This window comes from Aliarcobacter cibarius, from assembly GCF_013372265.1.
Lineage (GTDB): Bacteria > Campylobacterota > Campylobacteria > Campylobacterales > Arcobacteraceae > Aliarcobacter > Aliarcobacter cibarius.
In genome coordinates this window covers 1,960,828-2,018,498 of the sequence record NZ_CP054051.1, presented here as the reverse complement: position 1 = coordinate 2,018,498, position 57,671 = coordinate 1,960,828, and the positions used below count along the sequence as shown (strand labels likewise).

At 27.8% G+C, this 57,671-nt stretch carries 60 protein-coding genes and 1 pseudogene (2 of these 61 only partly in view); 30 read left to right on the top strand and 31 right to left on the bottom strand.

All coding sequences use genetic code 11. The features are described 5' to 3' along the window. Positions 1–400, top strand: partial view of an IS4 family transposase gene (locus tag ACBT_RS10185; protein ID WP_024775179.1) — the final stretch only. The gene continues 959 nt to the left of window position 1, outside the view; 400 of the gene's 1,359 nt are visible here — the last part of the coding sequence; the start codon falls outside the window, past its left edge; it ends in the stop codon at positions 398–400. A gap of 5 nt (positions 401–405) precedes the next feature. Here the strand turns inward: ACBT_RS10185 and panC are convergent, their stop codons facing one another. From panC to ACBT_RS10165, 4 genes and pseudogenes are all read right to left on the bottom strand, one after another. Then, the gene (gene panC / locus ACBT_RS10180; protein WP_024776264.1) at positions 406–1,224 is read right to left on the bottom strand and encodes a pantoate--beta-alanine ligase; all 819 of its coding nucleotides are present in this window, start codon (positions 1,222–1,224) and stop codon (positions 406–408) included. A gap of 27 nt (positions 1,225–1,251) precedes the next feature. After that, positions 1,252–1,881: pseudogene (locus ACBT_RS10175) on the bottom strand (ABC transporter permease); the annotation flags it as partial. A gap of 1 nt (position 1,882) precedes the next feature. Then, complete coding sequence (locus tag ACBT_RS10170) at positions 1,883–3,247, bottom strand: IS4 family transposase (protein WP_024774758.1); 1,365 nt, start codon at positions 3,245–3,247, stop codon at positions 1,883–1,885. Between the two features lie 193 nt (positions 3,248–3,440). Continuing rightward, the gene (locus tag ACBT_RS10165; protein ID WP_034218458.1) at positions 3,441–3,782 is read right to left on the bottom strand and encodes an ABC transporter permease family protein; all 342 of its coding nucleotides are present in this window, start codon (positions 3,780–3,782) and stop codon (positions 3,441–3,443) included. Positions 3,783–3,811: 29 nt separating this feature from the next. Between ACBT_RS10165 and acpS the strand changes: the two genes are divergently transcribed. Both acpS and ACBT_RS10155 read left to right on the top strand, forming a co-directional pair. Then, positions 3,812–4,165, top strand: coding sequence for a holo-ACP synthase (gene acpS / locus ACBT_RS10160; RefSeq protein WP_024774535.1), 354 nt, complete (start codon positions 3,812–3,814; stop codon positions 4,163–4,165). 151 nt (positions 4,166–4,316) lie between these two features. Then, positions 4,317–4,907: an FmdE family protein gene (locus ACBT_RS10155; protein ID WP_024774536.1), complete on the top strand. Its 591-nt coding sequence runs from the start codon at positions 4,317–4,319 to the stop codon at positions 4,905–4,907. A gap of 57 nt (positions 4,908–4,964) precedes the next feature. Here ACBT_RS10155 and ruvX read toward each other — a convergent pair whose 3' ends face one another. Continuing rightward, entirely contained in the window at positions 4,965–5,345 is a 381-nt protein-coding gene (gene ruvX, locus ACBT_RS10150; protein ID WP_024774537.1) for a Holliday junction resolvase RuvX, read from the bottom strand. Next, on the bottom strand, positions 5,342–6,256 hold the full coding sequence (locus tag ACBT_RS10145) for a methylenetetrahydrofolate reductase (RefSeq protein ID WP_024774538.1): 915 nt from the start codon (positions 6,254–6,256) through the stop codon (positions 5,342–5,344). The genes ruvX and ACBT_RS10145 overlap by 4 nt, the downstream gene beginning before the upstream one ends. A gap of 81 nt (positions 6,257–6,337) precedes the next feature. Here ACBT_RS10145 and serB point away from each other — a divergent pair, with 81 nt between their 5' ends. From serB to ACBT_RS10125, 4 genes are all read left to right on the top strand, one after another. Continuing rightward, positions 6,338–6,961 (top strand): phosphoserine phosphatase SerB, encoded by a 624-nt coding sequence (gene serB / locus ACBT_RS10140; RefSeq protein ID WP_024774539.1) that lies wholly within the window; start codon positions 6,338–6,340, stop codon positions 6,959–6,961. Positions 6,962–6,987: 26 nt separating this feature from the next. Next, positions 6,988–7,980 (top strand): transaldolase, encoded by a 993-nt coding sequence (locus ACBT_RS10135; protein WP_024774540.1) that lies wholly within the window; start codon positions 6,988–6,990, stop codon positions 7,978–7,980. A 61-nt stretch (positions 7,981–8,041) separates the two neighbouring features. Beyond that, entirely contained in the window at positions 8,042–9,394 is a 1,353-nt protein-coding gene (locus ACBT_RS10130; protein WP_024774541.1) for a class II 3-deoxy-7-phosphoheptulonate synthase, read from the top strand. A 30-nt stretch (positions 9,395–9,424) separates the two neighbouring features. Beyond that, positions 9,425–10,276 carry a nucleoside-specific channel-forming Tsx family protein gene (locus ACBT_RS10125; protein ID WP_024774542.1) on the top strand — a complete coding sequence of 284 codons (852 nt, stop codon included), beginning with the start codon at positions 9,425–9,427 and terminating at the stop codon, positions 10,274–10,276. A gap of 34 nt (positions 10,277–10,310) precedes the next feature. Here ACBT_RS10125 and ACBT_RS10120 read toward each other — a convergent pair whose 3' ends face one another. From ACBT_RS10120 to tgt, 3 genes are read right to left on the bottom strand one after another with little or no spacing between them, the layout of a single operon-like run. Next, on the bottom strand, positions 10,311–10,652 hold the full coding sequence (locus ACBT_RS10120; RefSeq protein ID WP_024774543.1) for an arsenate reductase family protein: 342 nt from the start codon (positions 10,650–10,652) through the stop codon (positions 10,311–10,313). Positions 10,653–10,655: 3 nt separating this feature from the next. Next, a complete protein-coding gene (gene gatC, locus ACBT_RS10115; protein WP_024774544.1) occupies positions 10,656–10,949 on the bottom strand; it encodes an Asp-tRNA(Asn)/Glu-tRNA(Gln) amidotransferase subunit GatC in 294 nt (97 codons plus the stop codon). Positions 10,950–11,009: 60 nt separating this feature from the next. Then, on the bottom strand, positions 11,010–12,131 hold the full coding sequence (gene tgt, locus ACBT_RS10110; RefSeq protein ID WP_024774545.1) for a tRNA guanosine(34) transglycosylase Tgt: 1,122 nt from the start codon (positions 12,129–12,131) through the stop codon (positions 11,010–11,012). 79 nt (positions 12,132–12,210) lie between these two features. On the opposite strand from tgt, the gene ACBT_RS10105 reads away from it, so the two are divergent. Genes ACBT_RS10105 through murC form a run of 3 tightly spaced genes read left to right on the top strand, consistent with a single transcriptional unit; the run spans position 12,211 to position 15,545 of the window. After that, positions 12,211–13,644: a COG3400 family protein gene (locus ACBT_RS10105; protein WP_228130278.1), complete on the top strand. Its 1,434-nt coding sequence runs from the start codon at positions 12,211–12,213 to the stop codon at positions 13,642–13,644. A 9-nt stretch (positions 13,645–13,653) separates the two neighbouring features. Continuing rightward, entirely contained in the window at positions 13,654–14,241 is a 588-nt protein-coding gene (locus ACBT_RS10100; RefSeq protein ID WP_024774547.1) for a hypothetical protein, read from the top strand. Next, positions 14,241–15,545, top strand: a complete 1,305-nt coding sequence (murC, locus tag ACBT_RS10095) for a UDP-N-acetylmuramate--L-alanine ligase (protein WP_024774548.1) — start codon at positions 14,241–14,243, stop codon at positions 15,543–15,545. The genes ACBT_RS10100 and murC overlap by 1 nt, the downstream gene beginning before the upstream one ends. Before the next feature lie 39 nt (positions 15,546–15,584). Here the strand turns inward: murC and ACBT_RS10090 are convergent, their stop codons facing one another. From ACBT_RS10090 to ilvC, 3 genes are read right to left on the bottom strand one after another with little or no spacing between them, the layout of a single operon-like run. Next, positions 15,585–15,980: an HPP family protein gene (locus ACBT_RS10090; RefSeq protein ID WP_456057510.1), complete on the bottom strand. Its 396-nt coding sequence runs from the start codon at positions 15,978–15,980 to the stop codon at positions 15,585–15,587. Between the two features lie 36 nt (positions 15,981–16,016). Continuing rightward, positions 16,017–17,237 carry a divergent polysaccharide deacetylase family protein gene (locus tag ACBT_RS10085; protein WP_024774550.1) on the bottom strand — a complete coding sequence of 407 codons (1,221 nt, stop codon included), beginning with the start codon at positions 17,235–17,237 and terminating at the stop codon, positions 16,017–16,019. 43 nt (positions 17,238–17,280) lie between these two features. Beyond that, positions 17,281–18,303: a ketol-acid reductoisomerase gene (ilvC, locus tag ACBT_RS10080; RefSeq protein WP_024774551.1), complete on the bottom strand. Its 1,023-nt coding sequence runs from the start codon at positions 18,301–18,303 to the stop codon at positions 17,281–17,283. Positions 18,304–18,412: 109 nt separating this feature from the next. On the opposite strand from ilvC, the gene ACBT_RS10075 reads away from it, so the two are divergent. Continuing rightward, positions 18,413–20,260: an RNB domain-containing ribonuclease gene (locus tag ACBT_RS10075; protein WP_024774552.1), complete on the top strand. Its 1,848-nt coding sequence runs from the start codon at positions 18,413–18,415 to the stop codon at positions 20,258–20,260. Here the strand turns inward: ACBT_RS10075 and fliW are convergent. Next, entirely contained in the window at positions 20,247–20,624 is a 378-nt protein-coding gene (gene fliW / locus ACBT_RS10070; RefSeq protein WP_024774553.1) for a flagellar assembly protein FliW, read from the bottom strand. The two genes, ACBT_RS10075 and fliW, sit on opposite strands and share 14 nt — an antisense overlap. A 64-nt stretch (positions 20,625–20,688) precedes the next feature. Here fliW and holA point away from each other — a divergent pair, with 64 nt between their 5' ends. The 4 genes from holA to rpsR all read left to right on the top strand — a co-directional run bounded on the left by holA (position 20,689) and on the right by rpsR (position 22,930). Further along, on the top strand, positions 20,689–21,669 hold the full coding sequence (holA, locus tag ACBT_RS10065) for a DNA polymerase III subunit delta (RefSeq protein WP_024774554.1): 981 nt from the start codon (positions 20,689–20,691) through the stop codon (positions 21,667–21,669). 84 nt (positions 21,670–21,753) lie between these two features. Continuing rightward, positions 21,754–22,110: a 30S ribosomal protein S6 gene (gene rpsF / locus ACBT_RS10060; RefSeq protein WP_024774555.1), complete on the top strand. Its 357-nt coding sequence runs from the start codon at positions 21,754–21,756 to the stop codon at positions 22,108–22,110. Between the two features lie 22 nt (positions 22,111–22,132). Next, positions 22,133–22,648 carry a single-stranded DNA-binding protein gene (locus ACBT_RS10055; protein ID WP_024774556.1) on the top strand — a complete coding sequence of 172 codons (516 nt, stop codon included), beginning with the start codon at positions 22,133–22,135 and terminating at the stop codon, positions 22,646–22,648. Positions 22,649–22,663: 15 nt separating this feature from the next. Then, positions 22,664–22,930, top strand: coding sequence for a 30S ribosomal protein S18 (gene rpsR, locus ACBT_RS10050; protein ID WP_024774557.1), 267 nt, complete (start codon positions 22,664–22,666; stop codon positions 22,928–22,930). Positions 22,931–22,998: 68 nt separating this feature from the next. Here the strand turns inward: rpsR and cysS are convergent, their stop codons facing one another. Together cysS and nusA are read right to left on the bottom strand one after the other, a co-directional pair. Further along, complete coding sequence (gene cysS, locus ACBT_RS10045) at positions 22,999–24,393, bottom strand: cysteine--tRNA ligase (RefSeq protein WP_024774558.1); 1,395 nt, start codon at positions 24,391–24,393, stop codon at positions 22,999–23,001. A 10-nt stretch (positions 24,394–24,403) separates the two neighbouring features. After that, complete coding sequence (gene nusA / locus ACBT_RS10040; RefSeq protein ID WP_024774559.1) at positions 24,404–25,585, bottom strand: transcription termination factor NusA; 1,182 nt, start codon at positions 25,583–25,585, stop codon at positions 24,404–24,406. A 150-nt stretch (positions 25,586–25,735) separates the two neighbouring features. Here nusA and ACBT_RS10035 point away from each other — a divergent pair, with 150 nt between their 5' ends. The 4 genes from ACBT_RS10035 to ACBT_RS10020 are packed head-to-tail and all read left to right on the top strand — an operon-like array spanning position 25,736 to position 29,506. After that, complete coding sequence (locus tag ACBT_RS10035) at positions 25,736–25,978, top strand: HP0268 family nuclease (protein WP_024774560.1); 243 nt, start codon at positions 25,736–25,738, stop codon at positions 25,976–25,978. 20 nt (positions 25,979–25,998) lie between these two features. Further along, positions 25,999–27,303 carry a tRNA (N6-isopentenyl adenosine(37)-C2)-methylthiotransferase MiaB gene (gene miaB / locus ACBT_RS10030; RefSeq protein WP_024774561.1) on the top strand — a complete coding sequence of 435 codons (1,305 nt, stop codon included), beginning with the start codon at positions 25,999–26,001 and terminating at the stop codon, positions 27,301–27,303. Beyond that, the gene (locus ACBT_RS10025) at positions 27,303–27,917 is read left to right on the top strand and encodes a lysophospholipid acyltransferase family protein (protein WP_024774562.1); all 615 of its coding nucleotides are present in this window, start codon (positions 27,303–27,305) and stop codon (positions 27,915–27,917) included. Before miaB ends, ACBT_RS10025 begins: the two co-directional genes overlap by 1 nt. A gap of 5 nt (positions 27,918–27,922) precedes the next feature. Continuing rightward, complete coding sequence (locus ACBT_RS10020) at positions 27,923–29,506, top strand: hypothetical protein (RefSeq protein ID WP_024774563.1); 1,584 nt, start codon at positions 27,923–27,925, stop codon at positions 29,504–29,506. A gap of 1 nt (position 29,507) precedes the next feature. On the opposite strand, the gene ribD is transcribed toward ACBT_RS10020, so the two are convergent. The 11 genes from ribD to nadA all read right to left on the bottom strand — a co-directional run bounded on the left by ribD (position 29,508) and on the right by nadA (position 40,722). Next, positions 29,508–30,521, bottom strand: a complete 1,014-nt coding sequence (gene ribD, locus ACBT_RS10015) for a bifunctional diaminohydroxyphosphoribosylaminopyrimidine deaminase/5-amino-6-(5-phosphoribosylamino)uracil reductase RibD (RefSeq protein ID WP_024774564.1) — start codon at positions 30,519–30,521, stop codon at positions 29,508–29,510. A 13-nt stretch (positions 30,522–30,534) separates the two neighbouring features. After that, positions 30,535–30,963 carry a ribosome maturation factor RimP gene (gene rimP / locus ACBT_RS10010; protein ID WP_024774565.1) on the bottom strand — a complete coding sequence of 143 codons (429 nt, stop codon included), beginning with the start codon at positions 30,961–30,963 and terminating at the stop codon, positions 30,535–30,537. Then, positions 30,960–31,319: a 30S ribosome-binding factor RbfA gene (gene rbfA / locus ACBT_RS10005; protein ID WP_024774566.1), complete on the bottom strand. Its 360-nt coding sequence runs from the start codon at positions 31,317–31,319 to the stop codon at positions 30,960–30,962. Before rbfA ends, rimP begins: the two co-directional genes overlap by 4 nt. Beyond that, a complete protein-coding gene (infB, locus tag ACBT_RS10000) occupies positions 31,319–33,970 on the bottom strand; it encodes a translation initiation factor IF-2 (RefSeq protein WP_024774567.1) in 2,652 nt (883 codons plus the stop codon). The genes rbfA and infB overlap by 1 nt, the downstream gene beginning before the upstream one ends. A 303-nt stretch (positions 33,971–34,273) precedes the next feature. Then, entirely contained in the window at positions 34,274–35,155 is an 882-nt protein-coding gene (gene thrB, locus ACBT_RS09990; protein WP_024774569.1) for a homoserine kinase, read from the bottom strand. A 12-nt stretch (positions 35,156–35,167) separates the two neighbouring features. After that, the gene (locus ACBT_RS09985; RefSeq protein ID WP_024774570.1) at positions 35,168–35,620 is read right to left on the bottom strand and encodes a hypothetical protein; all 453 of its coding nucleotides are present in this window, start codon (positions 35,618–35,620) and stop codon (positions 35,168–35,170) included. Next, positions 35,617–36,528, bottom strand: a complete 912-nt coding sequence (lpxC, locus tag ACBT_RS09980) for a UDP-3-O-acyl-N-acetylglucosamine deacetylase (protein ID WP_024774571.1) — start codon at positions 36,526–36,528, stop codon at positions 35,617–35,619. Before lpxC ends, ACBT_RS09985 begins: the two co-directional genes overlap by 4 nt. Further along, positions 36,506–37,942, bottom strand: coding sequence for a M23 family metallopeptidase (locus ACBT_RS09975; RefSeq protein WP_024774572.1), 1,437 nt, complete (start codon positions 37,940–37,942; stop codon positions 36,506–36,508). The genes lpxC and ACBT_RS09975 overlap by 23 nt, the downstream gene beginning before the upstream one ends. After that, a complete protein-coding gene (locus ACBT_RS09970; protein ID WP_024774573.1) occupies positions 37,926–38,912 on the bottom strand; it encodes a DHH family phosphoesterase in 987 nt (328 codons plus the stop codon). Before ACBT_RS09970 ends, ACBT_RS09975 begins: the two co-directional genes overlap by 17 nt. Positions 38,913–38,914: 2 nt before the next feature. Continuing rightward, positions 38,915–39,736: a carboxylating nicotinate-nucleotide diphosphorylase gene (gene nadC, locus ACBT_RS09965; RefSeq protein ID WP_024774574.1), complete on the bottom strand. Its 822-nt coding sequence runs from the start codon at positions 39,734–39,736 to the stop codon at positions 38,915–38,917. Continuing rightward, positions 39,733–40,722: a quinolinate synthase NadA gene (gene nadA, locus ACBT_RS09960; protein ID WP_024774575.1), complete on the bottom strand. Its 990-nt coding sequence runs from the start codon at positions 40,720–40,722 to the stop codon at positions 39,733–39,735. The genes nadC and nadA overlap by 4 nt, the downstream gene beginning before the upstream one ends. 91 nt (positions 40,723–40,813) lie before the next feature. Between nadA and plsY the strand changes: the two genes are divergently transcribed. From plsY to ACBT_RS09945, 3 genes are read left to right on the top strand one after another with little or no spacing between them, the layout of a single operon-like run. Continuing rightward, positions 40,814–41,437 carry a glycerol-3-phosphate 1-O-acyltransferase PlsY gene (gene plsY, locus ACBT_RS09955; protein ID WP_024774576.1) on the top strand — a complete coding sequence of 208 codons (624 nt, stop codon included), beginning with the start codon at positions 40,814–40,816 and terminating at the stop codon, positions 41,435–41,437. Further along, on the top strand, positions 41,434–41,745 hold the full coding sequence (locus tag ACBT_RS09950) for a dihydroneopterin aldolase (RefSeq protein WP_024774577.1): 312 nt from the start codon (positions 41,434–41,436) through the stop codon (positions 41,743–41,745). Before plsY ends, ACBT_RS09950 begins: the two co-directional genes overlap by 4 nt. A 28-nt stretch (positions 41,746–41,773) precedes the next feature. Continuing rightward, positions 41,774–42,967 (top strand): aspartate aminotransferase family protein, encoded by a 1,194-nt coding sequence (locus tag ACBT_RS09945; RefSeq protein ID WP_024774578.1) that lies wholly within the window; start codon positions 41,774–41,776, stop codon positions 42,965–42,967. A 119-nt stretch (positions 42,968–43,086) separates the two neighbouring features. Here the strand turns inward: ACBT_RS09945 and ACBT_RS09940 are convergent, their stop codons facing one another. Then, entirely contained in the window at positions 43,087–44,103 is a 1,017-nt protein-coding gene (locus ACBT_RS09940) for a thioredoxin family protein (RefSeq protein ID WP_024774579.1), read from the bottom strand. Between the two features lie 266 nt (positions 44,104–44,369). On the opposite strand from ACBT_RS09940, the gene ccoG reads away from it, so the two are divergent. The 3 genes from ccoG (at position 44,370) to recJ (ending at position 49,045) form a co-directional block, all read left to right on the top strand. Further along, positions 44,370–45,752, top strand: coding sequence for a cytochrome c oxidase accessory protein CcoG (gene ccoG, locus ACBT_RS09935; RefSeq protein WP_024774580.1), 1,383 nt, complete (start codon positions 44,370–44,372; stop codon positions 45,750–45,752). A 111-nt stretch (positions 45,753–45,863) separates the two neighbouring features. Continuing rightward, entirely contained in the window at positions 45,864–47,480 is a 1,617-nt protein-coding gene (locus ACBT_RS09930) for a CTP synthase (protein ID WP_024774581.1), read from the top strand. After that, positions 47,480–49,045, top strand: a complete 1,566-nt coding sequence (gene recJ / locus ACBT_RS09925) for a single-stranded-DNA-specific exonuclease RecJ (RefSeq protein ID WP_024774582.1) — start codon at positions 47,480–47,482, stop codon at positions 49,043–49,045. Before ACBT_RS09930 ends, recJ begins: the two co-directional genes overlap by 1 nt. Here recJ and ACBT_RS09920 read toward each other — a convergent pair. Beyond that, positions 49,040–49,624 carry a FlgO family outer membrane protein gene (locus ACBT_RS09920; protein WP_024774583.1) on the bottom strand — a complete coding sequence of 195 codons (585 nt, stop codon included), beginning with the start codon at positions 49,622–49,624 and terminating at the stop codon, positions 49,040–49,042. The two genes, recJ and ACBT_RS09920, sit on opposite strands and share 6 nt — an antisense overlap. After that, a complete protein-coding gene (locus ACBT_RS09915; RefSeq protein WP_024774584.1) occupies positions 49,624–50,298 on the bottom strand; it encodes a FlgO family outer membrane protein in 675 nt (224 codons plus the stop codon). Before ACBT_RS09915 ends, ACBT_RS09920 begins: the two co-directional genes overlap by 1 nt. A 115-nt stretch (positions 50,299–50,413) precedes the next feature. Here ACBT_RS09915 and ACBT_RS09910 point away from each other — a divergent pair, with 115 nt between their 5' ends. The 4 genes from ACBT_RS09910 to ACBT_RS09895 all read left to right on the top strand — a co-directional run bounded on the left by ACBT_RS09910 (position 50,414) and on the right by ACBT_RS09895 (position 55,718). After that, positions 50,414–50,956 carry a DJ-1 family glyoxalase III gene (locus ACBT_RS09910; RefSeq protein ID WP_024774585.1) on the top strand — a complete coding sequence of 181 codons (543 nt, stop codon included), beginning with the start codon at positions 50,414–50,416 and terminating at the stop codon, positions 50,954–50,956. 99 nt (positions 50,957–51,055) lie between these two features. Then, positions 51,056–54,619, top strand: a complete 3,564-nt coding sequence (gene dnaE / locus ACBT_RS09905; RefSeq protein WP_024774586.1) for a DNA polymerase III subunit alpha — start codon at positions 51,056–51,058, stop codon at positions 54,617–54,619. Further along, positions 54,594–55,382, top strand: coding sequence for a 5'/3'-nucleotidase SurE (gene surE / locus ACBT_RS09900; RefSeq protein WP_024774587.1), 789 nt, complete (start codon positions 54,594–54,596; stop codon positions 55,380–55,382). The genes dnaE and surE overlap by 26 nt, the downstream gene beginning before the upstream one ends. A 72-nt stretch (positions 55,383–55,454) precedes the next feature. Beyond that, positions 55,455–55,718, top strand: coding sequence for a hypothetical protein (locus ACBT_RS09895; protein ID WP_024774588.1), 264 nt, complete (start codon positions 55,455–55,457; stop codon positions 55,716–55,718). A gap of 11 nt (positions 55,719–55,729) precedes the next feature. Here the strand turns inward: ACBT_RS09895 and pyk are convergent, their stop codons facing one another. Both pyk and ACBT_RS09885 read right to left on the bottom strand, forming a co-directional pair. After that, entirely contained in the window at positions 55,730–57,226 is a 1,497-nt protein-coding gene (pyk, locus tag ACBT_RS09890) for a pyruvate kinase (protein WP_024774589.1), read from the bottom strand. A gap of 94 nt (positions 57,227–57,320) precedes the next feature. Further along, entirely contained in the window at positions 57,321–57,473 is a 153-nt protein-coding gene (locus tag ACBT_RS09885; RefSeq protein ID WP_169729040.1) for a hypothetical protein, read from the bottom strand. A 31-nt stretch (positions 57,474–57,504) separates the two neighbouring features. On the opposite strand from ACBT_RS09885, the gene ACBT_RS09880 reads away from it, so the two are divergent. Then, positions 57,505–57,671, top strand: partial view of a hypothetical protein gene (locus ACBT_RS09880; protein ID WP_024774590.1) — the beginning only. Its footprint extends 661 nt past the window's final position; 167 of the gene's 828 nt are visible here — the first part of the coding sequence; its start codon is at positions 57,505–57,507; the stop codon falls past the right edge of the window.

Genomic DNA, 57,671 nt, shown 5'->3' with positions numbered 1-57,671 from the left:
AAATATAAATTTATCAGATATTGAAATTATTAATACCTATAAAAAAAGATGGAACATAGAACAAGGATATAAAGATTTGCGAGAGTATTTCCAATTTGGTAAAGAAGAAAATAGAATTTACGAAGCACTCATTGCTAGGATTACTCTATCTTTCCTTGCTTATAACCTTACAAGCTATATCAATCGTATCAATAATGAACCACAAACATTAGGAGAACTTTTCAGAAATTTAGAGTGTCAGCTTGAAACCCTTGCAATTTCGATGGAACTATTTATAAAAATATTAGAACAACTAGTTCAAGCCCAAGAAATTGTCAAGAGAAATAAAGATTTGGAACAGATTATCCTAATGCTCAGGGTTTACACTAAAAAACAGTTAGGTTTTATCTGCGAAAGTTGAGTTAATTACATCCAAATATTATCAAGAAGCCTTACTTTTCCAAATCTTACAACTACTAAAATTATTGTATTTGAAGGCTCAATAGTATTTATTTCATCAAATTTTTTATTTACAATTTTTACATATTCAACGTCAAGATTTTCTAAAATTTCATAAATTTTTTCTTTTACTACTTTCGAATTTCTTTCGCCTTTAGCGATTAAATTTCCAGCCATATAAATAGATTTAGATATTTTAAGAGCTTCTTGTTTTTGTTCAGTACTTAAATATACATTTCTTGAACTCAGCGCTAAACCACTAATTTCTCTTACTATATCACAAGGTACAATATTTATATCTATAAATAAATTTTTTACCATCTGCTGTATAAGAGCTAATTGTTGAGCATCTTTTTTTCCAAAATATGCATTTGTAGGTCTTGTAAGATTAAACAGTTTTAAAACAACTTGTAAAACTCCATCAAAGTGACCAGGTCGTGTAAGACCTTCTAAAACATAACTATTTTGAGGGGCTTTTATTAAAACTTCATCTTCTTCATACATAGTATTTATATCTGGCATAAAAAGAAAATCAACTTTACACATTTGGCAAATTTTTATATCTGCTTCTTCTTTTCTTGGATATGTACTTAAATCTTCACCTTTTAAGAACTGTGTAGGATTTACAAAAATAGATACTATTACAAAGTCATTATTTGCTCTAGCTTCTTTTATTAAAGATATATGCCCATCATGTAAAGCACCCATTGTTGGAACAAAACCAATAGTTCCATTTAACTTTTTTCTAATAGTTTTTAATTCTTCAACTGTTTTAATAACTTGCAAAATATTTTCCTTTTATTTTTGTTGATTTTATTTTTCACTGTAGTTTGGATTTAATTTTAATAATACTAAATCAGCTAATATATTTCCTAAAAGTGTAAGAAAGGAACCAATAATAAGTATTCCCATAATCACGGGATAATCATGACTTAAAGCACTCTGGTAAAATAAAAGACCCATTCCATCTATTGAAAAAATTGTCTCTAAAATTACACTTCCTCCAATAATTCCAGGAAGGCTTAGTCCTAAAAGAGTAATAATTGGAGGGTATAAATTTGGTAATATATAGTGTCTTAGAATAATTTTATTGTTTAATCCTCTTGCTCTTGCAAAAAATATGTAATCACTTTTTAAAATTTCAATTGTTAATGCTCTTATATATAAAATCAAGCTTCCAATTCCACCAAAAACTATAATAAATATAGGAAGTGTTAAATGCCAAGCAAAATCTAAATAGTAAGTCAAGCTTCCATCTTTTGCTACACTGTGAAGTCCCGCTATTGGGAAAAGTTCAAATTTTATAGAAAAAATTAAAACCAATACAAGTGCTAGATAAAAAGATGGCATTGAAAAGCTTAAAAGTGAAAGCTGATTTGTAAATCTATCAAAGAAGCTATTTTGCTTCATTGCTGATTTTATACCAAAATATAAACTTATTAACTTAACTTTCGCACCTAAAACCAAGTAGTTTTCCAGTCACATCTCTTAATAGATCGATTATTGCTGTAAAATCCTCATTTCTATTGACAACTTCTTCAATTTTTGCAATCTCATCTAAAATAGCTAAAAATGCTTGCATAGCAATTGCCAAGGTGTGAAGTTCACATTCTAGATCTTTAAACAATCCACCAATAGTTTTTGGTTCATTACTGATACGATTTATATAGCTAACAACATTGTATGTAAAAAATGAGAGTGTTATGCGAGCAATAAGTGCTTCATAAATTCGATTTTCTTCTTTACCAAACCCAAAGTGTTCACGAAGTTCTTTATACCCTTGTTCTATATCCCATCGTCGTTTGTAAATATCGATAATTTCTTCATCACTCAAGTCTAAGTTTGTAGATACAATAGGGATGAGATTCTCTTTGGTTTTTATAAAAACAATTTTTAATTTTCCTGCTTTTTTATGTTCAACTATGACCCCGAAGTATTCAAACTTTATCTTTTTGCCATATTGACCCATCTTAATAGTTTTAAGCTTTTTAAACTTGTTATAGATACCATCAAGAGTTTTTTTCTCCCCTGTGAAGTTCCAGATTCTATCATTGTTTACCATTCTTGAAATAACTTGCAATCCTAGCTCATTCATTGTTTCTATAAACACAGGTTTAGAATACCAACTATCCACAAGCAGATAATCTGCATATATACCACTAGCTACTGCTCTTTTAATCATCTCTATAGCAATTTGTGATTTCCCTTTTAAGCTTTCCAATCTTCGCTTATGTGCATTGGTTCGATGATCAATAATATTTGTAAACTCTTCTATCTTTACCCTTGCATAATTATTCATAGCAATTGCAAAGTCCAACATAAAATTTGAATAACCATCACTATAGTTTAGTGATACAACATTTACACCTCTGATTTTTCTCTTTGCTTTATTGCTCCAAAGGTTGTCACAACTTCCCTCTATATTTTTACCAACTTTATCTTCAACAGTATCATCAAGTATAAGAACTCTTACTAGCTTTGCATCTTGTACTTTATGAAGCAGTGATAAAATCTTTAAAGAACTAAGTGATAATAGTTTTCTCCAGTTGTAGTGAGCATTAGCAAGTAGTCTGTAATAGACATCTTTTTTAAAGCTATCATTACTCTGATCCATAAAAGTTGATATTTTTTTATTCATAACTAGCATATATACAAAGTGTAATACAACCATATGAACAGCAACTCCCTCTTTTTTAGAAAAATTGCTCTTTGTTAAAATCGTTTTCATATTTAATAGTCGCAATGTTTCATAAATTGGATTCTTTAGTTTGTCGTTTATGATGCTTATTATCTTAGATTCTATCTGCATTCTTACCCTTTAATATAATAGATATTATATCTAAAAGTTCCTATTTAAGGGCTTTATTGAGAGTTCAAAATAGAAAAATATCATAGAAAAACAACTAAATTATTTTTATGTCAACAAGGATAATATTATTACCTATAGCAGTAATATTTTAGGGAGATTTAGCTACAATTTTAATCAACTTAACGTGCGAAAGTTAAGTTATTAAAAAAATTAAAATCATTGAAATAATATTTAAAATTAGTGTAACTTCAATTCTATTTAAAATCTCATCTTTTACTTTTGCACCACTTGAAAAAGATATTCCAAAATCTAGCTGAATTATTGAGCTTATCCACGAGAAAAATTGAATATAAAGAGGTTTATCAAGTCCATAAATCGCTTTTAGTTCTGCTATTGCTTCTGGAGTAATATTTGGATTTAACTCTCCACTTGCAAAAAACGAGTTTGGTGCTAAATTTATTGCAATAAATGAAATTAAGCTAATAATAAATAGCATAACAATAATATATAATAATTTTTTAAAAAATAGATTCATAACATAGATTATACAAAAGATAGGTTTAAATGATAGGAATAGATATTGTAGGCATTGAAAGAATAAAAAAGATGCACGAAAAGTTTGGAGATAAGTTTTATAACAGATTTTTAAATGAAGAAGAAAAAGATATTGTAAAAAAAGCAGAAACAGCAGCAGGATTTTGGGCTGCAAAAGAGGCAGCGAGCAAAGCAATAGGCACTGGGATTGGGGAAATTTGTAGTTTTTACGATATCAAAATAAAAAAAGATAAAAATGGTGCTCCAAAACTCAAATATAGTAAATTTCTTAGAAAAAAATTTAAAATTAAAAAATCTTATTTGAGTATTACTCATGATGGTGGATTTGCAATAGCAGTAGTTGTAAATAAGTTAAAAAATTAAATTTGATATGAGTCAATATATAATTTTTAATTGTAGTATAGAATTCAATTCTCTATAAAAGAGCTTGCAATGATGGGTCGCCCCTTAAATCTCTCCTAAAAACCCATCTTGCAAAATGATTACTGATAATTTTACGTAAAGGGTGCAATTAATGAAAAATATAGATTTTTATAAAGATGTTGAAAGCATAGTTTTAAAGGATAAATTAGGTCAATTTTTAGGTGTAGATGAAGATTTCGAATATACTTTTAAAGATGTAGTAAAGTTAAGTGGTCACTCTTGTCCAACTGTTGCTGGTGCTTATTTAATGACTATTTATTCTTTAAAAAAATTATATGAAAATGAGTTACCTGTAAGAGGTGAAATAAAAGTTGAGCTAAGAGATTCTAAATCTTCTGGGATTACAGGAGTTTTAGCAAATGTTGCTTCATTTTTAACGGGAGCAAAAGAAGAAGATGGATTTAAAGGTTTACAAGGTAAATTTGCTAGAAATAATCTTCTTAAATATGAATCATCTATAAAAGGTGATATAAGATTTACAAGAATTGATAATGAAAAAAGTATTGAGGTTAGTTATGATTTAACAAATATTGCTTTGAGTAATTTTAATCCAACATTAATGCAAAGAGGTTTACAAGAATCTGCTTCAAAAGAAGAACTTGAAACTTTTGGGGCTACTTGGCAACAAAGAGTAAAAGAAATTTTAACAGTACATAAAGATAAGACTCTGATTTTTTATTGAATACAAATTGTGGATTTTAGTAAAGATTTTTTTACTAAAATTTATTGACTAGTAGTGCTATTTTTTTTGTAGATATCTTTCCAAAATTATTTTTGCAGCTAAAGAATCAACTCTACCATCTCTTTTGTATTTGATTTCACCTTTGATTAAATCTTCAGCTTCAATTGAACTCATGTTTTCTTCTTGAAATTCAAAAGGAATTTTAAGTTCTAATAAATTTACAAAATGTTTTATTCTATTTTGAGAATCTTCACTAGAACTAGGAAATCCAACAATTAGTTTGTCAATTTCCCACTCTTTTAAAAAAGTATTTACATCTGCGGCAGCTTGGTTTCTATTTTTTCTGATTATTGCCATTTGAGGAGTTACGATATCACTTGTTAAGCAAATAGCAACTCCAATTCTTTTAAGTCCTATATCAATAGCAGCTAATTTCAACCTATAATCTCACTTGCAACATCAAATTTATTATTTGCAGTCATTAAATGAATTTTTGGATGAATCTTATTTATTTCTCTATAGAGATTTTGGCTTAGTTGCATTCCTACTTTATACTCTTCCTCTTCACTAATACTATGGGCTTTTTCTAACTCATCAATCCAAAATTGAGGAACATGAATACCTGGAACTTGAGCTGATAAAAATAGGGCTGTTCTTAATTTTGTTATAGGGAAAAGTCCTAGAATAAGTTGTGCTTTTTTCTTTTCACCATCAACATTTTCTTTAGCATTTTCAAAGTATTCTAAAAGTTTTTTAACATTTTCTATATCAAAAACTGGTTGAGTTATAATTCCAACAGCTCCATTTTGAATTTTTTGATTCATTTTTTTCTCTAATGAACCAAAGTTTTTTGCATAAGCATTTACAACTGCAAATGGAAAAATTTGTTTAGGTTCAATTTTAAAAGGTCTTCCTGCAAAATCCATTCCGTAGTTGAAAGATTTTATCATTTTTAAAAGCATTAAAGAGTTTGCTTCATAAACTCCTTTTGTATTTGGCTGATCACTCATATTTGCAGGATCACCTGTTAATGCTAGTATTGCTCTTATGTCAAAATCATTTGCACCTAAAAGATCAGATTGTAAAGCTATTTTGTTTCTATCCCTCATTGCTACTGTTGCAATTACTGGTTTTTTAAACTCTTGTTGAAGTTTTAGTGCAGCAAAAAGTGAAGAGTACTTTAATTTTGCAAGAGGATTATCTGTACAAGTAAATCCATCTACTTTTGTGTCGATTTTAAATTTTTTAATTTTTTCAATAATATTGTGCATAGATGGTTCATGCTGAGGTGTTGTTTCAAGAGTTAAGTATCTATCTTCTTGAAGCTTTTGAATTAGTGTTTCAAACATAAAAAAAGATTCCTTTTTTAAACTATTTAGTTAAATTTAGCTAATATTATACCCTTTAATATTTAAAGTTTTAGGATATTTATGAAATTAGCAGTTTTCGATTTTGACTCAACACTTATGGATGGTGAGACAATTGATATTTTGGCACAAGAGTTTGGTTTAGGAGATGAAGTTAAAAAAATAACTGAAGAAGCTATGAGTGGAAGATTGGATTTTTTTGAATCTTTAATTCAAAGAGTTTCTCTTCTAAAAGGTATGGAACATAAAAAAGTAGTTGATATTTGTAAAGAACTACCTTTGATGCCAGGTGCTTATGAAATTGTAACTGAATTGAAAAAAATAAATTATAAAGTTGTTTGTTTTAGTGGGGGATTTAGAGTTGGTACTTCTCCAGCTAAAGAAAAATTAGGTCTTGATGCTGACTTTTCAAATATCTTACATGAAAAAGATGGAATACTAACAGGACTTGTTGGTGGTGATATGATGTTTGGCTATTCAAAAGGTGATATGATTAGAAGACTACAAGGACTTTTAAAAATTTCAAAAGCCGATACATTGGTTTGTGGAGATGGAGCAAACGACTTAAGTATGTTTAAAGAAGCTGATACAAGAGTTGCTTTTTGTGCAAAAGAAGTACTTAAAAAAGAGGCTAATATTGTAGTAGATACAAAAGATTTAACAAAAATCTTAGAGTATATTAAATAAGTTAATTACCTTAAAAGGAGAATTTTATGGGATTATTTGAAGATATAAATTATTCAATTTGGTGTGATTTTATAGAGAGAGATTTTTTAGAAAATAGATTTCAAGAAATTATTAATGATGGAACTATTAAAGGTGCTACATCAAATCCAGCTATTTTTGAGGCTTCAATTACAGGTTCTGTTGCTTATAAACAACAACTTGATATGTTACAAGCAAATGACCAAAAAAGAATTTATGAAGAATTAGCATTAACAGATATCAAAAGAGCAGCAACTCTTTTAGAATCTCTTCATAAAATAGATTCAAATGATGGATTTATATCAATTGAAGTTGACCCTATGCTTTGTGATGATGCAGCTGGAACTATTGAAGAAGGACTTAGAATTTACAAAAGTTTAAATGCTGACAATGTAATGATAAAAATTCCTGCTACAAATGCTGGATATATTGCTATGAGAGAACTTAGTTCAAGAGGAATTCATATAAATGCAACTTTAATTTTCTCACCAGAACAAGCAAAAAAATGTGCAATGGCTTTAGATGAGGGAATTAAAGATTCAAACAAAGATACAAAAGGTGTTGTATCTATTTTTGTTTCAAGATTTGATAGATTAATGGATACTACATTAGGTTCAAAAATGTTACAAACTTCTAAATTAGGAATTGTAAATGCTACAAAATGTTATCATGAAGTAAATAAGTTAGGAAATGCAAATATCAGAACACTTTTTGCAAGTACTGGTGTAAAAGGTAATGAATTAAGCCCATCTTATTATGTAGATAATTTAATTTATCCAAACTCTATAAACACAACCCCTCTTGGAACTATTGAAGATTGGTTAAGAGATGGGAAAAAAGATCAAAGTTCTATTATGAGTGAAGATGAGTGTAATAAATACTTTACTCTCCTTGAGCAAAATGGAATTAGCATGAATGAAGTTTATGAAAAGCTTTTAACAGATGGATTAGAAGCATTTAAAGTATCATTTAAAGAATTATTATCAAAATTAAAACATTAATTTTGATTTAAGATATATTGGATAAAATTTTTCCAATAATAAAAACATAAAAGGTGTAGAAATGAAAAACTGGAGCCCAAGTAGTTGGAGAGATTTTCCAATAAAACAACAACCAACATATAATGATTTAAATATTTTAAAAAATGTTGAAAAAGAGTTAGCTAGTTATCCTCCTTTAATTTTTGCAGGAGAAGCCCTAAACTTAAAAAAACAGCTAGCTGATGTTGTAAATGGTAAAGCTTTTCTACTTCAAGGTGGGGATTGTGCTGAAAGTTTTAGTTCTTTTAATGCACAAAATATAAAAGATTTATTTAAAGTAATTATGCAAATGGCTGTTGTGCTTACTTTCTCAGGAGGTTGTCCCGTTGTGAAAGTTGGTCGTGTTGCTGGACAATTTGCAAAACCAAGAAGTGCAGATTTTGAAGATATAAATGGTATATCTTTACCATCGTATAGAGGAGATATCATAAATGATATGGATTTTAATACTGATGCAAGAGAACCAAAAGCAAAAAAACTTCTAAAAGCATATAACCAAAGTGCTGCTACAATGAATCTTTTAAGAGCATTTGCAAGAGGTGGAATGGCTGATTTAAATCAAATACACCACTGGAATTTAGGATTTGTAAGAGATAATACTTTGGGTGCAAAATATGAAGAACTAGTAGATAAAATATCTCAAAGTTTAACATTTATGAAATCTTGTGGAATTACTAGTGAAAATACGCCACAACTTAATCAAACAACATTATTTACTTCACATGAAGCACTTTTATTAAATTATGAAGAAGCACTTACAAGAAGAGATTCAATAACAGGTGATTGGTTTAACTGTTCTGCTCATATGCTTTGGATTGGAGATAGAACAAGAGATTTAGATGGTGCTCATATTGAGTATTTCAGAGGAATAAAAAATCCAATTGGTTGTAAAGTTGGTCCATCTATGAAAGAAGATGAATTAATTAAATTAATTGATACACTAAATCCTGAAAATGAAGCTGGAAGATTAAATTTAATAGTTAGAATGGGTAATGAAAAGATTGCTGAGTTTTTCCCAAAACTTCTAGCAAGAGTTGAAAAAGAGGGTAAAAAAGTTTTATGGTCAAGTGATCCAATGCATGGAAATACTATAAAAGCAGATAATGGATATAAAACTAGAGATTTCGAAGCAATTTTAGGAGAAGTAAAACAGTTCTTTCAAATTCATAAAGCTCAAGGATCATATGCAGGTGGAATTCATCTTGAAATGACTGGACAAAATGTAACAGAATGTACAGGAAGTAAATCAGCAGCCATTACTCAAGATGGTTTAGCAAGTAGATATCACACGCAATGTGATCCAAGGTTAAATGCTGATCAAGCGCTTGAGTTATCATTTATGATAGCAGAAACTCTGAAAGAAGCTAGAAAATAAAGAGTTAAAACTCTTTATTTTTGATTTACCATGAAAAAATTTTTATTTATCGTATTACTTTTAAATTTACTATTTTTCTCTTTTTTTAATATAGAACTTTTTGCAAAAGATATATCTACAATAGAAAATAAACAATGGGCAAATGTTATTTTGATGAAGGGTGTAAACCAAAGAGGTGGACCTTTTAAATTTGATGATACATATCTTGAAGTTGAATTTGGCGGAAGGTATGAATGGCTTGATTTATATGGATATGTAGATTTTATAGATATTTTAAATAGTAAAAGTAGTGATAAGCATGGAAGTAATAACTATTTTGTGGATATAGAACCTAGAATATCTTTGGATTATTTATTTAACAAAGATTTTTCATATAAAGCTTTAAAAGAGTTATATTTAGCTTTTGATTATTATTATGCTGATGAACCAAATGGAAAAGGTTTAAACGTATTGTGGATGGGTATTGGAAGTGATATAGATATTCCTTGGCTAGGAACTAGTGGAGTTAATTTTTATACAAGATATATAGATGAGAATTATGGAGCTAGTAATGAACATACTTTCGATGGATATGTAGCTCATATTAACTGGTTTAAACCTCTTTATTTTTTTACAGATAGTAGATTTATTTCGTTTCAAGGTTATTTAGATTATGAGTTTGGAAGTGATCTTGATGAAAATTCTTTTGAAAGACAATATAGAACAAGTGACTCTTTACAATCATATTTAGGACTATATTTACATAATAAATCATGGCTTATAGGTTATGGACTAAAAGCTTATAAAAATATGACTCAATGGAAAGACAATGAGATTTTAAATGGTAAAAAAACAGACTCAACAGGATTTGGACACTATTTTAGTATAGCTTATAAATTTTAGCTTTAAATACTAAAATAGTTTTTAGATAGTACTTTTATAGAAAAACTTTTTTATACTCTTCTTCATTCCAAGCAACAATTAATTTATCATCAAACTCAATTACAGGTCTTTTAAATAAAAGAGGTTCTTTACAAAGCCACTCATATTTTCCATTTTCATCTAAATTTAGTTCTTTTAAATTCAAGGTTTTATATTTTGTTCCTTTATTATTAAAAAGAACATTTATATCACTTTTCTTTGTCCAGTCTTTTATTTGCTCAGGTGTTGGTGATTTTTGTTTAAAATCGAAAAATTCAACTTCAATATTGTGGTCTTTGAAAAATTTCAAAGCATTTCGCACACTGCCACAAGTTTTTATTCCATATACTATAATCATTTTTTACTCAATAATTTTTGGAACTACAAAGTAGCTATCTTCACCTTTTGGTGCATTTTTTAAAATAGAGTCTGAAATCTCTTTATTTTGAACTGCAACATCTTCTCTAAAAGGAGTTCCACCACTAATAGTGCTAAAAGTTGCTTCAACATTTGAAACATCAACCTCATTTAAGTTATTAACAAATTCAAGCATTTGTGAAAGATCACTTTTAATTTTTTCTTTGTCATTATCTTCTATTCTTAGACTTGAAAGTTTTTCTAATTTTGCTAGTAATTTATCGTCAACTGTACTCATTTTTTTCCTTATTCTAAATTTGTATTAATTTTTTATTCTTTTATTCTATCAAAAAAAAGTTTATTTGCCTCTTTTTGTATAAAACTCTTTTTTAAACTCAACCCAATTATCATTTAAAATAGCTTGTCTTGCTTGTCTCATCAAATCTAAATAGTAGTGAATATTGTGAATTGAAGCTAGTCTAAAATATGTTATTTCACCAGCTCTAAGAAGATGGTTTAAATAAGCTCTTGTAAAATTTTTACATGTATAACATTCGCAATTCTCATCAATAGCAGAAGCATCTTCTTTAAATTCGGCTTTTTTGATATTTAATCTTCCAAAGCTTGTAAATAGTGTTCCATTTCTTGCATTTCTTGTAGGCATTACACAATCAAACATATCAACTCCACGTTCAATATTTTCTATTAAATCCTCAGGAGTTCCAACGCCCATTAAATATCTTGGTTTATCTTTTGGCATAAATTGAGTTGTCCACTCAACTGTATCATACATATCTTGATTTGGTTCACCAACACTTAAACCTCCAATAGCAAAACCATCATAATCAGTTAATGCACATAATTGTTCAGCACTCATTTTTCTAAATTCTTTATCTGTACCGCCTTGAATAATTGCAAAAATATTTTGTTTTGTACCAATACCTTTAGCTTTTTGTTCCATATGATATTCTATTGCTTCTTTGGCCCATTTTGTAGTTCTTTCTATTGATTTTGCAATTCTTTCTTTTGTATTAGGAAGAGCAACTAAATCATCCAAAATCATCATAATATCACTATTTAAGTCATATTGAGTATCTAAAACACTTTTTGGTGTAAAGTAGTGACGACTTCCATCAATATGCGATTTAAACATAATTCCATTTTCATCTGGTTTACTATTATCGCTTAGTGAAAATGCTTGAAATCCTCCACTATCTGTCAAAAAAGAGTTTGGGAATTTTGAAAAACCATGAAGACCTCCAAACTTTTTTATTAGTTTACTACCAGGTCTTAAATATAAGTGATATGTATTCCCAAGTATAATTTTTGCTCCCATTTCTAACATGTCATTAGCATCAAGAGCTTTTACAGTTCCTTGTGTACCAACTGGCATAAAAACAGGTGTTAGTATAGTGCTATGAGCTGTTTTTATAGTACAAGCCCTAGCGCCTTTTGAAGTTGCGTCAATTTTAAATTCCATAAATTTTATAAACCTTTTTAAAATAAAATATATAGTACCCAAAATCTACTATTAAACTTTTTAAGATATAATTTTGGCCATGAAAAAAATATTAATTATACTTGATGGTATCGTTGCAAAGAAGTTATTACAAAGAATAGTTGAGTCAAATACAGGTGACAATAACTATGATGTTGTTTACTTAAATGATGTGATTTTACCAGTTCAAAAACCTTCAAATTTTACTTTTTATAAGTTTGATCCAACATCAAATTCAAAATTAGCTATGGTATTAGGAAAAAATATACATAGTGAAGTTTTAATGGCTCTTAATTCAAAAGATGAGATGTTGAGTGTTATAAAAAATATAAGAGAATATAAAAAAAATCTTCAAATAACAATTTTGGATTATTGGGGAATAAAGTTAAATGATCCATTTTTAAATATATATAAAGGGATTGAAGTTTTAGCAAATGGAATGGTTGAAAGATTACCTAATGTTCCAGTTTTAGCTCAAAATATTGGTTTAAAACAAGGTGAAATTATGGAGATAAGAATTCCTTTTGGAAGTTCTTATGCTTACCGTTCAATTGCTTCAATAGAACAAAAACAGTGGAGAATTTTTGGTATTTATAGAAATCAAAAAATGCTTGATTTAAAACCAACATTAGTTTTAAAACCAAACGATTTGATTTTGGTTATTGGGAAACCTACTGTTTTAATGAATATATACAATGTTATAGGTAAAACTCAAGGTCAATTCCCTATGCCTTTTGGGAGTAAAATTTACTTGTATTTAGACCTTTATTTAGAAAGTGAAAAAAGTGTAAAAAAAGCTCTTGCAGAAGCTAAGTTTTTAAACAATAAGTTGAAAAACTCACTTCTCATCATTAAAATAACAAGACCTACAACTGTTCATATAATGGATATTATTAAAGATGAAGTAAGACATTTTCCGACTATTATTTTACAAATTGATTATGCAAATAAAGGATTTAAAGAGATAATAAAAGAAGATTCAAGAAAATATAATATTGGTTTATTAATGCTTACACTTCCTATGTTTAAAAATAAAGAAGCAATAAAAGATGTTATTTTTGATCTAAAAATCCCTATATTTAAATTTGGAAAAGAGAGTTTAAGAGCTGTAAAAAATGTTGGAGTTGTTTTAAATGATAGTGGAAATTATGAACAAATATCTCCAATAGTTTTTGATGTTGCATCTCAACTTAAAGTTAAAACAAAAATATTTGATTTTGATCCTATTGGAGAAAAAGATAATCAAGTAAGGTTACTTGATCATTTTGAGAGTTTAGCAAAGATATTTAATGAGAAGCTTGAGATTATTCAAGGTAGTGAAAATCCAATTAGAGAGCTTAGAAAACAAAAAGAAATTTTACAAATTTTACCTTTAAAAGAGAAAATGTTTAGAAAGAGATTTTTTATAAAGTTCTTTTACACAAATAGTGATTTAGTATCTTTTGATATAGATAGATTTAACCAAATATTAATACCAGTATCTGATGAACAATAAAGGAAAATAATGACAAATGAAGAGTTAAATGAGGCAAGAAAGAATCCTGATTTCTTGAAATATTTAGAAGAGGCTAGATTAAACTCTATAAAATCAAAAAATATTGAACTTATGTATGAAACACTTGATTCTATGTTAGTTCTTGATTTAGATGAAGAGAAAATAAACTCTTTATACGATGAAATTTTAAAATTGGCATTTTTAAGTGTTGAAAAATTATTAAATAAAAATGAAAAATTAGATTTAAGTGAGCCTAATATTTTTTATATAAGAGCTTTATATGAACATGCAATTGAAAAATGGACAAATGAAAATTTTGCAGGAGCGAAAGAACTTTTATTTGTAATTGCTAATATTATTGAAGATGATACTTTAAAGAATTCTATAGATTGTATGATTGTTTTTTTAAACAAAGAGTTAAATTTTGATGAATTTTATGACGGGTTTGTTGATATTGAAGCTATTAATGATGATGAAAAATACGGTTATTTTTTGACAAATTTTAATTTTGAAATAGTATTATTTTTAAAAGAGAATCAAAATATTTTAGAAGAAGAGTATAAAAAATTACAGCATTTAATAATGGAGAGAAAATAGTGAGAGTTCATTTTATTGGTATTGGTGGAATTGGGCTTTCGGCCTTAGCTAGATTTTTAAATTTTGATGGACATAATGTTAGTGGTAGTGATATGAAAAGTTCTCCAATTACAAAAGAGTTGGAAAAAGAGGGAATAAAAGTATCTTGTCCTCAAGAAGCAACAAATATAACTGATGATTTAGAATTGGTAATTTATTCAGCGGCAGTGACAGATGAAAATCCAGAATTAATAGAAGCTAGGCTTAAACAAATAAGAACTCTTTCAAGAAAAGAGGCATTACCTATAATTTTAGGTGATAAGAAAAACTATTGTGTAGCCGGTGCTCATGGAAAATCGACAACAACTGCAATTTTAGCAACAATCTTACAAAGTAGTGCATTAATTGGTGCAATTTCAAAAGAGTTTGGTTCAAATTTTAGATATGTAAATGACGTTGTTGCTTTTGAAGCAGATGAAAGTGATGCATCATTTTTATTATCAAATCCTTATTGTGCAATAGTTACAAATGCTGAACCTGAGCATATGGAATATTATCATTATGATTATGATAAATTTTACGAATCCTATGAAAGATTTATCTCTTTGGCAAAAAAAAGAGTTTTAAATGCTGAAGATAAAGATATTGCTAAATTAAAATTTGAGGATGCTACACTTTTATATCCAAGTAAAGATATAAAAAATCTTTGTTACACTCTAAAAGATGGGCAACCTTGTACAAAATTTGATTTAAAAGATTATGGTACTTTTGAAGTTTGGGGATTTGGTTTTCATATAGTATTAAATGCTTCTTTAGCAATACTTGCTGCTTTAAATGAGCTTGATATTGAGACTATCAGAAAAAATCTTTTAAACTATAAAGGTATTAAAAAGAGATTTGATATCGTTCAAGCAAATGAAAAATTTGTTGTAATTGATGATTATGCACATCATCCAACAGAGATTGAAGCTACAATGAAATCTATTGAGCTATATGATAATCTTACAAATTTTAATAACAGAATAGTTCTATGGCAACCTCATAAGTATAGTAGAACTAGTGATAATCTCGAAGGTTTTAAAAAATGTTTTAGAAGATGTGATGAGTTAATTATTCTTCCTTTGTGGACTGTAGCTGGTGAGAAAAAAATAGATATCGATTTTGAAAAAGAGTTTGCTTCATATAATCCAATTTTTGCTGACAGAATTGTTTCATACAAAGGAAAAATTGAACTTATAAAAGATGATAAAATTATTAAAACTTATGATGAAGGAATATTTTTAGGTGTTGGAGCTGGTGATATAACTTATCAATTAAGATACTAAAATAAAAAAGAACTATAATAATTTTATAGTTCTTTTAACTCAAAACCAATATTCAGGATAACTTCTATTTTTGTGTAAGTTATTGTAAAACAAACTAACAACAACTAAAATTATTGAACCTATTAATGTTGGAAATATTAAATAATCCCATGATGAACCTAATAAAAATATTATAATTGGATTAGATCCTGCTGGTGGATGAACTGTTCTTGTTGCTATCATAAGTGATATTGCAGTTGCTAAAGTTAATGCCATACTTATATAATTATCTCCAATAAAATTTAAGAAAAATAGTCCTGTTAGCGATGATATAAAATGACCTAATATGACATTCCTTGGTTGTGAAAATGGACTTTTTGGAAAACCAAAAAGTAATACACAACTAGCTCCAAATGAACCCATGATTAATAAATTATTATAAGTCTTTGTAAAAATCCTAGATATAATAAATTTTATTATTATATCTATTTTTTATAAATATGGAAGCTTATTTAAAAGTACAGGTTCAACTTCTTTTAGAAGATGTTTTGATTCTTTTAAAACTTTAAATGTAATATCATAAGGATGACCAATAGCTATTGCATAACCTTGTTTTTTAGCTATTCTTATAGCATCTTTTAACTGATTTTGAATAGAGTTAAAATCTTTAGTATTATCTAAAAATGTATTTCTTACAATGTAAGGCATATTGTGTTTTACAGAATATTTTTTTGCAACAGATTTTGGACTAGTTCTACTATCTACAAAAATAAAATTATATTTTGCTAAAGCTTTATATAATTTACTCATTGCTTCATCATTTTCAGTAAATATAGATCCTGTATGATTATTTGTATATTTTGCATTTGGATACCACTCTCTAAGTTGTTTAACTCTTGCTTCGATTTGTTCATATGAATCATTTATAGTTAATGTACCAATTTCTGGACCTTTAAATGCATTAGAAGCTTGTAAAGGAAAATGTATCATATGAAATGGAACATCTTTTGCAATTTGGGCAGAATTTTTATTTTTACTTGTTGGTGGCAAGAAAGCCATAGTAATCGGATAACCAATATTTAAGATGCTCTCTTTTTGTTTTTGAGTACTTACATCATCAATGATTATTACAAGTTTTGGTTTATTTTTTGGATCATGAATAAATTTATCTTTTGAAGTTATTATAGATTTATCATCATATTTAGGTTCTTTTTTAGTTAAACTCTCTTTATCTTTGACTGTTAATTCTTTTTTTTCTTCTACTTTAGTTTTTTCATCTTTTATAATTTTTTCATCGTTGATTTTTTTTATTTCTTCGATTTTTTGAACAATTTTTTCATTTATATTTTCTTTGTTTTCTTCAATATAACTTTTCTCTAGTTCAAAGTTTGTTTCTTCAAAATGTTCTTCTTTTCCTGTTTCAGGAGTTTTAGTTGGATTTTCTTCAGTTTTTTTATCTTCAAAGATTTTTAATTCGTCAAAAATCTTTTTTTCATTTAAATTCTCATTTTGTTTGTGAGAGTATTCAATTTCTTTTATTGGTACAGATGATTGTTCAATTTTATTATCATTTAAAAATATAAAATATGAACCAATTGATACAAATATTATAGATGCTACCAGTAGTAAAAATAGTTTTGATAATTTTTTTCTTGATAGTTTTCTTTTAGTCTGACGTACTCTAGTTTTTAGTTTTGATCTTTTTTTTGCCATATAAGGAAGATTATATTTTAAGGAAAAAATTCCTTAAAATATATTAGTTAGTTTCTTGGTTTACTATTTTTTTAGAAGCAATCCATGGCATCATATTTCTTAATTTAACACCTGTTTGCTCAAGTAAAGAAGCTCTTGTATTTGCTCTTTCTGCGTTCATTCTTGGGTATCCTGCTTGACCTTCTAAGATGAAATCTTTAGCAAATACTCCATTTTGAATCTCTTTTAAGATTTGTCTCATAGCTTTTTTTGACTCATCATTGATAACTCTAGGACCAGATACATAATCTCCATACTCAGCTGTATTAGAAATAGAGTATCTCATATCAGCAATTCCACCCTCATACATTAAGTCAACGATTAATTTTAACTCATGTAAACATTCAAAATAAGCCATTTCAGGTTCATAACCAGCTTCAGTTAATACTTCAAATCCAGCTTGAACTAAAGCAGTTGCTCCTCCACAAAGAACAGCTTGCTCACCAAATAAGTCAGTTTCAGTTTCATCTTTGAAAGTTGTTTCAATAATTCCTGTTCTTCCTCCACCAATTGCACTAGCATATGCTAAAGCAACTTGTTTTGTATCACCAGATGCATCTTGGTGAACTGCGATTAAATCTGGAATTCCTCCACCTTTTACGAACTCACTTCTTACAGTATGTCCTGGAGCTTTTGGAGCAATCATCATAATGTTCATATTTGAGCTTGGAATAATTCTTTTATAGTGAATGTTGAAACCGTGTCCAAACGCTAAGTAAGCACCAGCTTTTAAATTTGGCTTAATCTCTTTTTCATAGATTTCAGCTTGATTTTCATCTGGTAATAATATCATTACTACATCAGCAATTTTTGTAGCTTCAGCAACTGTTAATACTTTAAATCCTTTTGCTTCAGCTTTTTTCCAAGAAGATCCACCTTGTCTTAATCCAACAACAATTTCAACTCCAGAATCTCTTAAGTTTTCAGCGTGAGCATGCCCTTGTGAACCAAATCCAATCATTGCAACTTTTTTTGATTTTATTAACTCTATATTACAATCTTTGTCATAGAATACATTTATAGCCATCTTTTCTACCCTCTATTTTTTTAAAAATTTATGAAGATTATACAAAAATCAAACTAAATATTAGATTTAAAAGAAAAACTATATAATAAGGTAAATAAAAGGATAAAAATTGTTAAAAGAGTTATTCAAAAAAATTTCAGAACAAGAGTTTAAATTTTCAAATCAAGAAAAAGAGCTTATTGATGACTACATAAAAGATGATGTTATTATAAAAAATGGTGAGAATTATGAAATAAATTCAAAATATAAAATTGGAATTTTAAAAATTGATAAGAATTTTGCTATCTTGGAAGATTTAGTAACCCCAATAAAAAATATTAAACTAGAACTAGATGCTTTAAATGGAGCGTTTAATAATGATTTAGTTTTAGCAAAAAGAGTTTTTAATCCAAGAAGTAAAATAAAAGCAAAGATTATAAAAGTAATAGAAGGAAAAAAAGCTGAAATATTAGTATATGTAAAAGATGGTTCTTTTTTTACATTGAAAGAAAATATTGAGTTAAAAAGTAAAAATACAAAAAAGTATAAAAATGAAGATGTTTTGTTAATAGATAATAAAGAGTTCAATGAAATTAAATTTATTGGTAATTTAAATGAACCAAATATAGATGAATTTATAAGTTTGTATATGTATGAAGAGTTATATCGAAATACAGAAAAAGTTGAAGTAGAAGAGTTTAAAGAAGATAGTAGTAATAGAATTGATTTGAGAGATTTAGCATTTTGTACAATAGATCCAAATAGTGCAAAAGATCATGATGATGCAATATATTTTGATGAAATCAATAATTTATTGTATGTAGCAATTGCTGATGTGTCATATTTTGTAAAAGAAGGGAGTGATTTAGATAAATTAGCATTTAAAAAATCATCAACGATATATTTACCAAGTAGAACTTTACCTATGCTTCCATCTGTTTTGAGTGAAAATTTGTGTTCACTAAAAGAGGGACAAGATAGATATGCATATGTTTTTAAATTGAAATTGGATTTAAAAAAGTTAAAAGTTGAAAGTAGTGAATTGTTTTCAGGAATTATAAAAAATCATAGAAATTTTTCTTATGGAAGAATAGATAGAGTTTTGGATGGAAAGCTTGATTTATATAATGATGTTGAAAAAACTATTTTTGATTATTTAATACCACTATATAAAATTACAAAAAACTTTAGAGATAGTAGACTGAAAAATGGTTATGATTTTAGAACAGCAGAGAATAGATTAAAATTAAAAAATGATTTACTTGAAAATATTGAAGTAGAAAAATCAACAGCTTCTCACCAACTAATAGAAGAGTGTATGCTTTTAGCAAATATTGAAGCTAGCAAGAAAGTTGGAGCTTTGGGTATATTTAGAATCCATGAAGAACCTGATTTTAAAGCTTTATCTAAATTAGTTGATGATGTTAATGTTTTAGGAGTAAAAGCAAAGATAAAAGATAATGTTCATCAAACAATTACTCATATACAAGAAGAAGCAAGTAAGTTATTGTTAAGAGATGAAGTTGATGAGCTTATTATTCAAAGTTTGACTCAAGCAAAATATAGTTCAAAAAATTTAGGACATTTTGGATTAGGATTTAAATCTTATTCTCATTTTACAAGTCCGATTAGAAGATATTCAGATTTAGTATTACATCGTATTTTAAAAAGTAAAAAATTACCAAAGGATTTAGATGATATATGTACACATATTTCAGATCAAGAGAGAAAAATAGATAAATTAGTATGGGATTTTGAAGATAGAAAATATGCAAGATGGGCTAAAGCAAATATAGGAAACGAAATTAAAGTAAAAATAGTGGATACAGAAAAAGCCAAAGCTGTATGTTATGATAAAGTTATAGGGCTTAAGCTAGTAATTGAAAATTATAAAGGGCAGAAACTATTTTCAAAACATAGAGTGAAAATAGTTTCTTGTTGTTTAGCTACGAAGCTAATAGTTGCTATTTTAGTGTAGCGCACTTGTCTATTGTAGCAAGGAAAGGCTCTACCTTTTCATTTGTTACATATTGACCAATTAATTTTTCTTTTTCATTAATGAAAATTGGAGAAACTAAGTTTACAATCGAGTACTCAATTGGATCTTGAGATACAACAACAAAATAAGTATCGAAATCTTCTTTAGATTTGATTTTTAACGCAGAAAGAGCTTTTTCATCTATTTCGAAATCAAAATTTACTTTGTTTAAAACATTAATGTTTACAATAGTTATCTTAGTTTTATCTTCTAAAACTAAAAATGAGAAAAATTCATCAATTTTCTCAATAGAAACATTTGAAGACCCCTCAAAACCTAAAATTGGTAGAACAATTTTATACATAATAACCCCTTTATTGTTAAATTAAAAAATTATATTGAAAGTAAACTTAGGATATTATTTTCTTATGTATAAAAATGAATTCGATAATTGCCTTAGGCAAAATAAAATTTACAAATCATATATGTTTTATGGACAAAGTATATATTTAATTGAAAGATATGCCTTGGATATTGCTAAAGTATTAGCACAAGGTGATGATATTGAAAAGTTATATTTTGATGAGTATGATTTTAAAGATGCTAAAAATAAGCTTCTTCAATCTTCATTGTTTTCAAATAGTAATGTATTGCTTATAAAAATAGATAAAAAAATTCCTAAAAAAGAGTTAGATTCTTTAGTTGAAGCTTGTAATACAAATCCAAATAGCAGGCTTATAATTGCTTGCTTAGGTGATGCAGATTTTAAAACTATGGAGAGTAGTTTTTCAGAAAAAACAAACTCTGCATTTGTAAGGTTTTTTCAGCCAAGTGATAATGAAGCTATTAATTTTTTAGAGTTTGAAGCAAAGAATTTAGGAATGAAATATGAACTAAATGCTTTAAGCCATCTATATTTTATGCATAAAACAGATTTGGCACTTTGCGTAAATGATCTCAAAAAATTAGCTGTTTTAGATGAATTAGTTAATATAAATATGGTTGATTCAAACTGTTTTGGTATGGCTAGTGTAAATTTTGAAGATTTTTTACATGATTTGCTAAGTGGAAAAGATATAAGTGAAGATTTAAATGGAATTTTAGAAGAAGGAACAAATGAAATTTTTATTTTAAATCAAATTACATCTTTTGTTCAACAGTTATTTATGATTAGTTCTTATGCTAGAAGTTTTGGACAAGCAAACCCAAAAGAGATTTTAGGATATATTCCTCCAAAAAATATTTGGGAAAAAAAATCAAAATTAGCAATAAATAGGAAGCCAAAGGATTTTGAAGATATTTTGGAGTATCTTTTAAATCTAGAACTAGAACTTAAAATTGGGAAAATAGATAATATAAATTTGTATTTACAAGCAAGTCTAAGAAAATTTACAGTTTTATTTAGATAAAATCCGAAACTTTACAAAAAATAAATCCTTGCTGATGAAATGGGAAATGTAAAGAAAAATCGGCACAATCTATAAGGAGAATAAATGTCAAAATTAAAACATTACGAAACAATGTTTATCTTAAAGCCTACATTAACTGAAGAAGAAACTGTAGCACAGTTAGAAGGAATTAAAGCACTTTTTGAAAAAAATGGTGCAGAAATTGTTTCAACAGATAATATCGGTATTAAAGAGTTAGCTTACGAAATCGAAAAGCAAAAAAGAGGTTATTACTATGTAATATATTTCAGAGCTCCAGCTGCTGCGATTGCAGAAATTGAAAGAAATTACAGAAATAATGAAGAATTAATTAGATTTATATTTATTAAATTTGAATCTAAAAAAGAGATTACTTCTTGGACAAAAATGAGTGATGAGGCAGCAAAAAAAGCTTCTAAATAGTTAAAAATAAAGGGACCTTAATATGTATAATAAAGTAATTATGGTTGGAAACTTAACAAGAGATATCGAGTTAAGATATTTACCTTCTGGAACAGCAGTTTCTAAAAGTGCTATTGCTACTTCGTATAAGTATAAATCACAAGCTGGTGAACAGAAAGAAGAAGTTTGCTTTTTAGATATTAACTTTTTTGGAAGATCAGCTGAAATTGCTAATCAATACCTAAAAAAAGGTTCTAAAGTTTTAGTAGAAGGAAGACTTGTTTTTGAACAGTGGACAGCGCAAGATGGAACTACAAGAAACAGACACTCATTAAGAGTAGAAGAGATGAAAATGTTAGATTCTAAATCTTCAAGTGAGGGTGGTAGTTATAACTCTAATCAGGGGTCATATAACCAAAACTACAACCAAATTCCACAAAATCAATATAACAATCAAAATTCTTATGATAATTTTGGTGGTGCTGCTAGTCCTCAAAAGCAAAAGTTTGAGCAAAGAGTACCTGAAATCGATATTGAAGACGATGAAATACCGTTCTAGAAAAAAGGATAAAAAATGGCAGAAAGAAGAAAATACGGAAAAAAATCTTGTAAATATACTGAAATGAAAGTTGATTTCATTGATTATAAAAACACTGAGTTATTAAAAATTTCTATGAGTGAAAGAGGTAAAATTATGCCTAGAAGACTTACTGGAAATTCTAAAAATGCTCAAGAAATGGTAGAAAAAGCAATAAAAAGAGCAAGACACATGGCTTTAGTTCCATATGTTGTTGATACTCAAAATGTTTCTGATACTGCATACGCAAGAACATTTTTATAATTAATTTATAAAAGAATTTGAAAAGGGGCTAGAAGTTTTTTTCTAGTCCCTTTTTTTATATTTAGCTTTTATAGTTTTTCCCAAACAACACCTGTTGGTGTATCCATAATTGAAATATTCATAGCTGTTAATTCATCTCTAATACTATCAGCTTTTGTAAAATCTTTATTTTTTTTAGCTTCAGTTCTTTGTTCAATAAGTTTTTCAATTTTTAGTTTATTGTTTTCATCAATACCAAATTGAAAATAAGAATATGCATCATTTCCGCCAAAACCTAAAATAGATTGAATAAACTCTATATTAGTAACAATTTCTTGTTTTAAATTTTTATCTTTTGGGTTTTTATCTAGATTATCATTTGAAGTATTTATAAAATCGTCAATAATAGATAATGCTAAAGATGTATTTAAATCATCATTTAAAGCTTCAAGAATAGAAGATCTAAATTTTTCATTTGTCAATGAACTAGAAACACCATAAACTCTTTTTTTTACTCTATAAAGTTTATCAAGTCTCTTTTTCGATACTAATAAATCTTCTTCATTAAAACTAATATCTGCTCTATATGAAGAGCTAAGTAAATAGAATCTTACAACTTCTCCGCTGTATGATTTTAGAACATCTTTTAGAAAAAATGAGTTTCCAAGAGATTTACTCATTTTTTCACCATTTATATTTACAAATCCATTATGCATCCAATATTTTGCTAGATTTTGACCAGATGAGCATCTAGTTTGACTAGCTTCATTTTCATGGTGAGGAAATAGTAAATCAGCTCCTCCACAGTGAATATCTATTTGAAAAGCTTCATCTGTATATGCCAAATGTTTTTTAATCATGGCACTACATTCTATATGCCAACCTGGTCTTCCTTTTCCAAAACTTGAGATATAAGAGACATCATTTGTTTTCTCAAATTTCCAAAGAGCAAAATCAGAACTATTTCTTTTTTCATTATTAGTTTCAACTCTAGATATTGACTTATCATCACTTGCTTGATTTGATAGTGTTCCATATAAGTTATCTTTTGATACATCAAAATATACACTATCAGTAGTTTTGTATGCAATGTCTTTTTTAAGTAAATCTTCTATCATTTCTTGCATAGCATTTAAGTTTTCTGTAGCTTTTGGTTCAAAAGTATTTGGAAGAATATTTAAAGAAGTCATATCATTTTTATAATTATTTATATAAAAATTTGTGATTTCATCTAAAGATTTACCAGTTTCATTCATTTTCTTAATTATCTTATCATCAATATCTGTAAAATTTTTTGCAAAAATAACTTCATATCCATTTGCTTTTAAAACTCTATGAAGTAAATCAAAAGCTATTGCACTTCTTGCATGTCCTAAATGAGAATTATCGTAAACTGTTGGTCCACAAACATAAATTTTTACAATACCCTCTTTTAAAGGTAGAAATTCTACCTTTGCTTTTTTTGATGAGTCATAAAAATATATATTTTTCATATTATTTGAATAAGGCTTCAAGGCTTGATGTATCAGTTGTTTTTTCTTCAGATTCGTTGTTGTTTTTATCTAAAGAAGAAATACCTTGAGAATTTGATGCAATTTCAACAAGTTCAATTTCATATTTAGTAAGCATCGATGCTAATCTTATATTTAATCCATCTTTTCCAATTGCTTTAGATTTTTGATCACTGCTTATTGTAACAACAGCTTTTCCTTTTTCGCCATTTTTTGGCTCAGCGTCTATTTTAACACTGTTTACTAAAGCAGGACTTAATGATCTAGCAACAAATATTTCAGGAATAGTTGAGTATTCAACACAATCTATACTTTCTTTGCTTAGTTGAGCAGAAACAGCATTTATTCTTACTCCTTTTACACCAACAATTGCACCAATAGGATCTATTTGCTCACTTGTTGTTGATAGGGCAATTTTTGATCTAGTTCCTGGAATTCTAGCACTAGCTTCAATTTTAATTTTCTCATCTTTTAATTCAGGTACTTCTAAAGCTAAAAGATTTTCTAAGAATTTTGGGCTAGTTCTTGATAATTCTATAATAAGACCTAGATTTTTATCAATATTTACACCTTTAACAACAGCTTTTAAAGTATCTCCAACTTTAAATTTTTCACCTTTAATTCTATTTTTTCTTAATAAAACACCTTTTATCTCTCCAATTTCAATAAAAGTGCTTTCATTTTTATCAACTCTAGATACAACACCAGATACGATTTTGCCAATTTTTTCTTTGTATTTTGAAAGAATATTTTCTTCTACAAATCTTTGTAATCTAAATTCAAAATTACTTGAAAGAATTGTTGCTGCATTTCTCCCCATATTTTCAAATTCTAATTCATAACTTAAAAAATCTCCAATTTCTAAATCTGAATTTATATCTTTAGCAGCATCTATACTAATATAATTTTCACTATTAATTATATTTCCTTCTTCATCTTTTGCATCACCAAAAAGTCTTCTATCTTCATCAGCAATAACTTCTATTTTTTGAAGAAGAACCAATTTTTTATTTGCTCTATCTATTTTTGCATCAAAAATTAAAGTATGGTCTACCATTTTTTGAGCAGTTTTAATTAAAGCTTCTTTCAATGCATTTTCAACATCATCAATTTTTAAACCTTTTTCGTAGGCAATTGAATCTAAAATATCTATTATTTTATCCATGATTATCCTTAGTTTTTGTGACATTGAAATGTAAAATGTGATTTTCAATGTAAGCGTAGAAGGGGATTTTATCGAAAATAGCCTTTTATAGAAATTAAAGCAATTTTTAAATAAAATGTATGACTAATTATCAAAAAAAAGGTTTAATAAATGGAATTATTATTTGCAAGAAAAGAGTTAAATGAAAAGCCAAAAAAGGCTCAATTAGATAAAATTAAAGAGGAGTTAGCAAGAGATAAGCAAAAAATCTTCTACTTTGATAGAGATAATTCTCATAAAGATATGATGGCATTGGTTGATGCTTTAGAAAAAGAAGGTTTTAACGTATATTTTAGAGAAATTAAATATGGTTTAGCTGATGATGAATATATGTATGAGGTTCATGCACTTTAAAATTTAAGTGTTACAAAGTTATGAGTAAAAAACTATTTATACAAACATTAGGGTGTCAAATGAATGACACTGATAGTAAGCATATTCAAGCTGAGTTGGAAAAACATAAAGGTTATACTCCTACTCAAAATATTGAAGATGCTGATTTAATTATTATTAATACTTGTTCTGTAAGAGAAAGACCTGTACAAAAACTTTTTTCAGAAATTGGTCAATTTAATAAAAAGAAAAAAGAGGGCGCTAAAATTGGAGTTTGTGGATGTACAGCTTCGCATTTAGGACAAGATATTATAAAAAGAGCACCTTATGTTGATTTTGTTTTAGGTGCTAGAAATATTTCAAAAATAAAAGATGTTGTGGATATAAAAGGTTCAGTTGAAGTTTCGATTTCAAATGATGATTCTCAATATGAATTTGCAATAGCAAAAAATAATAACTTTAGAACTAGTGTTAATATTTCTGTTGGATGTGATAAAGAGTGTACTTATTGTATAGTTCCTAGTACTAGAGGAGATGAAATATCTATTCCGCCTGAAATGATTGTATCTCAGATACAAAAAGCAGTTGATAATGGTGCTGTTGAAGTTGCGCTTTTAGGACAAAATGTAAACTCTTATGGAAAAAGATTTAGTGATAAAAGAGAGAAGTATAGTTTTACAAAATTACTTCAAGATGTATCAAAAATCGAAGGACTTAAAAGAATAAGATTTACATCTCCACATCCATTACACATGGATGATGTGTTTATTGAAGAATTTGCAAAAAATCCAAAAATCTCTAAATGTATTCATATGCCTCTTCAAAGTGGTTCAACAGCTATTTTAAAAGCTATGAAAAGAGGATATACAAAAGAATGGTTTTTAAATAGAGCAGAAAAGCTTAGAAGTTTGATTCCAGATTTAAGAATAACAACTGATATAATTGTTGCATTCCCTGGAGAAACAAGAGAAGATTTTGAAGATACTTTAGATGTTGTAAGACAAGTAAAATTTGATCAAATTTTTAACTTTAAATATTCTCCAAGACCTGGAACAAAAGCACTAGAGCTTAAAGATCAGGAAATTGATGATGAAACTGGAAGTGCAAGACTAGAAGAGTTAATAGAACTTCATAAAAGATATTTAGAAGATAGTATGCCTTTAATGATTGGAAAAACTGTAAATGTTTTAATTGAAAGTTTAAAGCCAAATGGTGAAGTGAGTGGATACACAGATAATTATTTTTTAGTATTTACAAAAGGTAGTGATGAACTTCTTGGAAAATTTGTAGATGTAAAAATAACAAGTGCTACAAGAACATCATTAAAAGGTGAAATTGTAAAATAATGTGGAAGAAATTTAAAAAAGATATCGCACCATATTTTTTATACTTTATTGTAAAATTTATATATTTTACAAATAAAAAAGTATATCATCATCCAGCTCATGACGATAAAGAGCCTTTTATTGTTTGTATGTGGCATGGTGATTTAATTTCTCAGATTTATAATTATTTTGGTTTTAGAAAAAATGGTGTTGTAAAAGCTATGGTTAGTGAAAATAGAGATGGTGAAACTATTACAAAACTAGCCGCTATGTTTAGAATTTGGGCAATTAGAGGTTCTAGTTCTAAAGGAGCTGCCAAAGTTATGTTATCAGCTTTAAAAGAATTAAAGTTAGGTAATGATGTTGCAATAAGTCCAGATGGACCAAGAGGTCCAAGACATAGTATTGCAGATGGAATAGTTATAATTGCACAAAAGAGTGGAAAAAAAATAGTTTGTTTTAATACTATACCAACTAGATATTGGCAATTTAATTCTTGGGATAAATTTGTACTTCCAAAACCTTTTGGAAAAATAGATTTTTATATTAGTGAACCTTTTAGTGTTGATGGAATGGAACTTGAAGAAGCGAAAGCTTTAATTAAAGAAAAAATGTTAGTTCATACAATGAAGTAGGAAAAATGTTTAAAAAAGAGTCTTTATATATAAATGTTTTAAAAAGTGATACTCAATTAAAAATGGAGTATAGAAAATTTAGTAATAATTTGATTTTAGAGACTAATAATTCTAATTTTATCTGTAAAGATGATATTTTACCTGCAGATATAGCACAAAAATTAAATAGTTCTCAAGAAGAAACAGATTTTACTTATATTTCAACAATACTTTTAAGTGATACAACATCTCTAGTACCAAAAGAACTTTCATCTAAAATTAAAGATTGTGAGATTGCAAAATTTAATTTAGAGTATGATATTGCTGTTTTAAAAACGACACTTTTTGAAACGAAAAACTTTTTTGTAAAGACAGGAATAGATTTTATATATTCTGCTTTTCATGTAATGAATCTATATGTTGAAAAAAATATATGTAAAAGTGAATTTTTATCACTTATTTATAATGATAAAGCATACATTCTTATTCTAAATAGTAGTGGAATTATTGTAGACAATAAAATTGTTGATTTACCAACTTTCCAATCTGTAAAAGGTACACATTTTTATGATGATGACTTAGAAGCACAAAAGTTATTTAACGAAATTTATTATTTTGAATTAAATTCAATAATTCAAAATGGATTGAGCGAATTTTATTCTAGTCATAAAAATACATTTATAGAAAAAGTAACATTATTATATACACAAAAACAACTAGAACATAGTGATATTGAGAAACTTTCAAATGAACTTTTTTTAAAAGTTGATTATATCCCTATTCAAATTGATGAAGAAATTTTTGAGCTAGCTAAAGATACTAGAAATCAAAAAAGTTTTATTGAACCTAGAAAGAAAAGAAAAAAAAGAGACTTTAAATATGTTTATTTTGTAATTTTCTTAGCTGTTTTAATGGCCGGATTATATAAATTCTATACATTACTTGATATTGATGCTTTAAAAGAGAGATTTACCCCTACAAAACAAGAAGAATTTGTAGCTACTAACAATTCACTAGCTCTTCCAGATCATGTAAATTTAAATGATAAAATTGAAAAAGAGATAAAAGCAGTATTTAATACAATAGCTGATGGTATATCGATAAATAGTTTTAGATTAAATAAAAATAATCTTGAGATGGAGTTGTTTTCTAAAGATGAAGAAAATTTAGCTTTAATGAGACCATTACTTATTTCTATATTTGAAAATGTTAAAGTTGAAAGTGTAGAAAAAGGAAAGAAACAAGATTTTAAAGCATTAGTTTTAGCAAAAGATTTTAAAAATTTTAATACAAATTATAAAGCATTTGATAAAGAGTATTTAAATGATGAGTTAATGTCAAATGAAAGAGTTTTAGAACAACTAAAAATATTTTTACCTGAAAATGCAATTATTAGATATATTGGTGAGCAGAAAAAAGAGTTTTTACAGTATAGCTACATAATAAATATTTTGGTAAAAGAGCCAAAAGAATTTTTTACTTTAGTTGAGAATTTAAATGAAGAACTTTATTCAATAAATATTAATTATCCTATTAATATGATTAAAAAAGATAATATTATTGAAATAGAGTTTAATTTAGATTTTAATCAAGAAAAAGAGAGCAAATAGTTTATTTAGCTATTTTTCTTTTTAAAAAGATGATTTTTTCATCACCTAAATAGTTTTCATGTAATATTTCAAAATCTATATCTAAAGATTTAGAAGTATTAATACCTCCTCTTATTTTTGGAGATACTATTAAAATAATAAAATCTATTTTGTCTTTTAGTGTATCTAAAAGATTATATACGCCTTCAACCATTACAAATTTATAATCTAATATTTTAAATAAATCATCACTTATAATTACTTTTCTATTAGGTATTGAAAATAAAGGAATAGTTTGAGGGAATACTTTACTTTTACTATATATAAAAATATTAGGTTCTTTTCCTTTTACATATCTTGTATCAAGGATAGGTTTATCTATTCTTACAGTATTTCCACCAACTAAGAGTAGGTCTATTTTATCTCTTAGTGTATGCACATATAACTTAGCTCTTTGGCTACTTATTTTACCATCAATCATGCCATTTAATGTTTGTGCCATTTTAAAGAATATACAAGTTTTATTTTGCCAAGATTTGAAGGGCAAGAGTAAGTTATCACAATCTTTTTGAAGAATATCTAGGGTAACTAGTATACCACTTTCTTTTAAAGTGTTTATTCCTCCGCTTGCAATTTTGTTTATATCAAGAGAACCAATAATTACTCTTTTAGGTTTTAATAGAGCTAAAAGTTTTGCGCAAGATGGAGTTTTCCCCTCATGATTACAAGGTTCTAGTGTTGTATATACTTCACAGTCATTAAAAAAATTATTATGATTTTTAACTAAAAAGTCATGAATCTCGTGGCTAGAATTTTTAATTTTTAGTACAGAATTTGAATCTTGTGTTAAAAAAGCTGTTTTTAAAGCATTGATTTCCGCATGAGGTAAACCTGCTTCTGTATGAGCTTCTATTGCTAAGATTTTACCATTTTTTACTATAACACAACCAACAGCAGGGTTAGGGTAAGTTAGGAGTTGATATTTCCAAGCCTCATCAATGGCTAATTTCATATAGAAATTATCATTAATTTTCATATAAACTTACTTCTTACCACTCAAAATAAGTTGCAGCACTTAAGATATTGTCATATGAAATTTCTTCTTCACCAAATTCCGTTTTAACTACAACTTTCTCATTATCTGCGTTTAATAATTCACCTTTGAAAATTTCTGTTTCATAATTTTTGATTTTAACAAGTTCACCGACACTAGCAATAAAGTGTTCTTTCTTTTTTAACTTTCTTTCAATTCCTGGTGAGCTAACTTCAAGATTATAAATACCGTTCATAGGTGCTTCAATATCTAATAAAGGAGAAATAAGTCTTGAAATATCTGCACACTTATCTAAGTTTACACCATCTTTAGATGTTACAATAACTCGAAATATATTTCTATCATGCTCTTTTGTTGTAACTATATCATAAAGTTTTAATCCATTATTTTCAACTATTAATTTAATTTGTTCTTCTAAATTCATTCTTCACTACTTTTTGTCTTTTTGATTTTTGCAAATAGATCTTCAATATGTTTTGATTTTTCCAAAGATGTATCAAGTTCAAATTTGAAATTTGGACACTTATACCAACCTGTACTTGCTAATACATCAGTTTTTATTCTTCCATTTGCCTTATTTAGGGCTGAAATAATACTTTTTACTTCTTCTTTATCATAATCGCTACCATCAAAATAAACAATAGCATCATATTTCCCATTTTTACAGTTTACACCGGTAATTGGTAGAGAGTTTATTCTAGTATCAGCTAAAGATGATAGAGCCATAGGTATTAGCTCCATCAATAAAGATTCTGTTCTTTGTAGATTTATACTTTTCATTATTTGTCTATAGAAACTTTTTCTTCAATTTGAATAAATGTTTCAATAAAATCTCCAACTTTTATATCATTGAATTTATCAAACATAATTCCACACTCATATCCATTCGCAACTTCTTTAGCATCATCTTTGAATCTTTTTAGTGATGATATTTTACCTGTGTATGTTACAACACCATCTCTAATAATTCTAGCATGACCACCTCTGATAACTTTTCCATCAGTTACTATACATCCAGCAACTGTTCCAACTTTTGGAATTACGAATGTATCTCTAACTTCAGCTTGTCCAGTATTCTCTTCTCTAATTACAGCACTCATCATTCCAGAAAGAGCATTTTTAACATCGTCTAATAAGTCATAAATTATAGAATAAGTATTGATTTCAACACCATCAGCTTTTGCTTTTGCTTTAACTGCTCCTGTAGGTCTTACATTAAATCCTAAGATAATACAACCGCTACTTGCACTTGCTAAAACAATATCTGATTCAGTAATTCCACCAACTGCTGCATGAACTACTTTAACTTTTACTTCATCATTTGCAATTTTTTCTAAAGAACCTTTGATTGCTTCTAAAGAACCACCAACATCTGCTTTTATGATTACAGGTAGTTGTTTCATTTTTCCTTCAGCAATTAATCCACTCATCTCTTCTAAAGAAACTTTTGTAGATTTTGATAACTCTTTTGCTCTTGCATGTTCAGCTCTTGTATTAGCAATATCTCTAACTTCTTTTTCTGTATCCATTGAAATAAGACTTGATCCAGTAGTTGGAACATCATTTAAACCTAAAACAGTTCCTGTCTCACTAAGACCTAATTCTTTTACAATTTCTCCCATATCATTTGTAATAGCTTTTACTCTTCCGAACGTTGTATCACAAACAATATTATCTCCAACTCTCAATGTACCATTTTGAACAATAACATTTGCAACTGGTCCTCTACCTTTTTCTAAGCTAGCTTCTATAACAGTTGCTTTTGCTTTTGCAGTTGGATCAGCTTTTAAGTCTAGAAGTTCAGCTTGAATTAAAATATTTTCAAGTAAATCTTCAACTCCTTCACCTGTTCTTGCAGAAACACCAATAAATTCAATATCTCCACCCCAATCAATAGGAGTTAAATTTCTTTCAGCCATTTGAGCTTTTACCATATCTGGATTTGCTGATTCTTTATCCATTTTATTCATAGCAACAATAATTGGACAACCACTTGCTTTTGCATGTGAAATTACTTCTTCTGTTTGTGCTTTAACTCCATCATCAGCTGCAACAACAATAATTATAATATCTGTTACATTTGCTCCCCTAGTTCTCATAGCAGAGAATGCTTCGTGCCCTGGAGTATCAACAAAAGTAATTTTTTGACCATTTTTAACAACAGTATATGAATTAATATGTTGAGTGATTCCTCCAGCTTCACCTGAAGCAACTTTTGAACTTCTGATTTTATCAAGAAGAGAAGTTTTACCATGGTCAACATGCCCCATAATTGTAACAACAGGAGGTCTAGTTACGAACGAACCTGTATCAACTTCTTCTCCTTCATAAGATTCAACATAATTTACATCTTCTAGTGCATCTTTTACAGTTACTTCGATTCCAAATTCTTCACCTAAGATTTCTAATTCATCTTGTTTTAAGAAGTCATTTTTTGTAACCATCATTCCTAAGCTAAATAGAACTTTGATAACTTCAGCAGGTGATTTCCCACAAGCCTCAGCAAATTCATAAACTCTAATATCTTCAGGAATTACAACAGATGTAATTTCAGCTTTCTCTTGAGTTCTAACAACTCTTTTTTTTCTTTTTCCTCTTTGAAGACCTGTTGGTACATTTCCAAATGCTGCTGGTTTTGAACTTCTTGAATGATTTGCAGTATTTATAGGTTTTGGTTCATCAAATATTTTAAAATTATCTTGTAAATCCATATCAAGAAGAACAATTTCTTCACCTAAAAGAGAATCATCACTACTTCTAAATTCATCATCTCTTTTAATAACTTCAATTTTTTTACCATGTTCTTGAGCTCTAATTGGAGTTTTCTTTTTCTCTTTTTTTACTTTTGGAGCAAAAATTTCACTTGCTGGCTTATGTTTCACTTGTTGTTTTTGTGAATCATCAGGACCAAAAATATCACTTAAAGATTTTGTTGGTTTTTTTTCTTGATTATTATCAAAATTACTTACAGGAATATTTTCTTCCCTTGGAGTTTTCTTTTTAATAATAACTAAACCTTTTCTTTTAGGAACAATTTTATTGCTATCATCATCTTTTATTTCAGGTTTAATCTCTTCTACATTTGAAACAGGAGTTTTTTGTATAGGTTTTGAAATTGCAACTTTTTTAAGTTCAGGTTTTTTTTGTTCGATATTTTGAACTTCTTCTTTTTCTACAACTGGTATTACAAGCTCTTCTTTAACTTCTTCTTGAGGTTTTACCACTTTTTTTGGTTTAGTTGCAGCAGTTTCCTTTATTCTTTTACTTTTTCCTGTAAGAATATAGTTTGTAATTTCTTCTGCATCTGCGTATGAAACTGCCGTTTGTGCTGATTTTAAATCTATTCCTAAATCTTTAGCCTTTGCTATTACATCTTGGCTACTAGCACCTGCTTCTTCTGCAATTTCATAAACTCTTACTGTATCTGACATCTGTTAGAATCTCCTTAAGTTGTATAACGTACTTATCGTTATTTTTACACTCTTTACAGAGCGCTTTTTCATATTTTTTATAAGTTTTTTCATTTGTATTCTCGTTTAATGTGGAAAGACATGAGTTACAAACATAAAAGCTTCTTCCAAAATTATCATAAAGAGATAATTCTTTTTCGAAACATTTTAATCTAAGTAGTACTTTTTGTTCATATTTTCCTCTACAAAAAATACAGGTTCTTAGGATTATTTTTAAACTAGGCAAGCATTATACCTAAATTTTTCTTAATCACAAAGATATTATCAAATCTCAATTTTTACACCTTGATTATCAAAATCTAGAGTAAATACTCTAAAATGAGGAAATTTAGCTTTTAAAGCTAGTTCCAATTTATTTGCTTCTTGATTGTAAGCTATAGAAAATAAAGTAGAACCCGAACCTGATAATGTACTCATTAAAGCACCATTTTTTAAAGCAGTCTTTTGTACATCAAAAAGTTCTGGCATATGTTTCATTCTATACTTTTGGTGAACCATATCTTGAGAAGCATGTTTTAGCATTTCCCAATTTTCACTCATAAATGCAGCTGTTAAAAGAGATGAATGAGAAATATTGAAAACTGTATCCTCTTTTGAATATTTAAAAGGCAAAGTTTTTCTTGAAAGTTGTGTTGAAATTGGTCTATTTGGAACAACTATTACAGCTTTTAAACTTCTAGGCATATGTTTATTTATGTATTTTACTTCATTATCTTGAACTGTTGCAACATTAAATCCACCCATAACTGCTGGTGTTATATTATCTGGATGACTTTCATAGGCTAGAGCTAAATTTAGTAATTTGTCTCTTTCAAGTTCTATTCCTTCAATAGCATATGCACTTGCAATTGCTGATACTATTACAGCTGAAGAGCTACCTAATCCTCTTGAAAGTGGGATTTCATTAAAAAATTCAAACCTAAAAAATCTTTTTTTGTTTGATAAATTGTGATAAAAATCATTAAAAATAGAGATGAACATATTGTTATCTTTTAATGCAGGATTATTAGCCCCTTCCCCTTTTAATGATACGCTATGAAACTTTGATGGTCTAATTACTACTTGATTTTTAAGTGATACTGCTAAACCTAAACAATCAAAACCAGGACCTAAGTTAGCACTTGTAGCTGGAACGCTTATTCTCAAATATTCTCCTTTTTATACCGCTGGTAAATTATATATTGGAAGAGTTGCTTGTGAAAATTTTATATTTTCTATACTCTTTGGCAATTCAAAATCTTGGATTTTACTAAGATTTGGCAAAAAATCTACTTTAACAACACCATTATTGTTTATAAAGTACTTTTTACCTAGAGCTTTTATAGGAGAATTTTGGTTAAAAGTAAAACCATCTATTGCTAAAAAATTTATTTTTTTTATTTGACAAATTGTTTTTAAAAAAATGTAAGCAATTTTTATAGACATAAATGAACCAGGTGTATTTACGTAAGCAATTGTTTTTATTTCAAATTCTTCTAGTAAATCTTTAAAAAGCATAGGTAATTTATCAGATGTGAGACCATCTAATTTTATCTCTTTTAATAATTTTTTATCCTTATAAATACCAATTAACAAAGGATTAGAAATTGTAATTACTAAAACTTCTATCAATTTTCACTCAACTGTTTTGCAAATGCAAGCTCAAACATTTCAGCTTCATATTTAGCCTCTTCAAGATCAATTATTTCATAATTTTCTTTATCTTCATAAAGCTTTTTTGTTAGAAGGTGATTTAGGTGATGACTACCTGCGATTGCATCATATTCACCAATCATTGTGTATTCTAAAAGAGCCATATCTCCAATTGCATCAAGAATTTTGTGTCTAACAAATTCATCATCATATCTAAGTCCTTCAGGATTTAGAATTTTAGTTTCATCTAAAACTATTGCATTTTCCATAGAACCACCAAGTGCTAAACCAATACTTCTTAAATATTGTACTTCATGTAAAAATCCAAATGTTCTAGCTTTTGCAATGCTTTCTTTATAATCTTCAATTGAGTAATCAAAATGATATTTTTGAACACCTATTGCTGGATGATTGAATTTAATTTCAAAATCATAAATAATTCTGTTAGAAGGTTTTAGTGAAACTTTTTTACCATCTTCTGTTGTAACAGTTACCTCTTTTTTGATTTTAATTACTTTTTTACTTTCTTCTTGTTCTTTTATTCCAGCTTCTTCTATTAGCATACAATAACCAGATGCACTTCCATCTAAAATTGGTACTTCATCATTGTCTAGAACGATTCTTAAGTTATCAATTCCGTATGCATAAATTGAAGATAGAAGATGCTCTATTGTTGAAACAATAACTCCATCTTTACCTAAAACTGTAGCCATTTTTGTATCTACTACATACTCTTTTTTAAGAGGAATTGTAACACTAGCATCACTTCTATAAATAATAATACCACTATTTTCTGGAAGTGGTTCTAGTCTCATTTTTACGGGGACACCTTTATGTAGGCCAATACCTACAATTTCTATACTTTTATTTAGTGTTCTTTGTTTCATTATTGTTTCCGTCTATAATTTTTATTGCACTGTTCATTGTGTTTGTAAGATTTAATTTTATCCAATTGTAATCTAGCCATTCGTTTGGATTTGCTTCTATACCTTGAATTAAAATACCAAAGTGTAAATGGTCTCCAAATACAGCTCCTGTTGACCCAGTATTTCCTATATGAGTTCCAGCATTTACAAAATCACCAACTTCAACATTTTGTGAGCTAGTATGAGCATAAAGGGATGCTACTCCATAACCATGGTCAATAATTATACTATTCCCATAAATTCCCAAATAGTCTTTGTATATAACTTTACCTGGATTTGTTGTATAAATATTTGCTTGTTTTGTACTAGCCCAATCCATACCTAAGTGCCAAGCTTCATCAATTTTTTCTTCATTATAAAAATAGTGTCTTCTCTCTCCAAACATCGCAAATGTTGCTGCATTTGTCATTCTTACAAAAGTTTTTAATTCAAATGGAATTTCATTTGAGTTTGCAAAATTCTTTCTTGTAACATCTCTTATTGTTTTAAGATTTTTTTCTCTTAACTCTTTATTTGCCTTAACAAAAGCATCAACTGTTGAATTAGGTACATTTTCATTACTTAATTCTAAAACATTTTTACTAACGCTATTTACAAATTCATCACTTATTTTTAAGTTGTCGATTTTTGGTTTAAAATTTTGAATATAAAATGGAACTCTCATACTTGATTTATTTCCAGCGCTATCTTTTGCAATAATATTTACACCTTTAAATTCATTTATATCTATAGGCCATGTAATAATAGATATAAAAAAGTTCTTTTTGTGAAAAGGGAACATTTCGAAAATTTCTTGATCATTAAAAGATACATAATAATCTTTTAAATTCTCATCATTAATTTCAGCAATTAAAACACCACTACCACCTTGTTTTATCATATATGAATTTGATACAACATTTATAGTAGGACTTCTTTTATCAACAACTAAATTTATATTTTTTAGAGTTTTGTTCCCAGCAAAAAAATTCCATTGGCTGTTGTCATAAACTTCAATATTTATTGTTCCAGCTGTTGATTTTGTTTGTTCTGCAATTTTTGGTGCTTTTAGTTCAACACTATAAATTCCTTTTTCTAAATCCTCTGATTCAATTTTACTTTCAAGTTCAAAATTTGTAGTTCCATCGTTAAAGATAGCTTTAAATGATTTTATTCCATTTTTTTCAGCAATTAATACTTTGATTGGAGTTTTAAAGTTCCAATAAATTTCCTTACCTTCAATTTCATTTTCAAATTTTACAACAGGTGATTCTCTTTCAAAAGTAGGAGAAAAAAATATAAAACCTGCAATCGTTAAAACTATAATTAAAGAGGCATAAATTGCCAACTCATTTAGACTAAATCTATTTATATTAATTTTATTTGTAAATTTCAAGAATTTCCTTTAATACTAAATTTTTTGCTTCTAATACATCTTTTGTTTCTATTGTACAACCAGCAGCATTAAAATGACCACCGCCATCAAAAACTGAAGCTATTTTTGATACATTAATTCCTTCTTTAGATCGAAGAGAGATTCTGCATGAGTCATTTATTGATCTTGTAAAAAAAGCAATCTTTACAATTCCCATACTCATAATCATATCTAAGGCATCTTCACAATCTCTACTATGAGCACCAGTGCTTTTAAACCATTCCGGAAGAGCAATAATTGAAGCAATCTCACCCTCTTTATATAATTCAAGACTATCTAAAACTTTTGGAATTATTCTGTATTTTGCCAAAGAATCTCTTCTTAATAGCTTATTTGCAATAAAAGATGGACTTGCACCACACTCAACTAAAAAATTTACTTTTTTAAAAGTTTCTTCATCGCATCTTCCTAAAGAAAAAGCTAAAGTATCATCATAAATACCTGTATATAAAGCACTAGCACTATTTTTTGTTATGTACAAACCATTGTGTTTAAAAAATTCAAAAACTATTTCAGCTGTACTACTTTTGTATGGATCTACTAAATTTATAGTTCCAAAATTTTCATTTGAAGCATGATGATCAAAATTTATTAGTGGGATATCTTTTGGTACTTCAAATCCCAATCTTTTGTATGTTCCACAATCAACACTAATTACTAAATCGTAAAAAGGAGGAAGGATATTAGTTATTTTGTCAAATCTATTTAAAAAATCAAGATTTTGTGGTAAGTCAGAGCTTACATTAAATACTTTATGTTTAATCTTATTTTCAAAAAATAGATTTGATAATGCTAATCCAGATCCAATAGAATCAGGATCAGGATTTACATGAGTTACTATTAAAATATATCTACTTTTTTCTATTAACTCTAAAGCTTTTGAGTATAAGCTCATATCTATTTTATTATTTAAAATAAAATCTTTTTTCAAAATTAATCAACTCTCATAGAAAAATCAAGCCAAGTTGCTTGGTGGATTATACTTCCACTGCTAACAGCATCTACCCCAGTACTAGCATATTCTCTAATAGTTTTTAGACTAATATTTCCACTTGCTTCAAGCATTATATAAGGATAGTTTTTATTTCTAAATTCTACAACTTCTTTTATTTGAGTAGGAGTCATATTATCACACATTATTATATCAGCACCAGCATCCATAGCAACTTTTACTTGATCAAATGTTTCACATTCTATCTCTATTTTTGTAACCCAAGAGATTCTTTTTCTAGCTCTTTTTACAAACTCTTTTAAATTTTCAATAGTTCGTAAGTGAGTATCTTTTAGCATTAAACAATCATCAAGACCAAGTCTATGGTTTATTGCTCCACCAATTCTAGAAGCATATTTTTCAAAATCTCTTAAATGGGGTCTAGTTTTTCTAGTATCAAGTAAAACTACATTTAAATCTTCTATTAAACTTGAAAATTTATTTGCCATTGTAGCAATACCACTTGCATGCTGAAGCATATTTAAAAAAGTTCTTTCAGTTGAAAGTAGTTTAGAAGCTCTTCCTTCAAGTTTAGCTAGAATATCACCAGCTTTTATTGTATCACCATCCTTTTTTAAGAATTCAACTTTTATTTTTTCAGTTCTAGCAAGAACTTCTGCATACATAACACCTGCTAATATACCGTCACTTTTTGAGATAATTTTCGCTGTAAAATTACCATCAGGGGCTATATCATAAAATAAATCTCCCCTACCATTATCTTCAGTAATGGCTTGCTTTACAAATCTTTTTATATGTATCATACTTCAAACATCCTCTCTAATGCTATTTTTGCCCAATATCTTGTTTTTTCATCTACTTTTATTTCTGTTAATTCACTAATTTTGTTATCTTTTATTGATTTCAAAGTGTTATAAACGTGTTCTAAAGTTGTCTCATTCATTGTTGGACACTCTGGTTTTGTTGAACTTAAAATATAAGTATTTTTTTCTCTTAAACGGTTAACCATATTAAATTCAGTTCCAACAACAACTTTTTGATCAATTGGTAGTTCTTTTATAAATTTTATTAGTTGTGAAGTAGAACCAACAAAATCTGCTTTATCACAAACTGCAGGATCACACTCTGGATGGACAGCTACTATAATTCCTGGATATTTTTCTCTATAAAAATCTATATCATCTATATTAAACTGTTGATGAACGCTACAAAAACCGTTGTAACAAATTATATCAGCCTCTTTTAAATTTGAACCATCTCCTATAACAGCAGATTTTAAACCTAAACTTTTTGCAAAATTTTGACCTAAACAACGATCAGGAACAAAAAATATTTTTTTACCTGATTTTAGACCCTTTTCTATTATTTTATAGGCATTAGATGAAGTACAAACCATTCCTCCCATTTCTCCAACTCTAGCTTTTACACTAGCACTAGAGTTAATGTATGTAATAGGTAGAATATCATCGTTTGAAATTCCGGCTTCATTCATTTTTTTTAGATTTTCTAAAAAATAACTTTCATCTATCATTCTAGCCATTGCACAACAAGCGATTCTTGGCATTAGAATTCTTTTTTGAGGATTCAAAATTTTTGCACTCTCTCCCATGAATCCAACACCACAAAATACTACAAACTCTTTATCACTTTCCATAACCTTTTTTGCTAATTCAAGACTATCTCCAGTTATATCAGCTAGTTCAAATACTTCATCTCTTTGGTAAAAATGAGCTACAAGTACTACATCTAACTCATTTTTTAGTTTTAAAATCTCTTCTTTATAATTCAAAATAAAACCTTCTCAAATTTTTATTAAGTGGGAATATAGCAAATTTTTGGTTATAATCCCATTTAATTTTAATAAATAACAAAGGTTATTAATGGATTTTTTCACAAATCAAAATATAATTTTTTATCTTTTAGCCTATTTAGTTGGGTCTATCCCTTTTGGTCTTATTTTGGCAAAAACTTTTGCAGGTGTTGATATAAAAACTCAAGGAAGTAAGAGTATAGGAGCTACTAATGTATTAAGAGTAGTGAAGCAAACAAATCCAAAATTAGCAAAAAAATTAGGTGTAGCAACAGTAGTTTTAGATGCGTTAAAAGGAACTATTGTTTTACTTATTGGACTTAGTTTAAACTTAAGTTATGAAACTCTTTGGGCAATGGCTGTTTTAAGTGTTCTTGGACATTGTTACTCTATTTATCTTGGTCTTGAAGGTGGAAAAGGTGTAGCCACTGGACTTGGAGTTTACATAGTATTAATTCCTATTCCAACTTTAATTGGTGCTATTGTGTGGATAGTTTGTGCAAAAGTATTGAAAATTTCTTCTCTTTCAAGTCTTTTGGGACTTATAGCTGTTGTTATAAGTTCAGTTTTTATAAATGATGGATTGAATATTGGTTCAAATGTACCAATGTATTTAATTGCTTTTATTATTTTATATAAACATATACCAAATATTGTAAGACTTATTAAAGGTGAAGAGAAAAAAGTAATATGACAATTTATATAGAGAATTTAACTTTTAAATGTATAGTAGGAATACTTGATTTTGAAAGGAAAAAGAGGCAGAGAGTTATTGTAAATCTTAGCTTTGATTATGAGTTTAAAGATGGTTCTTTTATTGATTATGCTGAAGTTTCAGAACTTGTAAAAAGGACAATGAAAGATAAAAAATTTAAACTTTTAGAGGATGCTGTCAAGACTTTATCAGAACTTATTAAAAATAAATATGAGGTAGAAAATTTACAATTAAAAATTTCGAAGCCAAATATTTTAAAAGATTGTGTTGTAAGTCTTAGTTTATGAAAATAATTTATATAAAGTAGGAAAAATTATGAAAGAGATAGAAAAGTTAGATAAAGATTATGTGTTACATACATATGCTAGAAATTATGTTAATTTCAAAAAAGGTATAAACGCAACGTTATACGATGATGAAAACAAAGATTATATAGATTTTACATCAGGAATTGCTGTTTGTAGTGTAGGTCATGGAAATAAAAGAGTTGCTGATAAAATTTATGAGCAAGTATCAAATATTACGCATATTTCAAACTTATATGCTATTGAACCTCAAGCAAAATTGGCAAAGAGATTAGCTGAATTAAGTGGTTATGATATTAGAACTTTTTTTGCAAATAGTGGTGCAGAAGCAAATGAAGGTGCTATAAAAATTGCAAGAACTTATGGTGAAACAAAATTTGCAAATAAAAGATATAAGGTAATAACTCTTGAACATTCATTTCATGGAAGAACTATTACAACTGTAAAAGCAACAGGTCAAAGTTCTATGCATCAAAGTAAGTTTGCTCCATATCCTGAGGGGTTTTCTTATAATCATACAATAGATGATATATATAATTCAATTGACAATGAAACAGTTGCTGTTATGATAGAACTTGTTCAAGGTGAGGGTGGAGTTCAACCATTTGATAAAGAAAAAATTCAAGAGTTAGCAAAATTTTTAAAACAAAATGATATTTTACTAATTATTGATGAGGTTCAAACAGGTGTTTATAGAACAGGAGAATTTTTAGCTTCTAATTTATATGATATTGAACCAGATATTATAACTTTAGCAAAAGGTTTAGGTGGTGGAGTTCCAATAGGAGCTATCATGACCAAACACAAAGATATATTTGCTCCAGGAGATCATGGTTCAACTTTTGGTGGTAATTATTTAGTTACAACAGCAGCACTTGAAGTTTTAGATATCCTTGAAGAAGTTAAAGATAGTGGAGCTTTAGATGAAACTATTATTTACTTTAATTCTAAATTAAATGAAGTTTATGAAAATAATAAAGAGATTTTTACAGCTAATGTTGGTTTAGGATTAATGAGAGGATTAAGAGTAAAAGATGCAGATACTTTAGCTCTTTTAATTAAAACTGCATTTAATTGTGGAGTTTTAGTTTTAAAAGCTGGTAAAAATACTATGAGACTTCTTCCTGCTCTTACTATTTCAAAAAGTGAAATTGATGAAGGATTTATTAGACTTCAAAAAGCTCTAACTAAGATAAAAGCGTAAATAAAATTTAAGAGATTTCTCTCTTAAATTTTTGAATTTAAAATTATTTTGTCTTTTGACATTCTAATTTTATAAGATTTTAGTAACATTTCAGTATCAATATAAGCGAATTTAAAAATTTATTCGCCAACATTGATTATCTCACCTTTTTTCAAAAGTTCATCTTGTCTTACTCTTAAAAAATCCAAATAACTATTAGGGTATTTTAAATAGTGTTTCCCACTTACATAATTTAAAACTTCTTTAAAATGGAAAGGGAAAAGTAATGCATCAATCGTTGTAATTAATTTTTTATTATCATAAAGTAGAATACCAGGTCTATAATCTAGATTTATTTTTTTAACCCACTCTTTTGGAGTTATTTTTAAACCATCTGGAGTTATAACTTCATTATTGCTATTTGCATCTATTCTAACAATTGTAAATTTAGTAAATTCACTTTTTACATCTTTATCTGTAAGAATTTTAGTATGAAAATGTTCGCATTGAGTACAACTTCCATCTTCAAAGATTATGGCAAGTGGAGTTGAAATTTTAGACATATCAGTTATGTTTTTAAACATATTATTCTCCTTTAAAGAATAAATTTCTTTTTTCTCAATCTTATTCAAATAAGAAACTAAATCCATAGTTTCATATTTTTTTGTTTGAACAAAGTCCAGAATATATTGAAAATCAGTGCTATTTCTATAACCATTAATTCTTGCAACTATATCTTTATTAGGAGAGAAAATAAGAACAGTAGGGCTATATTGAATTTTTAATTTTTCAGTTAATTCTTTTTCTGTTAAAACTTCACCATCAGTCCAAGTTACCTCTTTGCTTCCTTTTACATTAAGCTCAATTACATCAAAATTTGTTTTTATGAATTTACTTGTATTATTGTCATCTTCAAAACTTTCTTTTAACATTTTAGAACAATAAGGACAACCTTCAAAATCTAAAAAAATCATAAAATGTTTATTTTTTTCACTGGCCTCTGCAATATCCTCATTTATATCTAAGAAACTATCTTTGAACCAACTTGGTATTGTATGGTTTGAAGCACCGATTACTTTACCTTCTTTTGCAAATATATTTGTTGTGCAAAATGCTACTATAAAAAAGAGCATTAATTTTCTGAATATGAAATTCATAATTTTTCCTTATTTAATTTAATATTTATTTTATAGAATTAAAGGTTAATTAATACCTAAAAATAATATTTATAAAAAATTTATTTATCATAACTTTTCTTTTGGCAACAAATTCTAAAATGAAATAAATTTAGCTTTTTAATGATACCATCTTTACTCAAATAAAAAGAATTTAAAATTTAATTATAATTAAAACTTATGAATACTTATGCAAATAATAAGCTTTGTTTATATAGAATTTTACTAAATTATAAAAAGGTTTGCAAATGAGTGAAAAAAATGAATATCTAAATAAGACCTCTTATCGTAAGAAAAGATATTTTGCATATATTATTGCTACAATATTTTCTTTATCTTTACCATTTATTCAAATAAACGGTAATCAAATTTTCTTACTATCTTTTGATAAGAAACAGTTACACTTAATGGGAACAGCGTTTGATATGCAAGAGCTATATCTTATGCCATTTTTATTAATGCTTCTATTTTTAGGTATTTTTGCGGCAACATCTATTGGTGGAAGAGCTTGGTGTGGTTGGACATGTCCTCAAACAATATTTAGGGTTATTTATAGAGATTTAATTGAGTCAACACTTTTAGGTTTAAGAAGAATAAAAAATAAACAAAAAGAGATAGATTTAAGTAAAAATGAAAATAGAGTTAAAAAAGCTATTGGAGTTATTTTATGGTCAATTTTATCATTAGTAGCAGCTTCTAATTTTATGTGGTTCTTTATTCCTCCTGCTGATTTTTTTGCATATTTACAAAATCCAACAGAACATCTGTTTCTTATTGGTATGGTTTTATGTATTGCAGGATTTTTAATATATGATGTAATAATTTTAAAAGAAGATTTTTGTGTATATATTTGTCCATATTCAAGAGTACAATCAGTTTTATATGACAATGATACAATGCATGCTATTTATTCTACTAAAAGAGGTGGAAATATATACAATGAACAAAAAGAAAAGACAATTTTTAAAATAAAAGATTTCACTGATTCTTCTAGTGAGTGTACAGCATGTGAAGCTTGTGTTACAGTTTGTCCTACTCATATTGATATTAGAAAAGGTTTACAACTTGAATGTATAAACTGTCTTGAGTGTGTTGATGCATGTACAACTGTAATGGGAAAATTAGGAAAACCTTCTTTAGTTCAATGGTCTAGTACAAATACAATTGTTGAAGATAAACCAACAAAAATATTTAGAAAAACTACAATAATGTATTTTGTAGCATTATCTTTAGTTTTAGGATTATTATTTGCAATGAGTGGTGAAAAAGAGTATATGCTTTTAAATGTAAATAAAGATACAGAACTTTATAAAATAAAAGAAGATAATGTAGTAACAAATAATTATTTATTACTTTTCCAAAACACAGAGTCAAAAACTTTAACATATGAACTTGAAGTTGTAGATAATCCTGATATTAAAATCACAAGATTTGAACCATTTACATTAAGTCCTGGAAAAATGGCAAAAAAAATTGTTATTCTTGAAACAAATAAACTTTTGATAAATGATAATACAAAAGATACACCTTTAATAGTTACTTTAAAGGCTTATGCAAAAGAGGATCCAGAAAAAGTTAAAGTATTTAGAAATGCAACTTTCTTCTTCCCAAGAGCGGATAAACTAAAATAGTATAGTAAAGTGCTTATGCACTTTACTTCTTTAAATTGCTTATTATAAACTTTTAGATACAATAACAGCTTATATATTTTATAAATTTAATAATTTTTACGGAGTATTTTAATGACAAAATTCATTTTTGTAACGGGTGGAGTTTTAAGCTCTTTAGGAAAAGGGATAACTTCTGCTTCAATTGCAGCAATATTAAAGCAATCAGGATTTAAAGTAAGTATGTTGAAAATTGACCCGTACTTAAATGTAGACCCAGGAACAATGAGTCCTTTAGAACATGGTGAAGTTTTTGTTACTGCTGATGGTGCTGAGACAGACTTAGACTTGGGTAATTATGAGAGATTTACAGATAAAACTTTATCAAAAATTAATAGCTTTACAACAGGACAAGTCTATCAAAGTGTAATAAAAAGAGAAAGACAAGGTGGTTATTTAGGAAAAACTATCCAAGTAATTCCTCATGTTGTTGATGAGATAAAAGATAGAATTTTTCAAGCAGCATCTGATAATGATTTTTTAATTATTGAGATTGGTGGTACAGTTGGTGATATCGAAAGTCTTCCATTTTTAGAGGCTATTAGATCAATTCGTCATGAACTTCCAAAGTCAAATACTATGAATATCCATGTAAGTTTAATTCCTTATATAAAAGCAGCTGGAGAACTTAAAACTAAACCAACTCAACACTCTGTTCAAGAGTTAAGAAGAATTGGAATAACTCCTCATATGCTTGTTTGTAGAACTGAAAAAGAGCTTCCAAAAGCTTTAAAAGATAAATTGGCATTATCTTGTGACATTGATAGAAATGCAGTTATTGAAGCTGGTGATGCACAATCTATTTATCAAGTACCATTACTTTTTATAAAAGAAGGAATACTAACTCCATTATCAGAGCATTTCAATATAAAAATTAAACCAAATATGGAGAAATGGGATAGACTTGTTAAAAATATTTTAGTTCCACAAGATGAGGTTACTATTGCGTTTGTTGGAAAATATTTAGGATTAAAAGAGTCTTATAAATCATTAATTGAAGCATTAGTTCATGCAGGGGCTCATCTAAATACAAAAATAAATATTCACTGGTGTGATAGTGAAAGAATTGAGGATTTAGGAGCATATGAAGTAATTGGAAATGTTGATGCAATTCTAGTTGCTGGTGGATTTGGTGCTAGAGGTGTAGAAGGAAAACTAAAAGCTATAAAATATGCAAGAGAAAATAATATAACTTTCCTTGGAATTTGTCTTGGAATGCAATTAAGTATTATAGAATTCGCAAGAAATGTTTTAGGTATTGCAGATGCAAACTCTATAGAATTTGATGAAAATACAAAAAATCCATTAATTTACTTAATTGATGAGTTTATGGATCAAAGTGGAAATAAACAACTAAGAACATCAAAATCTCCACTAGGTGGAACTATGAGACTTGGTGAATACCCATTTGAACCACTTAAAGGCTCAAAACTTCAAAAAGCTTATGGAAATGAAAAAGAGTATTTTGAAAGACATAGACACAGATATGAAGCAAATCCAAAATATAAAGAAGTTTTAGAAAAAGCTGGAATGATTATTTGTGGAGAATCAAATGGTCTTATTGAAGCAGTTGAATTAAAAGATCATCCATGGTTTGTAGGAGTTCAGTTCCATCCAGAGTTTACATCTCATCTTGAGACTCCAAATCCAATTATATTAGAGTTTGTAAAACAGGCAAATACTTCTAAATAATGTCAAAGATTACAAAGCAAAGACTTTTCGAAATTCTAAGTAGCAGGCATTTGAATAATCCGTATTCAAAGCTTGCTTCAATTCCAACTCCAAACAACTTCAAAGATATTAATATTGCAACAAAAAGAGTAAAAAAAGCTATAGAGTGCGGTGAAAAAATAACTATAGTTGGTGATTATGATGTTGATGGTGTTGTATCTACTACAATTATGCTTGAATTTTTTGAAAATTTAGGAATAAAAGTAGATTATATAATTCCAAATAGATTTGAGCATGGATATGGTTTATCTCCTAAAATTGCTAATAAAATAGATGATGGCCTAGTTATTACAGTTGATAATGGAATTAGTGCTTATGAAGCATCTCTTATTTTAAAAGAAAAAAATATAGATTTGATTATCACAGACCATCATACAGTAGGAGAAAAAATTCCTCATGCTCTAGCTATTATAAATCCAAAGCAAGAAGATTGTACTTTTGAGTTTAAAGAGATTTGTGGTGCTCAAGTTGCTTGGTATTTTTGTGCAGCTATAAAAAAAGAGTTAGAAGCAAATGTTGATTTGAGTTCATATTTAGATCTTTTAACATTGGCAATTATTGCAGATATAATGCCAATGACAAGTTTAAATCATACAATGGTAAAACAGGGTTTAAAAAAAATAAAAAATTCAAAAAGAGAAGCATTTAAACTTTTAAATCAACATATTCAAAAAGAATTTTTAGTTTCAGATGATGTAGGTTTTACGATAGCTCCTAAAATTAATAGTGCTGGAAGAATGGATGACGCTAGTTTGGCTTTAGATTTTTTACTTTCAAAATGCCAAAATAGTGCTTATGAAAGCTTAGCAGTTTTAGAAGAATTAAATAATTATAGAAAAACTTTACAAGAAGATATTTGTTCAAGAGCAGAAAAACAGATAAAAAGTAGTGATAAGGCAGTTGTTGTTTGGGGAGAAGAGTGGCATGAAGGTGTTATTGGAATAGTGGCTTCAAAACTTTCTCATAAATTTAAAAAACCTGCTTTTATTTTTTCTATTAATGATAACATTGCAAAGGGTAGTGCAAGAGCAAATTCACAAATAAGTCTTTATGATTTAATATCAAAGGCAAAACATTTATTAATAGGTTTTGGTGGGCATAAAAATGCTGCTGGATTGTCTTTAGAAGCTTTAAATTTAGAAGAGTTTAAAGAGATTATAAATAAAGAATTAAGTCAAGTAAATGATAGTTTACACAATGAATTTATAACTTTAGGAGAGTTAGATGTTTCTAGTGTAGATTTAGAATTTATCTCTATTATTGAAGAATTTGAACCTTATGGACTTGAAAATGAAAGACCAATTTTTAATGTCTCAAATGCTAAATTGGTGAAAACTGATCTAATAGGAAAAGATAAAAATCATCTAAAACTTACTTTGAATAGTGATGGATTTATTTTTGAGGCTCTAAAATTTTATGATAATAATACAAATTTAGATAACAATCTAAATCTCATATTATCAATTTCTAAAAATGAGTTTAGAGGGGTAGTAACCCCAACTTTTTTAATTCAAGAAATCTTATAAAACTAAATGAGGTCTTAAAGTAGGAGTTTTTCTTTCTAAGCTTCCTTCAAGACCTAAAATTTCATCATCTATATCAGTTCTTCCATAAGAAGAAGCTAGTATATTTCCAGTATTAACATCAATAAGTCTAATAAAAACATTTAAAGTTTTACTAGTTATTGAATATGTACCAACTGCAGCATATTTTGATTGAACTGTTTTTGAAAGAAGTTTACTTTGTTCTCTTGTCAGAAGATTAAATCCTGATTTTCCAATTTCAAACTCTTTTCCTAATTCAATCTCTTTTACTACAATATTTAAAGAAGATAGCTTATCTTTTAACATACTAGATAACAAAAAACCTAGTTGAGATCTGTTTTGTAATTTATCAAGATTTACAAAATCTGAAACTAAAACCACTTCTCCCATACCTACATGTCTTTTAATTTTTTGACTTGATTCATCAACCATTGATGAAATTAATGCATGAAAATTATTTGAACCATTTAATGGATATTTATAAGCACAAGAATTAAAACTAAAAGTTAAGATTAGTAAAACAATTATTTGTTTTACTAATCTTATGTAAGATTTTTGCATTATTTCTCTTTAATTATTTTTACTGTTCTAGCAGGTGCACAATCTTTGAAAAGTGTACAATCATTTGCTAAGTTATGAAGATATGTTGCTCTAGCACTTGTAATTATTTTACCACTAATATTATCAATAATTCTTGCATTTAAAATAACTTTTCCAGGTTGTCTAGAGTAAGTTCCAACAACTACATAAGTATTTGGAACAGAACTTTTTATTTCATGAGGTTTTCTAGAGATGAAATATTCACCCTTGTCGTTTATAGAAACAGCCATTTGACCTCTATATTCTATTACATTAAATCCTCTATTTGAAAGTTCATTTATTAAACTTTCTCCTAAAACTCTTCCAAATTCTGAAGTCTCTTTTAATTGATCAAGTCTTACGAAAGATGTAATAAGTACAGGTTTATCAGTATTGATTTTTTGGTTTTGCATTAGTTGAGTTGAAAGAGATGCAATTGTTGATTCAAGAGTTGTTTGACTTGTTACATATTTTTGCATATCATCAGCAATATCTAAATGATCTCTCGCATCTTTTACTTTGTTATACTCTTTGTTTAAATTGCTATTACTAGTCGCATCAGATGTATTAGCACTTCTATACTTGTATGAACAACCAGAAAGAATTAGTACAACTAAAGATGATAAAATAGCAGTTTTAGAAATATTTCTAAACATTGAAAAACCCCTTTTGTAAATTAGTAAGATTTTATTAAAAACTTACTTACATATCCTTGAACTAATTTTAAACATAATTTAATATAATCAAAAAAACAAAGAAAAAGGAGAGAATATGTCAAAACTTTTAGTTCCAATTTCAAATGGATTTGAAGAGATTGAGGCAATTTCAATAATTGATGTTTGTAGAAGAGCAGGTATTGAAGTAATAACAGCAGGTGTTGAAGATAATATTTTAACAGGTGCACATAATATTAAAATTGAAACAGATAAAAAAATATCTGAAGTTTCAAGCGATAATTTTGATATGATAGCTCTTCCTGGTGGTCTTCCAAATGCCTTTACATTGGCTGAAAACAGTGATGTTCAAAGACTTTTAAAAGAGTTTAAAGAAAAAAATAAAAAAATTGCAGCAATCTGTGCAGCTCCTTATGCTCTGCACAAGGCTAATGTTTTAAATGAAAATTATACATGTTATCCAAGCTTTGAAGAAAAAATTAAAGATGAAGGCTATATCAACAATAAAAATGTTGTTATTGATTCAAATGTTGTAACTTCAAAAGGACCAGCAACAGCTATGGAATTTGCTTTAGAAATTGTAAAAATTTTAAAAGGTGATGAAATCTATTTTTCTGTAAAAAATGGTCTATTAGCATAAAATAAACAAGCTTTTTTGGCTTGTTTATTGACTTTAATTTCTTCAAAACCAAACTTTAGATAGACTATAAACAAAAAACTAATAAAGATTTATAAAAATATGTCACAAATACCGCAATTTACACATTTACATCTACATACAGAATATTCGCTTCTAGATGGAGCAAACAAGATAAAACCACTTGCAAAAAAACTAAAAAGCTTTGGTATGACAAGTGTTGCCATGACTGATCATGGAAATATGTTTGGAGCAATAGATTTTTATAATGCTATGAGAGCTGAAGGTATAAAGCCAATTATTGGAATGGAGGCTTATATACACAATAGTGATGATATAGCAGATAAAACAAATAGACAAAGATTTCATTTATGTTTATATGCAAAAGATGAAATTGGATATAAAAATCTTATGTATCTTAGTTCAAAAGCATATATGGAAGGATTTTATTACTATCCAAGAATAAATAAAAAGTTATTAAAAGAACATTCAACAGGTCTCGTTTGTAGTGCCGCATGTCTACAAGGTGAGGTAAATTGGCATTTAAATACTCAAAGTGAGAGAAATGTAAAAAATGGTGCAAAAGGATATGAAGAAGCTAAAAGAATTTCTTTAGAGTACAAAGAGATATTTGGTGAAGATTTTTATTTAGAGATTATGAGACATGGAATTGGGGATCAACTTTTTGTAGATGACCAAATTTTAAGAATTTCAAAAGAGACTGGAATAAAAATAGTTGCTACAAATGATACTCACTATTTAGAACAAAAAGATGCAGATGCACATGAGGCTTTTATGTGTATTGCAATGAATAAACTATATGATGATCCAAATAGATTAAGACATAGTGTTCATGAGTTTTATTTAAAGTCGCAAGAACAAATTTATAAACTTTATGCAGATATTCCTGAAGCTATTGAAGCAACTCAAGAAATAGCTGATAAATGTAATCTTACTATAAAGTTAGGAAATCCAACTCCTCCAAATTTCAAATTTACAAGAGATAAGTTAAAAGAATTAAATCTTGAAATACCTGAACCAGAAAATGAATATTCTTTAGAAAATGATAAAGTTTTATTTTCTTATGAATGTAGAATTGGTTTAGAAGATAGATTAAAGCTTGTACCTCTTGAAAAACATGAAGAGTATAAAGCTAGATTAGAAACAGAGATAAATATTATAAATAATATGAAATTTCCAGGATATATGTTAATTGTTTGGGATTTCGTTAAAGTTGCAAAAGATATGGGAATTCCAGTTGGTCCAGGAAGAGGAAGTGCAGCTGGAAGTTTAGTTGCGTATAGTTTAAAAATTACAGATATTGACCCAATTCCTTATGGATTACTTTTTGAAAGGTTTTTAAATCCAGAGAGGGTTTCAATGCCCGATATTGATATGGATTTTTGTCAAAGTAGACGGGGGGAGATTATTGATTATGTTGTAAATCAATATGGACGAGCCAATGTTGCACAAATTATTACTTTTGGTAAGCTTTTAGCAAAAGGGGTTATAAGAGATGTTGCTAGGGTTCTTGATATGCCTTATGCAAAAGCAGATGCAATGGCAAAATTAATTCCTGATGAATTAGGAATAGATTTAAAAAACTCTTGGGAAAAAGAGCCAAAAATAAAAGAACTTTGTGAAGCTGATCCTCTAGCAGCTAGAGTTTGGGAATATGCATTGGCACTAGAAGGATTAAATAGAAATGCTGGAACTCATGCTGCTGGAGTTGTTATATCAAATGAGCCACTTTGGAATAAAACTCCACTTTTTAAACCAAGTGGACTTGATACTTTAGCTACTCAATATAATGGAAAATATATTGAAGATGTTGATTTGATTAAATTTGACTTTTTAGGATTAAAAACTCTTACAGTTATTGATGAAGCTATAAAATTAATCAAACAACGTCATGGAAAAGTTATAGATTTTAAAACTATAGATGTAAATGACAAAGGTGTTTATGATTTAATTCAAACTGGAGATACTTTAGGACTATTTCAAATAGAGTCAGATGGTATGCAAGATTTATGTAAAAGATTAAAACCATCAAACTTTGAAGATATTGTTGCCGTTCTTGCTTTATATAGACCAGGACCTATGGAATCAGGAATGCTTGATGACTTTATTGAAAGAAAACATGGACGTGCAAAAATTGATTACTTTCATGATGAACTTGAAGAAGCTTTAAAACCAATACTTGAAAATACTTATGGAGTAATTGTTTATCAAGAGCAGGTAATGCAAATTGTTCAAAGTGTTGGAGGCTTTTCTCTTGGAGGTGCTGACCTTGTAAGAAGAGCAATGGGTAAAAAGATTAAAGAAGAGATGGATAGGCTAAAAGGTCAGTTTGCTGATGGAGCTGAAGAAAAAGGATTTACAAGAGCCTATGCAGAAGAACTTTTTGATTTGATTGTAAAATTCGCTGGATATGGATTTAACAAATCTCACTCAGCAGCTTATGCTTTAGTTACTTTTTATACTTCTTATTTAAAATGTTATTACCCAGCAGAATTTATGGCAGCTCTTTTAACACTTGAAAAAGACAATACAGATAAGGTTGTAAGATATGTTGATGAGGTTAAAAGATTAAATCTTGAACTTTTCCCGCCTGATATAAATAAATCAGATCTTGTTTTCTCAGCAACAAACATAAATGGAAAAGAAGTTGTTATGTTTGGTATGGGAGCTATAAAAGGTGCTGGTGATGTTGCTATTAAATCTATTTTACAAGCAAGAGAAAAAGGTAAATTTAATGATTTATCGGATTTTATTTCAAGAATTGATGCTAGTAAAGTAAATAAAAGAGTTATAGAATCTTTAGCAAAAGCAGGAGTTTTTGATAGTTTAGGTTATTCTAGAAATGCACTTTTAAGCCAAATAGAAAAAATTGTGGATGGTGCTTCAAAAGCTTCAAATGCAAAAAAAATGTCAACAGGTTCACTTTTTGGAGATAGTGATGAACTTACAAAAATAGAGATAGAATTAGATAATTTACCTGAATATTCTCCAAAAGAAATTCTTGAACTTGAAAAAGCAAGTCTTGGATTTTATGTTTCAGGACATCCTTTGGATGAGTATAAAGAACAGATAGAAAAAATAAATTATACTTTATCTTCAAGTATTGATGAGCTTGAAGATGGAAGTCAAATTTTAATTGTTGGAAAAGTTGAAGAGATAACTGAAAAGATTTCTAAAAAAGGTGGAAAGTTTGGAATTATTTCTGTACTTGATTACCATGGAACAGTTGAATTTATGCTTTTTGAAGATAGATTAAAAGAGCTTCAAGAAAATTTTGATTTAAATGAGCCAATTGCTATAAAGGTTCGAATATCAAAAAATGAACAATTTACAAGAATGAGTGTTTTAAAAATTGAGACTATTTTTGATGCACAAAAAGAAAAAGTTAAAATAAAACAAAAAGAGGTTGTTGAACCACCTTTAATTATTGCTATTCCTTTTAGTGAAGATGAATTAATAATTCATGATTTATTTGATTTAGTTGTGAATAATCAAGGAAAAAGAGAATTAAGAATCTTAATAAAGTCTAAATTAGCGGATTTGGAATTAGAAAGTGCAATAAAAGTAAATAGTGATATTGAAAAAGTAATAAATAATATAAAAGGAGCATATATAGTAGATGTTACAGATACTTCTAACAAATGATGATGGATACCACGCTGCAGGATTAAAAGCTTTAATTGAAGCTTTATCTGGAATAGCAAGAATTACAGTAGTAGCACCAGCAAAAAATAAGTCAGCTTGCGGACATTCTTTGACGCTTGATAGACCACTTAGAATGATTTGCATGAAAGATGATTTTTACAAAATTGATGATGCAACACCAACAGATTGTGTCTATTTATCTTTAGGGAATTTATTTAAAGAAGGATATAAACCAGATTTAGTAGTTAGTGGTATAAATATTGGTGCTAATATGGGAGAAGATATAACATATAGTGGTACAGCAAGTGCTGCAATGGAAGCTGTAATTCAAGGAATTCCTGCAATTGCAATTTCACAAGTATGTAGAAACATGTCTCAAGGAATTGACGATGGTATGGATTTTGATCTCGCAAAAGAGACTATTGTGAAACTAGTAAAAAAAATAATAAATGGCTCATTTCCATTAGATGAACGAAAGTTTTTAAATGTTAATATTCCCGCAATAAAAGCGGATGAGTGCAAGGGATTTAAGATCACAAAAGCTGGATATAGAAAATATGGAAATGATTCACATAGACATCTAAATCCAAGAGGAGAAGAGTATTATTGGATAGGGCTTCACCCTCTTATTTGGGTTCCAAGTGAAGATAAATCCTGTGATTTTGAAGCAATAAGTGATGGTTATGTATCTATAACTCCTATAAAGTTAGATATGACATCATACAAAGATATTGAAAATCTAGAAAATTGGTTAGTAGATTAAAAGGTTTTGATATTTTAAAAAATATCATTAAATTATAGTTTCATTTATTTGGAATATTTAAAAGGATAAATTGTGAATTTCACAAACTCGATAACAAAACATATAGTAAAACTAGTAGGATTACTAAAAAGTGAAGAAGAACTTCAAGAAGTTTTAAAAAGAAAATTTACAAAAAAAGAGTATAAAACTTTTATTGCATTTGAAGAGGGAAAGAATATTGATGAAATAAAACTTCTTTTAAGAGAAGAAGATGAAGAAAAAATTCAAAAAACTTACCAAACTGCAATAAAAAAACTTAATCAAGAAGTATTTAAAAGAGAGTTAGTAGAACTATAAAAGTTCTACTTTTATTCATCAATTGTCGTTGATGTTTTTTGTTTTTTCTCTTGTTTTGTTTTCTCTCTATTTTCTTTGAAGTTTAGATAGAACTCTATTTCACTTGGAGTTAATATTTTAATAGTATTCGTACTTCCAGGAATTCCAACAGGGTATCCAACAGTGCAAATATATAAACCATTTTTATTTAATAACTCTCTTTTTTCTAAGCTTCTTAACATTTTTTGAATCATTTTAGATGCTTGAGCTTCTTTTACTGTTGTAATTGGTTGTACTCCCCAAAGAGCAGTTAATGAAGTTAATGTTTCTCTATCATGAGCAAATGTAAATAGAGGAGTTTTTGGTCTATATCTAGACATTTTTCTAGCAGAATTTCCACTACTTGTAAGAGATAAAATACCATCTGCACCTAAATCATCAGCTAGTTTTGTTACTGTTGCTTGAATTACATCAAACTCATCTAAATATGTAAAGTTATATCTTTTATCATGATTATAAATTTTTTCAGTTTGACTGATAATGTTGTTCATTGTTTCAACAACATTTGTTGGATTATCTCCTACGGCACTTTCTTCAGAAAGCATTACAATGTCTGTACCATCTAAAACAGCATTTGCAACGTCAGAAATTTCAGCTCTTGTTGCTCTTTCATTTTGTGTCATTGATAAAAGCATTTGAGTAGCAGTAATTACAGGAATACCTTTTGCATTTGATTTACGAATTAGCATTTTTTGGATTGTAGGAACATCATAATATGGAACTTCAATTCCTAAGTCTCCACGTGCAACCATGATTCCATCACTTACTTCAATAATTTCATCAATATTTGAAACAGCATCAAATTTTTCAATTTTTGCAATTAGCTTACCTTTGTAATCACCTAATAGTGCTCTTGCTCTTCTCATATCTTTTGCATTTTGAACAAATGAAATAGCAAAATAGTCAACTCTATTTTTTACACCCCATGCAATATCAGCTTCATCTTTTTTTGTAATAACTTCAATATCAATAATTGTATTTGGAAAATTAACTCCTTTTCTTGAACTTAATGTTCCATTATTTTCGATTTCCGCTATAACTTTTGGAGTTGTTTCTATAACTTTTGCTCTTATTATTCCATCATATAAATAAATATATTCATCAATTTTTATTTTTTCTAAAATATATGGATAATTTATAGATACTACATACTCTTTAGGTCCTTTTTTATATCCAACAATCTCTTCTTTTTCAAAAGTTACAGTGTCACCAGCTTCTAATAAAAAAGGTTCTTTTAACTCACCAACTCTTATTTTTGGTCCTGAAATGTCTTGTAAGATTCCTACGATTTTTTTCTTATTTTGCATAGCTTGTCTAATATTATCTAGAGTTTCTTGATGGTATTCATGGCTACCGTGTGAAAAATTTAATCTAAACATATTTGCACCAGCATCAATTAACTTCTCTATCATTTCTAAACTATTACTTGCAGGTCCTAGTGTTGCTAAAATTTTTGTTTTTTTATCCATAAAAAGTCTCCTATTTTTGATGTTTAATTATAGCTAATAATAGTTTCTATTTAGTTACAGCGAAACATTTATACAACATTAAAATATTTAAATTTTAATCAAATTTCTTAAAATCTTCATTTTTAGTTTTATCTTTTTTACTATTTTTGAATTTCCACATATTAATGAAATACTTAATATTAAAAAAGCTCAAAATTAAAGCAATTAGAAAAATAATAATATAGATAAATATCATAGTTATTTCCATAATTTTCCTTTTATTTTGTATAATGTTTCTCATGAAAACATTTATCTTAACTAACATAAACAAATTAATTTTACTATTTTTTACTTTGATTGTTCTTTTTTTTGCTAGTTCATTTACGGTTGATGAAAGTGCAAAAAAAATGGTTGATGAATCATTTAAACAGGCAATTATTGTATTTGGTAGTGCAAAAGCTTTAAA

Coding starts and splice junctions, on each gene's coding strand:
- ACBT_RS10170 (WP_024774758.1), bottom strand. CDS start 3,247: ATGCAGATAGAATCTAAGATAATAAGCATCATAAACGACAAACTAAAG.
- ACBT_RS10165 (WP_034218458.1), bottom strand. CDS start 3,782: ATGAATCTATTTTTTAAAAAATTATTATATATTATTGTTATGCTATTT.
- acpS (WP_024774535.1), top strand. CDS start 3,812: ATGATAGGAATAGATATTGTAGGCATTGAAAGAATAAAAAAGATGCAC.
- ACBT_RS10155 (WP_024774536.1), top strand. CDS start 4,317: ATGAAAAATATAGATTTTTATAAAGATGTTGAAAGCATAGTTTTAAAG.
- ACBT_RS10145 (WP_024774538.1), bottom strand. CDS start 6,256: ATGTTTGAAACACTAATTCAAAAGCTTCAAGAAGATAGATACTTAACT.
- serB (WP_024774539.1), top strand. CDS start 6,338: ATGAAATTAGCAGTTTTCGATTTTGACTCAACACTTATGGATGGTGAG.
- ACBT_RS10135 (WP_024774540.1), top strand. CDS start 6,988: ATGGGATTATTTGAAGATATAAATTATTCAATTTGGTGTGATTTTATA.
- ACBT_RS10130 (WP_024774541.1), top strand. CDS start 8,042: ATGAAAAACTGGAGCCCAAGTAGTTGGAGAGATTTTCCAATAAAACAA.
- ACBT_RS10125 (WP_024774542.1), top strand. CDS start 9,425: ATGAAAAAATTTTTATTTATCGTATTACTTTTAAATTTACTATTTTTC.
- ACBT_RS10120 (WP_024774543.1), bottom strand. CDS start 10,652: ATGATTATAGTATATGGAATAAAAACTTGTGGCAGTGTGCGAAATGCT.
- gatC (WP_024774544.1), bottom strand. CDS start 10,949: ATGAGTACAGTTGACGATAAATTACTAGCAAAATTAGAAAAACTTTCA.
- tgt (WP_024774545.1), bottom strand. CDS start 12,131: ATGGAATTTAAAATTGACGCAACTTCAAAAGGCGCTAGGGCTTGTACT.
- ACBT_RS10105 (WP_228130278.1), top strand. CDS start 12,211: ATGAAAAAAATATTAATTATACTTGATGGTATCGTTGCAAAGAAGTTA.
- ACBT_RS10100 (WP_024774547.1), top strand. CDS start 13,654: ATGACAAATGAAGAGTTAAATGAGGCAAGAAAGAATCCTGATTTCTTG.
- ACBT_RS10085 (WP_024774550.1), bottom strand. CDS start 17,237: ATGGCAAAAAAAAGATCAAAACTAAAAACTAGAGTACGTCAGACTAAA.
- ilvC (WP_024774551.1), bottom strand. CDS start 18,303: ATGGCTATAAATGTATTCTATGACAAAGATTGTAATATAGAGTTAATA.
- fliW (WP_024774553.1), bottom strand. CDS start 20,624: ATGTATAAAATTGTTCTACCAATTTTAGGTTTTGAGGGGTCTTCAAAT.
- holA (WP_024774554.1), top strand. CDS start 20,689: ATGTATAAAAATGAATTCGATAATTGCCTTAGGCAAAATAAAATTTAC.
- rpsF (WP_024774555.1), top strand. CDS start 21,754: ATGTCAAAATTAAAACATTACGAAACAATGTTTATCTTAAAGCCTACA.
- ACBT_RS10055 (WP_024774556.1), top strand. CDS start 22,133: ATGTATAATAAAGTAATTATGGTTGGAAACTTAACAAGAGATATCGAG.
- rpsR (WP_024774557.1), top strand. CDS start 22,664: ATGGCAGAAAGAAGAAAATACGGAAAAAAATCTTGTAAATATACTGAA.
- nusA (WP_024774559.1), bottom strand. CDS start 25,585: ATGGATAAAATAATAGATATTTTAGATTCAATTGCCTACGAAAAAGGT.
- ACBT_RS10035 (WP_024774560.1), top strand. CDS start 25,736: ATGGAATTATTATTTGCAAGAAAAGAGTTAAATGAAAAGCCAAAAAAG.
- miaB (WP_024774561.1), top strand. CDS start 25,999: ATGAGTAAAAAACTATTTATACAAACATTAGGGTGTCAAATGAATGAC.
- ACBT_RS10025 (WP_024774562.1), top strand. CDS start 27,303: ATGTGGAAGAAATTTAAAAAAGATATCGCACCATATTTTTTATACTTT.
- ACBT_RS10020 (WP_024774563.1), top strand. CDS start 27,923: ATGTTTAAAAAAGAGTCTTTATATATAAATGTTTTAAAAAGTGATACT.
- ribD (WP_024774564.1), bottom strand. CDS start 30,521: ATGAAAATTAATGATAATTTCTATATGAAATTAGCCATTGATGAGGCT.
- rimP (WP_024774565.1), bottom strand. CDS start 30,963: ATGAATTTAGAAGAACAAATTAAATTAATAGTTGAAAATAATGGATTA.
- rbfA (WP_024774566.1), bottom strand. CDS start 31,319: ATGAAAAGTATAAATCTACAAAGAACAGAATCTTTATTGATGGAGCTA.
- infB (WP_024774567.1), bottom strand. CDS start 33,970: ATGTCAGATACAGTAAGAGTTTATGAAATTGCAGAAGAAGCAGGTGCT.
- lpxC (WP_024774571.1), bottom strand. CDS start 36,528: ATGAAACAAAGAACACTAAATAAAAGTATAGAAATTGTAGGTATTGGC.
- nadC (WP_024774574.1), bottom strand. CDS start 39,736: ATGATACATATAAAAAGATTTGTAAAGCAAGCCATTACTGAAGATAAT.
- plsY (WP_024774576.1), top strand. CDS start 40,814: ATGGATTTTTTCACAAATCAAAATATAATTTTTTATCTTTTAGCCTAT.
- ACBT_RS09950 (WP_024774577.1), top strand. CDS start 41,434: ATGACAATTTATATAGAGAATTTAACTTTTAAATGTATAGTAGGAATA.
- ACBT_RS09945 (WP_024774578.1), top strand. CDS start 41,774: ATGAAAGAGATAGAAAAGTTAGATAAAGATTATGTGTTACATACATAT.
- ACBT_RS09940 (WP_024774579.1), bottom strand. CDS start 44,103: ATGAATTTCATATTCAGAAAATTAATGCTCTTTTTTATAGTAGCATTT.
- ccoG (WP_024774580.1), top strand. CDS start 44,370: ATGAGTGAAAAAAATGAATATCTAAATAAGACCTCTTATCGTAAGAAA.
- ACBT_RS09930 (WP_024774581.1), top strand. CDS start 45,864: ATGACAAAATTCATTTTTGTAACGGGTGGAGTTTTAAGCTCTTTAGGA.
- recJ (WP_024774582.1), top strand. CDS start 47,480: ATGTCAAAGATTACAAAGCAAAGACTTTTCGAAATTCTAAGTAGCAGG.
- ACBT_RS09920 (WP_024774583.1), bottom strand. CDS start 49,624: ATGCAAAAATCTTACATAAGATTAGTAAAACAAATAATTGTTTTACTA.
- ACBT_RS09915 (WP_024774584.1), bottom strand. CDS start 50,298: ATGTTTAGAAATATTTCTAAAACTGCTATTTTATCATCTTTAGTTGTA.
- ACBT_RS09910 (WP_024774585.1), top strand. CDS start 50,414: ATGTCAAAACTTTTAGTTCCAATTTCAAATGGATTTGAAGAGATTGAG.
- dnaE (WP_024774586.1), top strand. CDS start 51,056: ATGTCACAAATACCGCAATTTACACATTTACATCTACATACAGAATAT.
- surE (WP_024774587.1), top strand. CDS start 54,594: ATGTTACAGATACTTCTAACAAATGATGATGGATACCACGCTGCAGGA.
- pyk (WP_024774589.1), bottom strand. CDS start 57,226: ATGGATAAAAAAACAAAAATTTTAGCAACACTAGGACCTGCAAGTAAT.
- ACBT_RS09885 (WP_169729040.1), bottom strand. CDS start 57,473: ATGGAAATAACTATGATATTTATCTATATTATTATTTTTCTAATTGCT.